The sequence below is a fragment of the Pseudobutyrivibrio sp. AR14 genome (assembly GCF_900101325.1).
Classification (GTDB): Bacteria; Bacillota; Clostridia; order Lachnospirales; family Lachnospiraceae; genus Pseudobutyrivibrio.
Map to the genome: position 1 here is coordinate 115343 of NZ_FMUY01000004.1, position 57671 is coordinate 173013.

Genomic DNA, 57671 nt, shown 5'->3' on the forward strand with positions numbered 1-57671 from the left:
TAGTAATAGCCTCTAGTTCTATCAAGCCATTTGTTGGTGTAGCCTGTAAAATAAAGATTCTTGAGATTGAACTTACCGTAAAGCTCCTTTTGGTTGTACAACTGATAAAGGCTAATATCCTCCTCATCATATGTCCTCGGCGCTATCATATGTCCCACAGGGAAAAATATTGCAAGTGCCAAAATAACAATCAAAAAGATAATAGGAGCATAAAGCCTATTTTTGTAATATGTCTTTATTGACCTTGTAATTAAATGCTCCAAAGAATCCATAACTACTCCATATCCTTAGCAGTGAGAATCCACCCACTGATAAATATCTTCATATACTTGTTGTCTATCAATTTCATTTAAGATCTCATGACGATCACCCTGGTAAAGCTTCAGGGTAACATCCTTAATCCCAGCCTTCTTAAGCTCCTGGTATGCAGCCTTAGTACCTGCTCCCAAGTTACCAACAGGGTCTGCCTCTCCAGATATCACAAGAAGTGGAATGTTCTTTCTCATCTTGTTAGCACACTCTTTAGAGCAGGCGTATTTAGTAGCCTCCACAAGTCCACGGTATGCATTAAGAGAAAATATAAATGTACAATAAGGGTCGCTGTAATATTTCTCAACGCTCTTAATATTTTTAGTAAGCCAAGAATTGGCAAAATCCTTGCCATAGCAATCATACTGCTTGTAAGGAGCGCTATATGTCAAATCACGTATCAAAGTGCTGCGATAATTTTTCCCCTTAAATAGAGAAATAGCACCTATCATAAAAAGTCCAAAGTTACAGAATGCGCTCTTTTCAAATCCGGTGCCCATAATAATTGCACCGCTAAGCTCCTCCAAATATGCGCTCTTACATGCCAAGAACTTTCTAAGCATATATGAACCCATTGAATGTCCCAAAATGAAATAAGGAATACCTGGATAGTTTTTCTTAGTAATAGAAAAATGAGTGAGAATATCCTCCACCATATCATCAGATGGATGAGCCCCTGTCATAATTCCAAGGTCCTCTTCCTTCTCAACTGAATGACCATGACCAATATGGTCATGACCAACTACGACAAAGCCCTTAGAAGTCAAAAATCTAGCAAACTCGTCGTATCTTTCTATATATTCAACCATACCATGAACTAGCTGAATCACACCAACTGGCTCTCTGTCTGGCAACCATTTAACACAATGAATAATTGAATGTCCATCACTGGATTCAAATGTATAATTCTCTAGCTTTTCCATCAGCAATTATCCTTCCGATTATCCCTTAAAATATTTATACATAATATAATTGATTTTAAATGATTTAACCCCTACATTCAACAAATGCCAGTCCCTCTATTTAAAATTTTCAACCATAATCTGTATACTTCTACTGCCTCTATACTCATTAATGGAAGGCTCATATATAATATCCATTTTTACATCATTTGTATTTCCCGAAAAAAGTCTCTGCAACGTGTCAGCACCATATTTATCAGACACCGCCTGCTGAAACTCTAAAACATTTCTAAACATAAGGGCAGTCATATTGCCACCATTTTCAGTACCTACGTTTAATCTGAGGAACTGTCCCTCCTTTCCCATAAAGCTGGCACCTTTTATCTCCACATTTTTAAGGGCAAAAAGAGGCTTGGTATTTCCTGTGCCAAATGGAGCAAGCATATCTATGCTATCCACAAGAGATTCAGTCATATATGAAAGAGGCATATCGCAATCGATTTTTATAATCTCCTGCATGTCATCCTCTGTGAGTTTGCAATTGGAATTGAGCCTATCTCTAAGCTCGTCAATTTTGTCAGTAGAAAGAGAAACGCCTGCAGCCATAGGATGTCCACCAAATTTAGTGAAGACATCTTTTACTGCCGTAAGCTCCTGGAACATATTGTAGGCAGGAATAGAACGACCGCTGCCCTTTGCTCCATCCTCCGCATCGGTAATTACAAGAACTGGCTTGTTGTAGGTCTCTCTAATTCTACCTGCCACAATGCCCGCCAAACTCTCATGCAATTCGGGAATATAAACAACCAGTACATTTTGATTTTTAATATCACTATTTTCAATAATGTCCCTAGCCTTATCGATGCCAATCTGGGTCATATTCTTTCGCTGAGAATTAAGCTCCACAAGCTCATTAGCACTGGCAAGAGCCTTTGCCGAATCCTCTTCAAATAAAAGTTCAATAGCCTTTGAAGCTGTATCAAGTCTACCGCTAGCATTAAGGCATGGCCCTATAATAAATCCAAGATGATAGCAGCTAAGAGGCTTCCCCTTAAGCTCATTTCTAGCGAGCAGGGCATTCAGTCCCACATTATCTGTATTTTCAATAGCCTTTAGACCATGGTAAACAGTAGCTCGATTCTCCCCCTTAAGCTCCATTACATCGCACACAGTAGCAATGCTTGCAAACTGTAAATACTTATCCGCCATCTCCTTATCAAGTCCAACAAACTCAAACAGCACATCCACCAATTTCCATGCCACCTGAGCACCGCAAATCCCCTTAAAAGGATAGCCACAATCATTTCGCTTAGGGTCCACAACCGCATCAGCATTAGGCAACTTTTGCACTACACTTCCATCCTCACCAGTCTCAAAAGGCACCTCATGGTGGTCAGTAACCACAAAAGTCATCCCAAGTTTCTTTGCCAAATCAACAGCAGGGGCTGCCGCAATACCATTATCACAGGTAATAATAAAACGAACTCCATCGTCAAAAGCCGCTTGCACCATCTCAGGATTAATGCCATATCCGTCTACCATTCTATGTGGAACAGCATAATCTACATCGCCTCCCACCTCTTTAATGGCACTAGTCAAAATATAGGTAGACATGATTCCATCCACGTCATAGTCTCCCACCACGCGAATCTTCACGCCCTCATCAATGGCATCCATCAAAAGGCCACAGGCCTCATCCATGTCCGCAAAAAGATGTGGGTCAGGAAAATTATCCAAAGTAGGATGCAAATATTCCTCCATCTCCTCATATGTCGAAAGTCCGCGATTAACCATAAGACGCACAATCACCGGATCCACCTTAAGCTTCTCACTTAACCCCTTATAGTCCGCCGCTTTTCTCTGTAAAATCCACTTACTCATTCATATTCTCCGTAAATAATTAATCGTATCATTACTAAGCAATTCTAGCATAAATAAAGAACAGCTGCACTTAGGCTATAAAAAAGAACAACCGACTAGTTCATGCAATCCAATGACCTTAAAGTGCCGTCGTTACTTAGATGGTAGCTTCGCTAGCATCTTATGTAACGCAACGAGCACGACAAGAGCGAAAGCGTGTCAGAGGATGTATGGACTAGTTGGTTGTTCATAGGTTAAATCTCAGCTACACTTAAGCAATAAAAAAAGAACAGACAGTATACATATGTTATCTCCTGACCTTAAAGCGCCATCCCTACTTAGAAGGCTCTGCAAGAGGCTTCTTATGTAGGGCAATGAGCGCGACAAGAGCGAAAGCGTGTCAGAGATACATATGTATATTGACTGTTCTGGTAGATTCTAGACTATGCAAGTGCAGCTGTAATGATAGCCATTGAGTATACTTCCTGTGCATTGCATCCACGAGATAAGTCGTTGATTGGTGCATTAAGTCCAAGAAGGATTGGGCCGTATGCATCAAAGCCACCAAGACGCTGAGCAATCTTGTAGCCGATGTTACCTGCGTTGATGTCAGGGAAGATAAATGTGTTAGCATGACCAGCTACTGAAGAGTCAGGGCACTTTGTCTTAGCAACACGTGGAGAAACTGCTGCATCAAACTGAAGCTCTCCCTCGATATCAAGCTCAGGATAACGCTCCTTAGCCTTTGCTGTAGCCTCACGCATCTTGTCAACATCCTCGCCCTTACCAGAGCCAAGTGTTGAGTATGAAAGCATAGCAATCTTTGGATCAATTCCGAAAATCTTAGCACATGCTGCTGTCTCACCTGCGATCTCAGCAAGCTCATCAGCTGATGGCTTAATGTTGATAGCGCAGTCACCCATTGCAAGTACTTCTCTATCACCTGTAGCTGAATTACGTACCATGATGAAGCATGAAGATACGATGCTGTTGCCTGGCTTTGTCTTAATAACCTGAAGTGCTGGACGAACTGTATCTGCTGTAGAGTATGTAGCACCACCGAGAAGTGCATCAGCAACACCCATCTTTACAAGCATTGTTCCGAAGTAATTAGCCTGCTTACATGTAGCAGCTGCCTGCTCCATTGTAACGCCCTTAGACTTTCTAAGCTCACAGAAAAGCTCGCACATCTCGTCAAATCTATCGTAGTTGTCTGGGTCAATAATAACTGCTCCGCGGATGTTAAATCCTGCATCCTCTGCAGCTTCCTTAACCTCTGACTCCTTACCAATGAGAATTGGCTGAAGGAAATCAGAACCGAGAAGACGGCTAGATGCCTCAATAATTCTGTGGTCTGTACCCTCTGTAAAAACAATTTTCTTAGGATCCTTTTTTAGGATGTCAATTAATGCTCCAAATCCTGCCATTTTTTAATTCCTCTTATCTTTCTTTAATTAATCAACTATTTAGAGTTGGTTATGTGTTAGTTTTTTGAAACCAATAGTTATCTTACTACTTTTATGTGAAAAATGAATGGCAAATTTAATTGTTCTTGATTTTGTACCTATTCAGAGCAAAATAGCTATCAACTAAAGTTTGAAAGCTGGCTTTCAGAATTTTGTTGATAGCTATTTTGTGAGATACATACATGAGCATAAGTAAAACAGCGTTAGCTGTGATTATGCGAATGAATTCTATGAATAGGTACATTATTTAGGACTTATAATTCCATTTTCATCCACTGCAACATTAGTAGAAATACTCTCTACATAGCTATACCCTTCTGGGTCTACTGAAGTGCATGCGTCAGATGCAAAAATAGGTACAATTCGATAGGTGACAGCATCATTTTCGTCCACTGTAAACTCTACTGCTCCACCGCAGCCCGACTTGATAGTAGGGTTAAAAATAAAGTTGCCAAGGCTGTAAAAAATTGGCTTGCCATTGTAATACTCAACTGGCTGTAGACAATGGCTGTGCATTCCTATAACTGCCTCTGCTCCTGCATCTATCATCTTGTGACCGTCATTTATCTGATAATCAGTCAACTCAGTAGTATGCTCCGTACCCCAGTGAACCATTACAAATAAATAGTCCACCTGTGAATCTGCTGCCTCAACCGCCTTAATTAGGTCAGTTTCATCGTAAAAGCAAAACTCACCTGGCTGCGAGTTCAAAACATTCCAACTAGCAACTGGAATAACATGGCTACATGCCAAAAATCCATAGGTGCGCCCCTTGGCATCTGTTTTAACAATAAGCTGACTAGCCTCCTCAAGGCTGTTACCTGCGCCTGTATAATCAATACCTGCGTCTTTTAATGTGGTAAATGTATCTGTCAAAGCGTCATGACCATAGTCTAAAACATGATTGTTGGCAAGGCCTGCAATGTCCACACCTAAATCATTAAGAATGCTGACATAGCTTGGATTTACTCTAAATGTGTACTCCTTATCTGGAGCCTGCTGTCCTCGCTCTGAAAAACAAAACTCATTGTTAATCATTGTGAAGTCCGCATTCTGCATAAGTCCCTGAACATCTGGTGAAGCCACTCCCGAAATACCGCCAGCGTCATACTTTGACTGAACGTGCTCGCTAAGCTCCACATCACCTGTAAAAACAATGCTAGTTGTCAAATCCTCTGGAGAAAGCTCCTCTTCCTCTGGCTGCTCTTCAACAGTAGGCTCTACCTCAGGCTCAGCTGATGCATTTATATCGTTTTCCTTTACTCCACCAAGCTTGTCCTGCAACATTGCATAAAGCTGCTGCCCTTGATCATAAAATGGGCCATCAGAACCAAAGGCATACCATCCAGCTGCCAAAATAAGTACTAATATTAAAACTGTTTTAATTAATACTGCGAAAAACTTTTTCATAATTATTTGAACCTATTCTGAGATGAATCATAATAGTAATCTATGCTGGCTAATCGAGCTATTATATCATCTCCATCCACTTCATTATCCTCTACCAACGCATCAAAACTCTTATAATAATCCCTAAGTGCTGTGTTCACCACAGAAAGTAACATCACTGGGTCTTTTGGAAAATTCATAATATCTCCTAACTATATTTCATAATAACGAAGACATTATAACACAAAAGAGGCGGTTTTTGCCGCCTCTCAATTCACATACATTTATTGAATGATAAATATGTCTGAAAACCCAGTAACCTCAAAAATCTCTTGAACCTCCTCAGAAGCATTTTTAACAATCATCTTGCCCTGATTGTTCATAGTCTTCTGCGCCGATAAAAGAATCCTAAGTCCCGCACTGGAAATATACTCCAAATCCTTCAAATCAAAAGTAAGTTCCTTCACTCCATCAATTTCAGAATTCAATTTTTCCTCTAACTGTGAAGCTGTTGTAGTATCTAATCTACCTTCTAGCTGGATTAGTAAATTCTCCCCATTTTTTCCACCCCTAATGTTTAACATACTCACACCTCCATTTACTGCAATCCTCTTTTCAAGGGTAAGAATATTTCTCCCATCCCTGTACTCATATCTCATATTGTCCATGGATTTTTTCGCCATAAAAATCCCAAGTCCGCCTATTTGCCTGTCATTCACATCTGCTGAAATATCTGGGTCCTCCTTTTCAAGAGGATTATAAGGGACTCCACCATCCTCAAAAATCAAAGTGACTAGTCCATTATCCCCCCACATTGAAAGGCTCATAGGACCACTTCCCGAATCCGGGACAACTCCTCCTGCGCCATCGGATTTTCCATAGGCATAGTGAGCAATATTCACATAAATCTCTTCCACCGCCAATGTAATTTGCATCAGTTGCTTCTTGCCACAACCTAGACTTTCAAGCTCATCTTCCACAAAAGATGTCACTTTATCCAAATTACTAATCAGGGCTTCACATTCTATTTTTTTCATACCTTCTCCTGAATTTATATTGGCATGTTCCTAATTTGTTCAGCTCTAGATAATATTTTCTCCTTCCACTCATCATCCTGCGCCTCAAGCTGATAGGTGTTATATCCGTACTGCCGCCCATCTGTGATGGCCATTTAAAATCATATAACCACCCCATCATCACAATAGAATGATTATAAATGATTAATGTGTCCAATCAGTTAATACTGCGGCATTTTTACCAATTCTTTTCAAATCCATTGGAGATAAATGTGTAGTCATCCCCTGATCTGTCCACTCCAATGGTAAGCTTTGCAATAGCACAATTATTGAAATCCACATCCCAGTATGCTTCTCGTGGTGTCTTTTTTATGTACTCAAACATGCCATGGCTAAGAGCACCATGACTTACAAGGAGAATCACATCATCCTCGGCAAATTCCTTGTGAGAAATCTTTTTCCTAAGCATCTCAACCACAGCTCCTGCACGAGCTACAACTTCATCATAGCACTCACCATTTGCAGGTGGCTCATATGTCTCTGGATGGTCAAAGCATCTACCTAAAAACTCAGAATCCACTGTCTCCATATTTTGCTGCTCATATATACCAAAGGACATCTCAATGAGATTTTGTTCCGTGCCAATCTCATCCATCCCAATTCCTGTAGCAAGATGACCTGTTTCAATTGCTCTTTCCAAAGGGCTTGCAATGATTTTTGTAACCTTTATGCCCTTTTCCTCAAATAGCTTTCTAGTCTCTGATGCCTGAAAGCGTCCCCTGTCATTAAGTGGAATATCAGAAGAACCCTGTAGTCTCTTCTGTACATTTAAATCTGTCTGACCATGTCGCATCAAGTAAATATCCATGTTTGCCCTAACTTCCTAACATTTATAATAAGCCTGCAAATATTGTTGCAAATAATACTGTAAGAATACCTGCCACCGCAATTGAAAGGCTGCTCATAGCCCCTTCAATCTCACCGATTTCCATAGCCTTTGCTGTGCCGATAGCGTGGCTTGCTGTACCAAGTGCCAATCCCTTTGAAATTGGCTCCTTAATTCTAAAGAGCTTGCAAATAAACTCTCCTAAAATATTTCCAATAACACCTGTGATTACAATAACTGCAACTGTAATTGTCACATAACCGCCCAGCTCCTCTGATACGCCCATGCCAATAGCTGTAGTAATTGATTTTGGAAGAAGTGTCACGTACTCCTCATGGGAAAGTCCAAGAGCCATGGACAAAAGAAGCACTGTAAGAAGGCTTGTAATAACACCGGCAGTAATTCCTGCCATAACAGCCTTAGCGTTGTTCTTAAGAAGCTCCCATTGCTCATAAAGAGGAATAGCAAGACTAACAGTAGCTGGTGTCAAAAGCCATGTTAAAAACTTTGCTCCCTCATTGTATGTGTCATAGGAAATCCCTGTTCCAAGCAAAAACAAAATGGTACACACAATGGATACTAGAAGAGGATTAAGCAAACCTGTCTTAAATCTCTTCTTAAGCCAACTTCCGATTCCATAACTTACAAGGCTCACTGCAACTGCCAAATAAGAAGACTGCTGTAAAAACTCGTTCATTACTGCACCTCCTTATCTTTTTTTATCATCATCTGGGATACAAGACCAGTGGCTGCCATAACTGTAAAAATAGTTACAACAGTAATTATGCTCACTGGCACTAAAATTGGCTGCAATACACCCCATGATGTAACCAAACCAACACCAGCTGGAATAAACATAACTGGCATAATCTCTATTAAAAATTTACCTGCATCCTTCACATCTTCGAGCTTTATTAGCTTTGTAAGAAGACACACAAAAAGAATAATCATTCCGTAAATACTAGCTGGAACTGGAAATGGAATAATAGCCTTTAAGAACTCTCCCAACAAGGAAATCAGCAAGATAATTAGAAACTGTTTTAAATACTTCATTAGAATACCTACCTTCAAATATGTTTTTCAAAACCGCTTGTAAATATTCCCCCGCATTAAACGCCTAAATTGTAGCACTAACTACTACCTTTAACAACACAGTCCACATATCTTTCACTTAGTTTTCAATTTTCTGTTGACGAATGGAAAAATTCATAGTATTATTATCTTCGTTGCACGGCAACACAATATATGGTTCCTTGGTCAAGCGGTTAAGACGTCGCCCTCTCACGGCGAAAACAGCGGTTCGATTCCGCTAGGAACTGCTAAAAAAGCACCGATTATATCGGTGCTTTTTTGTTGTACTTATTTACTTATTTATTTGCGTAAAACTCATTCATTGCACTGCTCAGTGCCTGTAAATCATAAAAAGCTGAATAATCATTAGTTCCATCAGCATTTACTGACACCAAATTAACATCAACAGGTACTCCTCCATCTACTGAAGTTCCATCTGGATAAGAAAGTCTCATAGCAGATGAAATCTGATATACTCCGCCTTCTGCAGTGCCAAGTGGAATTACTGCACAGGCTCCGCCGCCTGACTGCTCACCTAAAATTGCAATTCCTTCGCTTTTACATATTGCTGGTAAGAAGTTAGCGCAAGAGAATGAAAAATCACTTGTCAGAACACCAAAATTAAAGTCATAAGGCTCAAAGTCTTTATAATCAAAAACCTTATCAAAATTAATATCTGCTAAATACTGAACTGTTGTAAACTGTCCTCCAATAGCATTTTGATAAGACATCTTTGCATTACCTGTCATGGCACAAGCCATCAAAAATACTACGTCTGCAGAGCCGCCTCCATTTGAAGAAAGATCAATAACAAAATTCTTTACATTTGCATCAGCAGCTGCATCCAAGGCTCTCTTGAAATCTCCAACAGTATCATCCGGTAGTTCACCGCCATTTTCGTAATAATCACGCCAAGCCTGTTCATCTGCCACAAAACTGTCAAAGCTAAAGATTGCTGTATCTCCCTCAATATGGAAATACTCATCGCCCCATTTATCCTGCTTCATCTGCTGCAAGTACTGCATTTTTTCAAACTTAGTTCCCAATGCTACAGTGTTCGAAAAACCAAAGTCCATGCTATACAAAAGCTGCTTTGCATCATCTATGGTATCTTCTGAAAAATAAGTAGCTCCCATATCGCCTAAATATGTATGTCCACCATCACTTAGATAATCGTCTAGTATTACTGTGGCAGCTACGTATTCAGCTGGATCATCTGATAGAAACCACTCTCTTGCCTGCGCAGTAAAGATATCATGCTGTTTAAGTGTCTCGTCGAGGCCCTTCTCTTTAATCTCTGCTCCAAGCCCCATTTGTTCTGGATATCCAAAATAGTTGTCATATACGAAGCACATCTCATTATAGCTGTACTCAGCTAAGGATTTATCTCTTTTTCCCTCTTTTAAATAATTCTTTACGTTAGCCTGATATTTATCAGAAGGTACCACTTCCATAGCTGTATAATCACTATTTTCATCAAGAATATAAAATTCCTTGCTATCATAAAGCATACGATACATAACTACTCCAGAGAACATATCTGATGCTGTAAGATATGGAATCCAAATATCGTCCTGACTCTCGTCCTCTATTAAATCAATTGAGTAATTATCAAAATCTATAGTCTTAGGCTCTGGGGCCTTATCAGGTGTAGCTCCATAGATTTCCACAAAAGGATAACCATCGTAATATACATTAGGAACATTATCCTGTTTTGTAATAGTGGTATTAATAAAATTATCAAAATCTGAAGAATAAAGGGTATTTTCATCGGTATCAATAACTGCAGTTGCGCCCATTGCTGATTTGAATGTGTAGTCCCCATCGCTATTTTTCTGAACGCTCATTTCCTTACCAGTTAAATATCTATAGTAATCTGTAAGCTTAATATATGGTGCTGAAAATCCCTTATAAAATCTTATCTGAAGTGGTTGAATATTATCTTCTGAATATACATGAACAATAGCAGTTTGTTCAGTATATGCTTCACTTGCTTTTACAACATTTGCGTTAAAGGTAAAGCTTAAACACATTGTAAGAGCCATTAGTGCCGCTAATAATTTATTTCTTTTGCTCATAAAATCTCCTTATAAACATGAAAAGGGGCGGTCATCTGTGCACCCCCCCTCTAACCTACCAAATACTATACTGAGAGTGAATTATCCATTACCCATGCTGTGATAAAGTACATAACAACTGACAATACAAAGAATATTGCTGACATTATCAAGTTGTGAGCAGATGATATTGCAATACTTGCTCCACCAAAAATAGCATTTATAATTACATTTACTACAACAACAATTGCAATGAAAATGCCAAGTGATGCAAATGAATTCCATTTCTTTCCATTAAAGAATGTAGCAGAAAGCACGATTGCAAAAAATGCAACTGCAATAATGTATAACCAGTGTAAAATCTGTACCAATGCATATGAAGCTAAAAGAGAAATCGAAATCGCATCCCAGTTTTTAAATGCAAAAAATTCATTTATGAAATCAAGCATATCTGACAATTCACCATATTTTCCAAATACTAGGCTTATATCAAGCATTCCTAAAAGAAAATAGAATACTCCAGTTAAGAATACAGAAACTCCATTTTCGATTACCTTAGCTCCAAGAATCTTGTAGCTACTATTAGGAGTCATAAATAGCATATATGCCTGCTTTGTATTCAAATCATTTCTCAAAAGCTTCATGCTATGTACGCCAATTATTACTGTTGCAACAAAAGCCATTAAAAATAAGAAAAAGCATGATGCTGCAAAAATATTATCATTATCTCCATAAAGACCAAACAAAAAGAATAACTCTAGAATTCCTGTAACACAAAGCATTATTATCTTAATGTTAAGTGTTTTTCTGAGCTCATATTTAAATAGTTTTAACATATTATGCCTCCCTTACTCCGCCGTAAACTGTGCGGTACTTATCTGCTAACGAAATACTGTCCATAACTCTAAGCTGTTCTACATCATACATTCCTGCAAAATGTCCATCTTGGATGAAGATTGCTCGGTCAACTACGGCCTCAAGCTCCTCAACCAAGTGACTAGAAATAATCATAATATTGTCTTCTGATGCAGAGGTGAGAACCATTCTCATAACCTCATCTCTTGCAATAAGGTCGATTCCATTAAGTGGCTCATCAAGCATATAAACATCTGCATTTCTACCCATGGTAACTGCAATCTTAAGCTTTGCCATCATACCTGATGAAAGAGTCTTGATCTTAAGCTTCTTATCAAGATTCATTCCTGCAAGGAGCTCATCATATTTCTCCATTGAGAAATCATCAAAGAAATCCTGATAGTACTTACCAACATCCCCTACTGTCATCCAATCGTAAAAGTATGGCTCAGTAGACATGTAAGCTATCTTTTTGCGGCTGTCTGTGTTAACTGCCACATCGTTAAATTTAACCTCGCCTGATGTTGCCTTGATAAGACCTGCAACTGTCTTCATCCATGTTGTCTTACCACTTCCATTAGGTCCAAGTAAGGCGTATATGTGTCCTGGCTCTAAAGTCATCGAAATATTTTCAATGGCAACTTTTCCAGGAAATTTCTTTGTAACATTAATACTTTCTAGTTTCATAAAAAATTACCTCCCTATAAGATGCATATATCATTTGCCTGGTTAATCATATCGATTGCTTCTTCTTTTGAAATACCAAGCTGTTTCAAACTAACAAGGAACTTATTAAGTGTCTCATTAGCCATCTCGTCGCGGCATGCTTTTATCCGCTTCAAGTCCTCTGTCGCGTAGGTGCCCATTCCTCTTTTTGTGTAACAAATACCCTGGGCTTCAAGCTCGGTATAAACTCGAGCTGAAGTATTTGGATTGATAGTGTACAACACAGCCAAATCCCTTCCTGATGGTAATTTCTCACCTGGGCTTATCTTCCCATTAATAATATCTAGCTTGATGGCATCCACCACTTGTAGATAGATGGGAGCATTTGTATCGTACTTCATAGCTCACTCCTTTTTCTAATGTATTAGTGTACTATAGGAATAGTACACTAGTATAATATATCTGTCAACCCCTTTTAAAAAAAAAAAAATAAAAAAGCTCCGTTGCCATCTTTACTCTCCCAACAAAGTCGGTCACGACTACAAGCCTTAGGTTCCTCCGCTCATCTAACATGATTCGCTTGAGCAACCTAAGAGCTTGACGTCTACCGCCTTCAAAAGAAGAATATGAAAGCAACGAAGCTCCGTTTTTTACGCGCTATATAATTATTCTAAAAGAGCGATTTTACTGTTGGGTAAAGCTTCTTGAACTCCTGATAACGCTCTTCGTATTTACGAATAAGCTCTGGATCTGGCTCAACTGTAGTCTTTACCTTAACAAGCTTGTCGCATGCCTCCTCAACTGATGCATATTCTCCACAACCAACAGCTGCAAGAATAGCACCACCAAGACCTGGGCCTTCCTCATTCTCTAAAATATCAAGCTTAAGGTTCATAACTGAAGCGATAATCTGCTGCCAAAGTGGAGACTTAGCACCACCACCGCAAATCTTAGAACGCTCGATTTTAATACCTTGGCTTCTAGCTACCTCAAGTGAATCGCGAAGTCCAAATGCAACACCCTCAAGAACAGCCTGTGTCATATCCTCTCTTGTTGTATCCATTGACATGCCAATAAACATAGCACGTGCATCTGGATTGTTGTGAGGGCTACGCTCTCCCATAAGATATGGAAGATAGAATACTCTGTTCTCCCCAAGGTTCTTGATACCTGCCTGCTCTGCTGGATAGTCCTTTGTCTTAAGAATCTCATCCATCCACCACTTATTGCAAGATGCTGCAGAAAGCATACATCCCATAAGATGATAACCACCATCAGCATGGTCAAATGAATGAAGAGCATTTGCAGGGTCTACTGTAAAATTCTTGCTAGAGATGAAAATTGTACCTGAAGTACCAATAGAAAGATTGCACTTGCCCTCTCCTACTGTACCAGTACCAACAGCAGCTGCTGCATTGTCGCCTGCACCTGCGATAATCTTTACATCATTTGTAAAGCCAAGCTCTGCGGCAACCTCTGGCTTAATTGTGCCAACTACCTCATAGCTCTCATATAACTTAGGAAGCTGTGCCTCTGAGACATGGCAAATATCCATCATCTCCTTGCTCCAGCATCTATTTTTTACATCAAGAAGAAGCATTCCACTGGCATCTGAATAATCTGTACAGAATGATCCGGAAAGCTTGTATGCAATATAGTCCTTTGGAAGCATAATCTTTGCAACCTTGGTCCAAAGCTCTGGCTCATTCTCCTGCATCCAAAGAATCTTTGGAGCTGTAAATCCAGCAAAGGCTATATTTGCTGTGTATGCAGAAAGCTTATCCTTTCCAATTACTGTATTGAGATAATCTGTCTCTTTTCCTGTACGTCCATCATTCCAAAGAATTGCTGGGCGAATAACATTGTCATTTGCATCAAGTGTTACAAGTCCGTGCATCTGGCCACCAAATGAAATACCAGCAACCTGTGACTTATCAACCTCTGAAGTAAGCTCCTTGATACCAGCGACTACCTGAGTCCACCAATCTTCTGGCTTCTGCTCAGACCAACCTGGATGTGGGAAGCTGAGGTCATATTCCTTTGAAACGATTTTCTTGATATCTCCGTTGCCTTCCATAAGAAGAAGCTTAACTGCGGATGTACCAAGATCAACACCAATGTAATACATAATTCCATTCTCCTTTTCTAAAAATGGCTGGCCGAAGCCAGCCAAATCTTAATCTATATTATCTCCAAGGATTCTCTGTAGGATATCTTACGCCTGCAGGCTGGTTGTATCCGATTTCGTCAACAGATACTCCGATGTACTTAAATACTTCGAAGAGTGACTTTCCATAGTGACCGAATGCAACAGCACCGTGATGTGGGAATCCCTTTTCGATTAACCAGTGACGATAGAATCTGCCCATCTCAGGGATAGCAAATACACCGATTGAACCAAATGACTTAGTACGTACATCAAGGACCTCGCCCTGTGCGATGTAAGCACGAAGCTTGTTGTCTGCTGTAGACTGAAGTCTGAAGAATGTGATGTCACCAGGAGCGATATCGCCTTCAAGTGTTCCGTTTGTAACCTCGATAGGAAGTGCTCTAGCCATAATCTTCTGGTACTTCATCTCGCAGAATGCAAGCTTCTTAGAGCATGTATTTCCGCAGTGGAATCCCATGAATGTATCCTCAAGTGTGTAATCTGTCTTACCCTTGATTTCCTCGTTGTACATATCCTTAGGTACTGAGTTGTTGATGTCGAGGAGTGTTACGATATCCTCTGATACAACTGTACCGATGAACTCTGAAAGACATCCATAGATATCAACCTCGCATGATACAGGGATTCCTTCACCTGTAAGACGTGAGTTAACATAGCAAGGAACGAAACCAAACTGTGTCTGGAATGCAGGCCAGCACTTGCCAGCGATTGCTACGTATTTACGATATCCCTTGTGGTCTCTTACCCAATCCTTAAGTGTAAGCTCATACTGAGCAAGCTTCTCAAGAACCTCTGGCTTCTTGTTACCAGCGCCAAGCTCCTTCTCCATATCAGCAACAACTTCTGGAATACGGCTGTCACCAGCATGCTTGTTGAATGCTTCGAAAAGATCAAGCTCTGAGTTCTCCTCGATTTCAACACCAAGGTTGTAAAGCTGCTTGATTGGTGCATTACAAGCAAGGAAGTTCATTGGACGTGGACCAAAGCTGATAATCTTAAGATCTGAAAGCGCGATTACTGCACGAGCGATTGGCTCAAAGTCGTGAATCATGTCAGCGCAATCCTCAGCATCACCTACTGGATACTCTGGGATGTAAGCCTTAACATTTCTAAGCTGTAAGTTGTAAGATGCGTTAAGCATACCGCAGTAAGCATCTCCTCTACCATCTAAAAGGCTGTTGCCTGACTCCTCAGCTGCTGCACAGAACATCTTAGGTCCATCGAAGTGCTTAGCAAGAAGTGTCTCTGAAATCTCAGGACCGAAGTTACCAAGATATACGCAAAGTGCATTACATCCAGCTTTCTTGATATCCTCGAGAGCCTGTACCATGTGAATCTCGCTCTCTACTATACATACAGGACACTCATAGATGTGCTCGCTACCATACTTCTTTGTGTAAGCTGCGATAAGTGCCTTTCTTCTGTCTACTGATAAGCTTTCTGGGAAGCAGTCACGTGATACTGCTACTACACCAATTTTTACATTTGGCATGTTTGTCATTTTAATTACCCTCCTTTTACTAGCCTTCCCTTTGTCTCATAAATAGGAAAAGCCTCCAATACGTTTGATAATAAGCTCGCCATTTTTGTTACTTTCTTCCAGCAAACGGCGAACTTTCAGCATTTCTTACAAAATACTGTCATTTGTTATACAAATATTATCAAAATTAACGTATTAGAGACTTTTAAAAATTTACTACGTGATGTAAGTTTTTTGACTTTTATTAATTTTTGCTATTTCATCTCACGGATAAGATTAACCATCTCGATTGCTCCCTGAGCACATTCAAATCCCTTATTACCTGCCTTTGTGCCTGCGCGCTCCACAGCCTGCTCAATAGTATCAGTTGTGAGAATTCCAAACATTACTGGAATATCGGCATTCATAGACACCTGTGCAACACCCTTTGATACCTCAGCACAAACATAGTCATAGTGTGATGTTGCGCCTCTGATTACTGCACCGAGACAGATAACAGCGTCATATTTTTTACTTTCAGCCATCTTTTTAGCAATAAGTGGAATCTCAAATGCACCTGGAACCCAAGCCACATCAATATCATTCTCTTTTACATTCTCTCTTTTCAAGCCGTCAATGGCGCCACCTAAAAGCTTTGATGTAATAAACTCATTAAATCTTGCTACTACAATACCTACCTTTACGCCTTCTGATACAAGCTTTCCTTCATAAACTTTCATATTATATTCTCCTTTTAATTAAATAATTTCCTGTTTAACATCTTCCACTTCTAAAATATGTCCCATGCGAGCTTTCTTTGTTTTTAAATAGAAAACATCATATTTGTTTGCCTCTATTTCAATAGGAACTCTTTTAGAAATTTCCATTCCATAGTCGGATAATTGATATACCTTGTCTGGATTGTTAGTGAGGAGCTCAAGTGAATGAATTCCTAAATCCCTAAGAATCTGAGCTCCTGTGTAGTACTCTCTCAAATCTCCTGGAAATCCTAGTGCTATATTTGCATCCAAAGTATCCATACCTTCATCCTGTAGCTTGTAGGCCTTCAATTTATTCACAAGACCAATTCCCCTGCCCTCTTGTCTCATATATAAAAGAACTCCTCGGCCTTCTTTTGCGATAGCTTTCATAGCAGCGTCAAACTGCTGACCGCAATCGCATCTCATAGAGCCAAAAACATCCCCTGTCAGGCACTCTGAGTGAACACGGCAAAGAATATTTTCTCCATCACTAATATCACCCTTAACTAAAGCCACATGGTGTTCCCCATTTATTTCATTAATGTAGCAATGTGCCATAAACTCACCGTATCTTGTAGGCATCTTTGCAATGGCTACGCACTCTACAAGCTTGTCGTAAACCTTGCGATATTCCACAAGCTGTGGAATTGTAATAAATGTTATCCCCAAATCTTCAGCAAGTTTCTTAAGGCTCTCACCTCTCATCATCGAGCCATCCTCTGCCATGATTTCGCAGCAAAGCCCACATTCCTTAAGACCTGCTAGCTTCATCAAATCAACTGTGGCCTCCGTATGGCCAGCTCGCTCTATCACGCCGCCCTCTTTTGCAACCAGTGGAAACATGTGACCTGGTCGTCTGAAATCAAGAGGACTTACATCATCTTTAACACAGCTTCTAGCAGTAATTCCTCGTTCTGCTGCTGATATTCCTGTTGTAGTAGATACATGATCAATGGATATCGTAAATGCGGTTTCGTGATTATCGGTGTTGTGAGTAACCATGGGTGGCAGCGCCAATTTCGCCGCCAATCTTTCACTCATTGGCATACAGATAAGCCCCTTGCCTACAGATGCCATTAAATTAACATTTTCAGTGGTAGCAAACTCCGCAGCACAGATGAAATCACCTTCGTTTTCTCTGTCCTCGTCGTCCATAACCATAATCACTTTGCCCTCCTGCAAATCCTTGATAGCTTTCTCAATTAATTCTCTTTCCATCATTTACCCTTTCCTAAAAGACCTAAAATCCGTTTGCCATTAAAAACTCTTTTGTCAAACTTTTTGTCCCTTTTCTATCATCAGAAGTCTCTGTATTTGCAAAGCTTGCCAAAAATTTCTTAACATATTTCCCCACAACATCATTTTCCAAATTCACTACATCCCCGATTTGCTTCTGGCTCAAAACCGTTTCCTTTAATGTGTGTGGGATGATTGATACTTTGAAGCTGCTACTATCTACTGCTGCAACTGTAAGGCTAATTCCATCAATTGCTATAGAGCCTTTTTCAACAATCCCACCAATTATTTCTCCACCGGCCTTTATTTCAAACCAAACAGCATTTCCATCCTTTTTGATACTTTGGATAGTTCCTGTGCCATCAATGTGACCGCTTACTATGTGACCTCCAAATCTTCCATCGGCGCTCATAGCCCTCTCAAGATTTACAGGCTTTGTAGCATTAAGGCTCCCTAAGCTAGAACGAGCCATTGTCTCATTCATAACATCAGCAGAAAAAGAGGAGCCATCATATTCCACCACTGTCAGACACACACCATTTACAGCAATGCTGTCGCCCAGGTGGATATCCTCCAAAATCTTTTTACATGCAATAGTAATACGCTGTTCCTTAGGACCTTTAACAATTCTCCTAACACTGCCCAGCTCTTCAACTATTCCCGTAAACATCAGTAAATCACCTCATTTTCTATAACCAAATCTTCACCCAGCCAGCTGGTATTAATTGGATTTAGCCTTATTGCATCGTTGATGCTTTCTATGCCTGCCCCTTCTACTGGTGATTTGCTGCTTCCTCCAAAAATCTTTGGAGCCATGTGGATATGTATCTCATCCACTATTTTTGACTTGAGGGCACTATAATTAATAGTTCCTCCCCCCTCAATCAGCACGCTATCAATTCCTCTATTGGAAAGCTCCACCATCAGAGCATTTAAATCGATTCCCTGCTCAGTTTTCGGTAATTTCAAAACCAAGCAGCCCCTTTTTTCTAACTCAGCGACCTTAGCCTCATCTTTCGATGTGGTTGCAATGATAGTTTTTATGCTATCTGCTGTTTGAACGATCTTTGATTCAATTGGAGTTCGTAAATGGGAATCGCAGATAATTCTTATTGGATTAACAGCCGGCTCATCTAATCGACAATCCAACATTGGATCATCCATAATTACCGTAGATACGCCAACCATAATTCCCGACAATCTATTTCTCAGTCTATGAACATTTTTTCTTGCCTCAGCTCCAGTTATCCACTTTGACTCACCTGTTTTTGTGGCTATCTTGCCATCAGCAGTCATTGCGTATTTCATAACAACATATGGCTTTCCTGTTGCCATGTATTTATTAAAAATTCTATTGAGATTCTTGCATTCTTTTCCTAGAAGTCCTACTTCAACTTTGATGCCACTGGACCTTAAAATTTCGGCTCCTTTTCCTGCAACCACAGGATTCACATCAAGTGTTCCAATCACCACTCTTTTGATTCCATTCTCAATAATAGCTTCTGTACATGGAGGTGTTTTCCCGTAGTGGCAACATGGCTCTAAGGTTACATACATTGTTGCTCCTTTTGCTGAGTTTCCTCTTTTTTTACAATCCTTAAAGGCATTCCTCTCAGCGTGAAGCTGTCCATATTTTTCATGGTAGCCCTCGCCTATAATCACACCATCTTTGACTATTACTGCTCCCACCATGGGATTCGGATTTACGAATCCCTCTCCTCGTCTGGCAAGCTCGATTGCTCGTTGCATATAAATTTTATCTTCCATAATTCCTCCTATTTTTAAGATTCTATTCAGCCCCCATTCCCAAAATCGCAGTTCCACTGCTTTCCTCTTGCTCATGTGGTTCTCGTAAATAGAATCAAAAAAGCCTTGGATTTCTCCAAGGCTAAAATACGTAGCTTCCGTTTCAAACTTTTGCATGAAACATCTACCCTTATAAATTAAAAAGCTCTGAGACATAAAATCTCAGAGCCATAAATTCAAAAGTAAACTACCATCTTCTTTCATCCAGACTATACTGTCGGCTTCGGAATCTCACCGAATCATGCCAAAAGGCTCGTGGGCTATACCACCGGTAGGGAATCACACCCTGCCCTGAAGACATCTATTCAATTGAAATGATTGTAACTAAACAATATATCAAAGTCAACAGCTATGATTATTTATTCTTGCGATATTCGCTAGGTAACACACCATATTTGTCTCTAAAAGCATTGGAAAATGCCTTTGAATTAGGGAAGCCATTGCCTAGCGCAATATCTACTATCTGGCCGCCTGTCTCCTCTAATTCTCTAACTGCATGCTCAAGTCTGATGCCAAGAAGATAATCCTTGAAATTGATGCCCGCATGCTTTTGGAACATTCTCGATAGATATGATGGTGAATAACTAAACTGCTCTGCCATCATCTCAAGAGAAAGAGGCTCAGCATAATGATCCTTCATATATCTAGTAATATTTGAAAGCTTCTTAAGCTGCTTGTTGCTCTTTAAAATGTCTTCATTTACATTGAACTTTCTGTATTTGGTAACAAGAATATACAAAAGCTCATAGTAAAGACTGAGGACCTGAAGGCGATAACCCTCCTCCCCTTTTGTATTGATAAGATACATCTCCTGAAGAAGAGTAAACACTCTGTGGTCAGTCTCTCTATCTCCATGGGAGAACCAAATGAACTGATCATCTGTAAAATAATCCGCAAATGTGTCCTGTGGAATCTGTAGAACCACTGTCCTATTAGGGTTTGGGGCTGCAATGCTATGCACCTCATTACTATTTACAATAACAAATTCGCCTGCGCTAAGAGGGAACTTCTTCTCGTGAAGAGTAAAGTCAAGCTTGCCCTCCCATACTGCAAAAATCTCTATCGAACGGTGCCAATGCTTATCTCTTGTATAATTACCATTTGCTCCTTCAAATGAAAAAAGTTTGAAAGGTAATCCCGCATCTGTAACAACCACCTCGTGCTGATAAGCTTTTAAATCCATACTATCCTATCTCCCTAAAATATCTACAATCTCCATCCAGCTCGAAGCCAATATGTGAAAACCCCAACTTTTTCAATAATCCCCTGCTTGCAACATTATCAGGGTCGCATCTAGCCACAAGACTCGTCAAGGAAAATCTATCCCTTGCCAGTCTAATGATCTCAGAGCACACCTCAAAGGCAAGCCCCTGCTTCCATCTATCAGGGGAGATACAAAAACCAAGCTCCGCCTGATTCTCTCTGTCACAGGATTCTCTAACTTCAATACCTGCTCTACCAACTAGTTTGCCAGTAGCTTTATCAAAAATCAACCACATTCCAAATCCATATAATTTATAGATATATTGAATGTAATTCTCCTCGTATTGCCGCTCCTCTTCGTACTCAAAAAGGGGCTCCATATATTCTACAATTCCAGGATTATCATATAGCTCAAACAAGCTATCTAAATCATCCATGGAAAACTCTCTAATAATAGTCCTGTCAGTCTCGGATATAAAAAGCGGAAGTCCTACGCATCTACGATATATATCCTCATAGTCCTGATCATCAACCTCGTCTGGATCAATTAAAATATGGTCACACTTAAGCATAGTAACACCATCATGTTCAAATGCCACCACCGGCTGCTTTTTCTCATTACAAGCATCTATAACAGCCTGATTATCTGTTAAAACCAAAGTCCCTTCTGGATAATCAAAATGAAGGGACTCTATATCTGTCACTTTAACTACATCATGCAAATACTTCAAATTAATCTCCTAATAAATGACTAATCATCTCTGCTTCTGCCGTTTACTAATAGCACTAGTCTAAGAAGCTGCATAATAGTTGTAAACAACGCTGCTACATATGTCATAGCTGCTGCCTTCAGCACCTTTGTAGCACCTCTATGCTCCTCACCCTCAAGGATTCTGTCCTGCTCTAAAATCCTAAGTGCTCTTGCGCTGGCATCAAACTCAACTGGCAAAGTAATAAGCTGAAACAACACTACAAATGTAAACAAGAAAATGCCAACCTGTGCAATAGGTGTGGAACCAATGAGAAGTCCAATTACAATAACAGGCCATGAAACCCATGAACCAATACTTGCAAGTGGCACTGATGCCGAACGCATTCTAAGGGGAGCGTAATCCTCCTGGTGCTGAATAGCATGTCCACACTCATGTGCCGCTACACCAATAGCTGCCACGCTTGTGCGGCCATATACTGCGTCTGATAAGCGAAGCACCTTTTCCTTTGGAGAATAGTGGTCAGTTAAGTTTCCTCTGACTCTTTCAATTCTAACATCATAAATGCCTGCTGCATGTAAAATATGCTCAGCAACCTGATTAGATGTCAATCCTCTATAATTGCCAACTCTACTATATTTACTGTAAGTCCTATTTACATTGATTGACGCAATACCACTGACAAGAGCTCCTATTAAAACCAGGATTATTGTCCAATCAAAATGATATCCCATTCCATAACCATATCCGTAATACATTTCTAACCTCCTATGAATCCTAAGTTTTCTATATCTTAGTATAAATGTTATCGCAGGATTTTACTAATAAAAAATCTATAAAAAATTCCTAAAGCATTGCATAAAAAAAGCTCTCGCTTTTGCGAGAGCTTAGGTTACATCTATTCGACAACTCATACTATATACCTTGCCGTTTGACTTCTTCATTCTAACACTTAAGGTGCCAGTTCCTCGACCAACTCCTGTAATTAAACCATTTGAGTCAACGGTGAAAATACTGCCATCAGAAGAAGTGTAGGTGATGGTATATTGCTTGTCCGTGCTATTTAAATATTCCATATTCAAAGCAACCTGTGCGGTGCTACCTGCAGACAATGTATAGCTTGCATCATCTGGCAATGTAATATTGCCTATATTGGTTCCATTATTTGCATACTTTCTTGAGTTAGTAGCACTAGGTTTTGATGCTTCTTGTCCGCCTGCATTAGAACCGCTATTGGCATTATTTGCCGCTGCATTAGCATTATTTGAATTGGCAGCTGATTGATTACCAGATGCGCTAGTATTAGTTGCTTTAGTGTTGTTGGCATTGGAATTAGATGCTGTTGAAGCAGCTGCATCCGTCTTGCTTGCATCGGTATTGCTAGCATTTGCCTGATTATTGTTTGATGCTGAATTAGTATTTGTTGTAGTTGCACTCTTGTTACCTGAGGTATCTGTCTCCTCAACTGGCTTTGGTGCAGTTAGCTGAATATACATTGCAGGTCTAATTCCTGTGCCATTGTAATAACCCCACTTTTCTATAAGCTTTGAAGTGTCATTTACAAACAGGCCAAACACAGGATCATCAAAGGAATTGGTTCTAAGTGGCCAAGTACCTGCGGTCTCATATTTCATGCTGTCTTTATGGGCTGTATATTCATCAGTAGACAGGAAGAAAACATAATCTGTAGTAGTCATCTGACTGTTGTAAATACTCAGATTCAAGGAGTTCTTTTCTCCTGTCTTTACATAGAAATCATCAAGTGTTGTATCCTTATAGAAATTCATAAGGCTTGTCTGACTGGCAGCTGCAGTAAGCTCAGTAGGCTTAATCATTGCTCGCTCTGCATCACTAAAAGCATTAACATAAAATACCTGATTTAGCCAACCTCTCCAATAATTATTTGCCCATGGCACATAGCCAGTGTTGCCACCTTGCTGCTGGATAACCTGCATATTTACTGAGCTTCTATAGTCTGAAATTGAATATGAATTAAGTGTCTTTCTAGATACCACAAAAGCAACACCTGTATTCTCATCATATGACAGAATCGTCCAGTTAATAATATTGCCATCCAAGGAGCCAAATGCTATATTGTCTCCTTCTGAATAGGTAGCTGATGATGATTTCTTTTTTGCATCTGCAATCATAGAAATACCAAGCAAAGCTACTACCACAAACACTATTAAAGATAAGGACATAAAGCCTTTTAATTTTCTAATTGATTTATTCATAAAAACCACCTCTTAAAAAAGGGCGCAACTCACCTCTTATCATCATAGTATATCTCGGCAATTCTCAAGTCAAATTTATAGCTAATTATTAACAAAAATATCACGTTTTCAGCAGATTGGTAATTGTATCTTTTCATTTGCCTTGATATACTGAAATGCAGTTTTTCATTATTTAAGGAGTAACACATGACTAAAAAAGATATGCTAAAAATGTTGCACGATGAAGAACCGGTTTTACGTGCAGAGATTACCGCTCTTTACTCAGTTCTTGACCACAAGTTAGGTCTACGAGGAGCGGAAGTACCTATTACTTTTGGAATGGACGAAAAGGTACTTGGCTCTTATCTTCCCCCATCTTATGATGACGAGGAACAATTTCAATTTTCATTATTTTTCATTGGTTTTTGCATGAATGGGCAAATATCTAAAAACGACAGAATCAACCTCTACAAGCATGAATATGCCCACTACATGACTCGCCATATAAACATCCCTGATAGATACAATTGGCAGCCTGGCGTTCACGGCAGTGCATGGAAATACTGCTGCTCACTTATCGGCGCCATCCCAGCAGATTATTATATAGAAGAATCTAGCATCAAAAAAATAGACTACGAATCAGTTCTCGAGCGACCAAGCGTTGACCACAAGCAGGTACAGCTTCTTGATACATACCGCACACAGCGTGCCATCAAGAACATGGAAAACGCCAAAATCAAATACGAAATTGGCGACACAGTCACACACCCTAAATTCGGCGAGGGCACTGTGAAGGACATTGAAAAGCAGCCATCATCTGTTAGACTTCACATCCTCTTTGGCGATGAGCTGAAAGTCATCGACCAGAAATGGCTAGTTAAAACAGAATACAAAAAGGTTTCGGAGCGATAAAAAAAAGGAGTTGCAGCTAATAAAGCTTCAACTCCTTTTATAATAATAGGCATTGCCCACGATTTCCATTAGCTAGCGCAGTATTATAACTGCTCTAATACCGCCTCAAGTGTAGCCTCAAGATCAAGTCCACCCTCATCTACGATAACATCTGCGTATTTCTCATAAAGTGGAACTCTCTCTTCATAGAGAGCTCTAAGGTCCTGGCCGTCCTTTAAAACTACGCCTCTTCCCTTTAAGCTACCAAGTCTTCCATCAAGAGTATCATAGTCAAGCTTCAAATAAACTACTGTACCAATCTCCTGAAGATGAGCCATAGCCTCCTTACCATAGATAACGCTACCGCCTGTTGCAATAACTGTCTTTGATGTCTCGATGCTTGCATTAACATCGTTTTCAATCTGCATAAAGCCTTCTACGCCTTCATCAGCAATTATCTCTTTCAAAAGACGATTCTCACGCTTTTGAATCAACAAATCTGCATCTACAAATTCGTATCCCAACTGCTTTGCTAAAACAACACCAAGAGTACTCTTTCCAACTCCAGGCATACCAATTAAAACGATGTTCTCTTTCATGACACTACCTCTTTTATTGCATTTTGAAATGTATTATGCCACAAGAATCCTAGGAATTCTACTGCAATCTCCCTGCCTAATACAGGCTTACATCGTCATAATTACTATAATAAATCTTCTATATAAATAAAGCCTTACTCACTAGCAATTATCATAGTCTCGGTATACATTTACATCATCATAATCACTGTAAACGATATATGCATCTCTTCCATATAATATAAGGGATGCACTTACCTGCCATGGCACCCCAATATAAAAACTATCTGCTACTAGTTTTCCATCCACATATAGTTGAGCAACATCATATTTTTCTTTGATTTCAACCAGGCCTTCTGGCGATTGAGCAATTATCTTCTTATATGTTATATTTCGAGAACCATTTCCTAGCGCAAACATCTCCGGATATGATAAAGAAAATGGATTGTCGATATTCTCTAAAACATACTCTGATACAGTCATAACAGCCTCATCAAAGTAAATCTCTCCATCTACTTTTCTAAGGTCAAGAGCCCTCTCCCATGACAATGTGATGATACTGATATCACCTACTTTAAGCTCGGTATCATCTGCAGTCATGTCCACCTCATAGACTATTCCATCAATTGAATACTTTGGCGCGTTGCCTGGAACTGCCGCAAAATAAAAAGTACTGCCATCCTGACATAAGAGCTGAGCTGTAGCGTAGTCTAGCAATCTGTCTCCAAGCCTTATATTAAATGGAAGAATGCATGCCACCTGCCCTGTAAAATTCATAGAAGGAAATGTCACTTTACCTGTATCAATGTTGGCATCAACAACATCCTTTAGAATCATCCCTCTTTGATGATGATTGACAAATACAAATCCACTTTCACCGTCGGTTCTCATACAGTATCTAAGGTCTGCATCGTCATCCGCATTTACGAATTGTTCTGCTGGAACATGTTCCATTGGTGCAAGTATATCTCCAAAATCATTTAAGAATAAATGAATTAGATTAAGCAGCTTGTACTGGTCTCTTATCTGTCCGTACCCACCAATACAAGTCTGAAAATCATAGTTTAAAATCGCATAATCATTAGGATATCCAGTAGCCTTGCTCTCATGCAAAGTAGATAGCTTACCTATTTTGTTGGTTCCACCGTGATACATGTAGTAACCTACCAGATTGTTACCACAGCCTAGCTTTACAAGGCTAAGGGCATAGGCATCCATTGGGCTGACAAATGGTCTACGTATATACGAAGCAGGAAGTCCACTTCCCAGTTCACATGTAGCAAATGGATAGTCCTCATAAGGAAGTCTCCATCCATCGTCATCTACATCTTTTATCAAATCCATGCCTATAGCAGCATCATTTCTACAGGTATCAAATGTATAATGCTTTGAAGGTGGTAATCTATCGGTGTGGTCAAGCCAAGGTGCATCCACATAGGCCCCAAACACCGGTAAGAACTCCTTTAGTGGGAACTTTGCACCGTAGATGCTATTCCACCCAGTAACCGTCCAAATAGGTGCATCAAAGCCAATTCTTAGAGCTATCTTTTTCAGCTCACCTAAATGTTCAGCATTATCAGTCAGCTCATTTTCTATTTGGATGCCCATAATAGGACCACCATCTTTGAAAAATAATCCCTCAACCTGTTCAAATATTTTTCTATACCAAACCTCTACAAGGCTGAGATATTCAGGGTCGTTTTCTCTTAGCTTACAGCCCTTTTTCAAAAGCCAATCTGGAAAGCCTCCATTTCTCACTTCGCCATGACACCATGGTCCAATTCGAAGTACAAATGAAAGTCCAAGCTTTTGACATAGCTCAACAAATTCTCTTAGATTTCTATCACCAGTGAAATCATATTCTCCCTCAATTTCCTCGTGATAAATCCAAAATACATAGGAAGCAACTGTGTTGATTCCACCGGCTTTCATTTTGCGAAGTTCTTCTTCCCAATTTTCACGAGAGTCTCTCACATAGTGATACTCTCCCATGACCCCAATCCAAGGTCTGCCATCCTTTTCAATGTAGCGGCTATTTACCTGAAAGCTTGCCCCGTCTTCTCTAGTCTGGCCTAGATTAAGATGATTTCTTTTTATTTCAACTTTTTTGTAATCCTCAAATTTATAAATCATCATTCCTCCCAAGAGTAATTTCATATACTAATATTTTGGGATATCCCCTTACTCCTAGATTATATAATAATGACTCTTTGCAAAATCACTCAAATTGAAATCAAAAACTGGCAAATCCACGCTTTTCAAAAGTATTTATAGTCAAACTTTTGATTCTTTAAACATTTTCATCATCTCGTTGGTAAGACTATATTCAAGTGGCTGCAACTCTATTTCTTCTCTTGGAACCCACTGAGCATATTTAAGCTCAGATTCATCCATCTTTATTTCATCATCTCCATCTACATCACAGTAAAAGCCCATCAAAATATCACTGGCAATTCCCCATGGCTGAGATTTATAATAGCGGATATTTTTCACCTTAAGTCCTGTTTCCTCCATGACTTCCCGCTCTACAGTCTCTTCTAGTGTCTCACCTATTTCCGTAAAGCCAGCTACTAAAGCATTATTTGAGTATCCAACCCTATACTTAGTCAGTAAGAGTCTATCACCATTAGTCACCCCCACTATAACCGCAGGATTTATACGTGGATAAACAACTTTCCCGCAATTTGGACAGACCTTTGCTCTCTCAGTCTCAGAGTGCTTAGTCTTAGAGCCACACTTACCGCAGTATACTGTCCCCTCGTACCATTCTGCCAACTGTACTGCTGTAAAAGCAGCAAAAACATAATGCTTTGGAAAAAGATATTCTCTCCTAAACTGCTTCATATCATAAAACTCAAAATCCGCGGGAAAATCTGACTCTGCTATTCCATCTGTCTCGTATACCAAAAAGAATTTCTCATCATCTATAGAAAAAAGAAATACTGTAGATAACTCAACACCAAAATCCTTTAACCTAGGATAAGTAATAGTCTTTTCTTTTTCATCTATCCTAGCCAAGAATCTTCCATTATCATGAAAAAGAATGATGCTATCTGCATCAGCTTTTTCCCCAACTCTATATGTGTTTACTAATTTCTTTGGCTGTATTTCCTGTAGCATAGTTACCTCCTTAATTAAAGTTATCGTAGCATACTTACGCTACATTTTGCAGGTTTTTATTTAACAACGGGAGTACGGTAAAAGAGCCTCCAGATTAATCTGAAGGCTCCAATAACATCTATTATACTAAGGTTTATAATTCTGCTGCTGCAAGATATCCTGTCTTAATTGCTGCTGCAATTCTACCTGTTGAAAGTGCATCTCCAAGGAATCTTACATTGTCAAATGCAGCTGCAATCTCTTCATTTGCAGCCTTATTTGCTGCTACACCCAGAGATACAACTACCTCATCAAACTCAAAGCTTACAGCTTCCTTTGTATCTGTAGTCTCAAATGCCACCTTGTTGCCATCAATTTCCACAAGTCTGTGCTTTGGATACATAGCCACATTCTTAGGTGCGATTCTAGACATTACATCCACAAGGTTCTGGAAGAAAAGACCTGGTCCGATATCATCAGCCATCTCAAATACTGTTACATCATTGCCCTGCTCGCTTAAAAGCTCAGCTGTTTCAATACCAGTCATACCTGAACCTACTACACAAACCTTCTTATTCGAAAGCTTAACTGTACCATCAAGAATCTCAACTGGTGTATGCACATTCTCACCCTCTAATCCCTTAATAGACTTTGGCATTACTGGTGTTGAGCCTGTTGCCACAAATACAGCGTATGGCTTAAGCTCCTTGATAGTCTCCACAGTAGCCTCAGTGTTTAATCTGATTTCTACTCCAAGCTTTTCTAACTGACCCTTTTCATAGTCAATTAACCAAGCTGTCTTTTCCTTCTTTGGTGGCTTGCTTGCAAGATATACCTGACCACCTAAGCGTGACTGCTTTTCAAATACAACTGGCTTAAATCCTCTGATTGCAAGGATTCTAGCTGCCTCAAGACCTGCAGGACCTGCGCCGATTACTGCAACAGTTCTCCCCGCGCCATTCTTTGGAAGTTCCTCAGCCTGATACTGATTTTCCTTACCAGCCTCAAAATTTACTGAGCAGCCCATTGGTGTTTCAGCGTTAGCAGACATAAGTGATTCCATGCAATATAAGCAAGAAATACATTTTCTGATGTCGCAGGCCTTACCACATTTAGCCTTGTTAGCCCACTCTGGATCAGCATAAAATGCTCTAGCGCTTCCTACGAAATCAAGCTTGCCATCTTTTAATAATTCTTCTGCATATTCTGGATCTCTGATTACAGCTACGCCAATTACTGGGATATTTACAGCAGCCTTTACTGATGCAGGTCCCTCAATTTTCCATCCCTGGTCAAATCCAACTGGCTCCCATGCTGTATTCATTGTCTCATAAATACCAGAACTTACATCAAGTGCGTCTACACCCTTAGCTTCAAGGTATTTTCCAATCTCAACACCGTCTGCAAGGTGAAGTCCCTCATCAGGCTGACCTACATATTCCATGTGCTCATCAACAGAAAAACGTGCGATAACTGGGAAGTCCTTGCCAACCTCTGCTCTAACAGCGTCGATAATTTCTCCGAAGAATCTCATTCTATTTTCAAAGTTTCCGCCGTACTCATCTGTTCTCTTATTTGTATATGGACTTGAGAACTGACCAATCAAATAGCCATGAGCGCCGTGAATCTCTACAGCATCAGCTCCTGCTTCCTTGATACGTCTAGCTGCAGAAGCAAACTTGCCCACCATTTCCTTAATCTCGTCCTTAGTCATCTCGTGTGTAGGCTGGTGAACAATCTGACACTCTGTAGCACTTGCTGACTTCATTGACTCCACGCCATTTACCACAGCAATCCCCTGTCGACCTGGGTGATAAATCTGGACACAAAGCTTTGAACCATACTTGTGTACTTCATCTGCAAGCTTCTTAAGACCAGGAATGTACTTGTCGTCATCTACTACGATTTCTCTGTCATTTCCCAATCCAGACTTTGAATCTACTGCAGTACACTCAGTAATAACAAGACCTGTACCGCCCTTTGCTCTTGCGCCATAAAAAGCAATGTCCTTTTCAGAAACATATCCGCCCTCATCAGCAAGATAATTTCCCATAGCTGTCATTACAGTTCTGTTTGGTACAGTCATAGTACCGATGTTCTTACTTGAAAATAAATTCTCGTACATATTAAACTCCTTTTCATTTGCCAGTTAAACCGTTACAAAATTAACAATCTAGTAATTTAATTTTAGCATCGAGAAATATTAAGTTCTTCGTTTCCTATAGTTAAATAATACTGCCTCCAGACTTCTTTGTCACAAAATCTTTTTGTCTTTTTGCCGTCTATTGTGAAGATTTTTTGTTGTCTACTGACAAAGCTTTTCTCCCTTGTTACAATATAATTGATGTAGAAAGGAAGGATTCCATGGAGTTTAAGAATAAAACAGAGGAAGAACTTTATATTGCAAACTGCACTTCTACTTTTATAAAAGAAATGAATGAAAGCAATGACATCCAAAATCTTTTAGATGTGGGACACCGCATACTGGGTCAGCCCCTTATGCTTGTAGATATTTCCATGTGCTTTATCGCCCAGTCCGGCGGCGAATCAGTAAAGGATGAGCCATTCTGGGACTGGATTCTCACTAATGGATATGTAAAAGAGGAATACACTAATCTCATTATGGAGGATGATATTTCCACCGAGGAAAAATTCGTCTGGGAATACGGCATGGAAAATCACCGTCAGCTTGTGGCCAAAATCATCCAGGGCCGCACCACTTTAGGCTACTTAAAACTCCTTGAATACAACCATAAAATCACTGACATAGAAAAGGAAATACTTGGCAACCTGAGTAATCTCATTGCCATTTTAATGTCCACCAGCAGCATAAAATATAAATTTTCAAATTCAAAAGTTGAAGCATTTTTAGAATCATTAGTAGAAAGAAAGACCACTGATGCCAGCGTTATCAATGATCGCTTTTCGGCTTTGAATATCAGATTGCTTGAGAGATTATTTGTCATAACCATAGAGCCTGTTTCTAAGACAGAGCTTGCTGTAGAGCAATTGTATCTTTTAAAAAGAAAGCTCCACAATCTCCTTAACAGGCCAACTGTATTTATCCATCAAAATCGCTTGATTGTGCTTTTTGACACATCAGCTACTAGCTTTGAAGAGGACTACAACTACGCTCCTCTTATGGCGCTTTTAAAAGAGTATAAGCTTCAGGCTGGTATCAGCACCCAGTTTACAGAGCTTTCACTTGTGGCTGATGAATATCTAAATGCACTTTCTGCCCTCACTCTGGGAAAAAGACTTGGCCTAAAGGATACTTTTATTTTCTTTTCAAAGCATATCCTGGACCAACTAATCCTTACCTACGCTGATAGTCACAATATCAATTATCTTATCCATCCTGCCATCACTGCACTGGACAAGATAGATAAAGAAAAAAATAGTGAATATGTCATTTCCCTATTAACGTATATACGGTTTGGACAAAACCTCACCAACACCGCTAGGGAATTACATATTCACCACAACACTCTTAAATATAGAATTGCAAAAATCGTAGAACTGACAAACATTGACTTAACAGACTACGACCTTTGCTACCACCTATATCTTTCCGGAAGAACGTGGGAACTACAAAACAGCATAAAAAATACATAAGAAAGATCCCAGAAATAGCCCTCTGGGATCTAATCCATTACTTCTTTAAGAAAAATTTTCTTACTATATTAATTCCTATTTTATATGGCAATGGTCTCACCACCCTGTCAGCTTCTTTTAGCATCCTTCTGATTGGAATATTTTGCGGGCAATGCTGCTCGCACTTTCCACATTCTATACACTGAGTTGCAAAGGCAGGCTCACTTTTCAAACCTACTGTCTGAGCATACTCAAATCTAGCATGAGGCTTGCCCTCTAGAGATGTCATATTGTAGCTTCTAAACAGGGCTGGAATATCCACCCCCTTTGGGCAAGGCATACAATATCTACATCCTGTACAGCCCACTTTCTCTGTCTCACGTATTGCTTCCTTTACCTTTTCAATTAATGCGAAATCATCTGCATCAAAAGACCCAGCCTCTGCATCTGATGCAATCCTGCAATTCTCTGCTACCATCTCTGGAGAATTCATACCTGAAAGCACACATGTAACCTCCGGCTGATTCCACAGCCATCTCAGCCCAAGCTCTGCATTAGTATATTCCTTTGGTGATGCAGCAATTTCCTTTTTCGCCTTTTCCGGCAAAAGATTCACAAGCTTACCGCCTCTAAGTGGCTCCATAATAACTACAGGGATTCCCTTTTCAGCTGCATGCCTAAGCCCCTTTAATCCCGCCTGGGTATGCTCATCCACATAGTTGTACTGAATCTGGCAAAAATCCCAATCATAGGAATCCAAAATACCAATAAAATCCTCTGTATTGCCATGATAAGAAAAACCAATATTTCTAATCTGCCCAGATTCCTTTTTCTCCTTAATCCAGTCTCTGATGCCTAGCTGCTCCAGCTTATCCCATTGATTAATGGCAGTCATGTGATGCATAAGATAATAATCTATGTAATCTGTCTTAAGACGCTTTAATTCCTCATCAAAATACTTATCAAGTGACTCTCTATTTTTCACCAGATACTGAGGAAGCTTTGTTGCTATGTTAATCTTCTCACGTATATTGTTGCGCTCTAGAATAACACCTAATGCAGCTTCACTACCAGGATACACATAGGCTGTGTCATAGTAATTAACTCCAGCCTCATAAGCTGCCATAATTTCCTTCTCAGCCTTATCAATGTCAATCGAACCAGCCTTAGTAGTAAATCGCATACAGCCATATCCTAAAATCGAAATTGGCTGCCCATATTTATTATTTCTGTAAAGCATTTATGCTGTCCCTCTTTAAAACTTAATTTATACTTCCATTACTGCAATTATATACCCTTTTCAGTCGGTGACAAATTGTCACCAGTTGTGCACAATTTAATTATACCCTAAGATGTGATAATTTGTCACGAGTAAAACCATCTGATAGAACCGGATAGTTGATAAAATAAAAAACACGTAAGCGATTGCTTACGCGTCTAATTGCTGAGGCTGAGGAGGCTCGAACTCATCTCGGTCTCAAAAAATATTGAAAGAAAGGCATTTGTTGCCTCTGCATTTTTAAGTTAAACCACAGGTTAAACCTACTATCACTATATATCTCTTCCCTGATACTGCACAGTAACAACCAAAACTCTACCATTACCTTCATCAATTCTAAATATAGCAATATAGTTATCAATAATTAATTGTTTATATCCTTTACCTGCATATCTACCAGTTATTCTATCTTGATGAGATTCAGGCAATATATCGAGCCCTAGTATAACTTCTTTTATTCTATCAATCTGCCCCTTTGCATTTTCAGGAGATAACTTTTCATAAGCAATATAAGCATATATTTCTTCAATATCCCTATATGCTCTTGGCATTAATTCTACAATGTATTTATTCAAAATACTTTTTCTCCAATTCTGCAAAAGCTTCCTTCGCATCTACTGTCTTGCCTGTCTCAGCAAACTCCTGCTCTGCCTCAAAAATAGCCTGATCTATGCGATTTTCTCTTGCAAACTTCTCGTATAATTCTGCACTCATAACCACAAGATCACTATATCCATTTTTTGTGATAAAAATAGGTTCCTTTTTTCTATGTGCAATTTCTGATATTTCACTTGTATTTCTTAAATCTCTAATAGGCATAATTGTTGGCATAATAAACACCTCCTTATTTGTCTTTATTGTAGCATAATTATGCTACACTGTATATGTTTTAATTTCTTAGTTGGTTACAACCTGTAACCAACTCGTGACAAATTGTCACACTTTGAACTATCCGGATTTTCCGGATAGTTCATAAAATAAAAAGCACTTAAGCCAATGCTTACGTGCTTTTCTTTGCTGAGGCTGAGGAGGCTCGAACAGATTCTTCGCCCCACAAAATACTAAAAGAAAGGGATTTGTAGCATCTGCATTTCTTGGTTAAACCACCATTTACAAAACAAAAGTCATTGTTTTGCTGTTCGTGGTACAAGTTCTAGCTTCAACTGCATCCCCAAACCTTCTGCAAGCCTTTTTACCATAGCAAGGCTAGGATTACGCGTCCCATTCTCTATTCTGCTAATATCTGCTTGAGTAATACCTGTTTTTGCAGAAAGATCCTTCTGTGTCATATGCTGGTTAATACGAGCATCAATCATTGCTTGTATAATGTCATATTCTGCTTCAAGCGAATCATACTCAGCTTTAACCTCAGGGTCCTTTAAAGCTTTTTCTTTATATTCTCTATAACTGCTCATTTACAATTCCTCCGTTCATAGTCAGCTTTATATTTCTTCGCCAGTTCAATCTCTGCTTTTGGTGTCTTTTGAGTCTTCTTCACAAATCCATTAGTAAGAACTGCTTTTTGACCAACAAAGAAAAAATAGAACACTCTTGTTATATTAGAGCCTTGCTTTGTCCTAAGCTCAAATATTCCATCTCCTATCGGTCCAGAGTGTGGTTCCCTAAGCTGTGGACCATTTGCCTCTAATAAATCAATAGTTCTAAGTGCTTTCGCATGCATTTTTGGTTCCAATGAATCCAAGAATTCTTGCACAGGACATCTTCCATCCTCCATATCGTACAGCTCAATCTCGTACATTAATATAAGTCCTTCCTATAGTTATAATATGTCGTATAGAACATATTGTCAAGTTATCCACTTTGCAATTGTCCTTACAAATATAATTATAAGATACAGTTGTGTCCGTTTATATGTACATGCGAAAAAGACCCTGAAGCAAAAGCTTCAAGGTCTTTCATTTGCTGAGGCTGAGGAGGCTCGAACTCCCGACAACCTGATTAAAAGTCAGGTGCTCTACCAACTGAGCTACAACCCCATATTCAATTACTAAGCGGTATCTAGCTAAAAGAAAAAGGCATAGATCCGAAACTGGGCTAGCTGGATTCGAACCAGCGAATGCCAGAATCAAAATCTGGTGCCTTACCGCTTGGCGATAGCCCAACGTGCGATGTTGCTACCGCAACAGGGTGGGTAGAGGGGTTCGAACCCTCGACCTTCGGAACCACAATCCGACGCGCTAACCAGCTGTGCCACACCCACCATACTGATAAATATAAACCGTATCAATGTGCCAGAAGGGATTCGAACCCCCGACCCACGGCTTAGAAGGCCGTTGCTCTATCCAGCTGAGCTACTGACACGTATTAATATATCTTAGAAAATAAAAAGCGGGTGATGGGAATCGAACCCACGTATTCAGCTTGGAAGGCTGATGTTCTACCATTGAACCACACCCGCATATTAATATTTATTTCTAAGTCGGGGTGACAGGATTCGAACCTGCGACCCCCTGGTCCCAAACCAGGTGCTCTAGCCAAACTGAGCCACACCCCGATATTTGTTGCTCGCTTTTCTTTCGTATCTCTCTCGCGAACAATAAGGAGTATATATGAGAACAAGGGCTTTGTCAACGATTTTTTTAAAATTTAATTGTTAGAATTTAGCATGAAGTTTCTGATATTCCGACAATTTATAAACGCCTACTCTAATATGTGGCTCAAGCCCTGTGCAATGATGGTTACAACGTGCTCATCAGCTAGGCTATAATACATCTGCTTGCCCTCTCTACGGCTCTTTACTAGCTTATTTGTGCGGAGAATCTGAAGCTGGTGTGACACTGCAGACTGAGTCATATCAAGACTCTCTGAAATATCACAGACGCAAAGCTCTGATTCAAACAGCGCAAATAATATTCTCACGCGAGTACTATCACCAAAAACCTTGAATAACTCGGCAAGATCATATAAAGCATCTTCGTCTGGAAGATCCTTTAAAACCTTATTAACTAAATTAGTGTGTACGCAATGCTCTTCACAGCACTCTGCATGCTTTCCCATCTCTTATCTACCTTTCAAAAATAATTACAGTTATTACTTTACACCTGCCGCTACGCTTTTTCAATCGAAGTGTAGCACAGGGCATTCTGTCACCCACAACAGAACGCCCTACATCTTTCACTCTTTCAAACCCAAATCTTCTATTTATATTTCTTTACAGATAATGCTCGTATAGCATTGAGCACTGCAATAACCATTACTCCTACATCTGCAAAAATCGCTATCCACATATTCGCAATACCAACTGCACCAAGAATAAGACATGCAACCTTTATGCCGATGGCAAAATAAATATTCTCGTATACGATTCTCATGCACTTCTTTGAGATGCCAATAGCCTTAACAATGCTGCTTGGGTCATCATCCATGAGAACTACATCTGCTGCCTCTATGGCTGCATCACTTCCCAATGCACCCATTGCAACACCGATATCAGCTCTAGAAAGAACAGGAGCATCGTTGATTCCATCGCCTACAAATATAAGCTGCTCCTTGTCTGTTTTTGTGGCCAAAAGCTCCTCTACCTTTGACACCTTGTCTCCAGGTAAAAGTTCCGCACATACTTCGTCTAATCCCAAGTCTGCAGCAACTAAATCAGCCACTTTCTTGCTGTCGCCTGTAAGCATAACAGTCTTGCTGATTCCAGCCCTTTTAAGACCTATAATGGCCTCTTTAGAATGTTCCTTCAGCATATCAGAAATCAGGATATAACCATGATATTTGCCATCTATTGCCACATGAATTACAGTGCCAGGTTCAACGATATCTTCAACCTGAACTCCAATTGAATTCATAAGCTTTTCGTTGCCAACCTGAACTACCTTGCCAGAAACATTTGCCTTTACTCCGTGGCCTGAAATTTCTTCCACATCACTGACAAGGGATGTATCTATAGGCTTACCATAAGCTTCCTTAAGGCTGCGAGAAATTGGATGATTAGAAAATGCCTCAGCCATAGCAGTCATCTCAAGAAGCTCTTCCTCAGAAATATCTACAGCCTGTACTTTTGTAACTTCAAATACACCCTTTGTAAGTGTACCAGTCTTGTCCATTACAACAATTTTAGAACGTGAAAGCGCATCTAAATAGTTAGAACCCTTTACCAATACACCTGCTCGGCTGGCTCCGCCAATGCCTGCAAAAAATGTAAGTGGAATACTGATAACAAGCGCACATGGACAGCTGATTACAAGGAATGTAAGGGCTCTATATACCCACTGTGTCCAAAGTGGATCAATGCCCATTATCAATCTGACAACAGGTGGAATTACAGCAAGCGCTAGGGCTGAATAGCATACAACTGGTGTATAAATTCTCGCAAATTTTGAGATAAAGTTTTCTGGCTTAGATTTCTTAGATGATGCATTTTCAACCAAGTCCAGAATCTTTGATGCTGTAGACTCACCAAATTCCTTAGTGGTTCTAATCGTCAAAACACCTGACATATTGATACAGCCAGAGATGACCTCATCGCCAATTTTAGCTGTGCGAGGTACGCTCTCGCCTGTAAGTGCTGCTGTATCAAGAGTAGCGTTGCCATCGATTACAACACCGTCGATAGGTATCTTCTCACCTGGCTGAACTACTATCTCGCTGCCGATTTCAACATCATCTGGATCAACCTGCTCTAGCACTCCGTCAACCATGATATTGGCAAAATCCGGTCTTATGTCCATAAGCTGGGAAATATTCCTGCGGCTCTTACCTACAGCGTATGACTGGAAAAGTTCTCCAATCTGGTAAAAAAGCATAACCGCAACACCCTCTGTGTACTCGCCAAGGGCGATGGCACCTACTGTCGCAATTGCCATAAGGAAATTCTCATCAAACACCTGCTTGTTTTTGATTCCCTTAAATGCCTTTAGCAAAATATCGTAGCCCACGGTAAAATATGGAACCATAAATAATATGAAACGCACCAATGGATAATCCTCAAGTGGCAGTAAGACCAAAATTATCATCAACACCGATGCTATTATTATTCTTGTTAAGACCTTCTTTTGCTTCTTGTTCATAGCTAACTCCAATCAAAATAACTAATTAAAGGAAAATCTCGCAATCATCCTCTACCTTTTTGCAGTTCTTAAGAACCTCTTCCATAACTGACTTTGTGTCTGCTCCATCTTCAAATTCAACAGACATCTTCAATGCCATAAAATTAACTACTGCATTAGCAACACCAGCTGTGTTGTTAGCAGCCTCCTCCATCTTGTTAGCGCAGTTTGCGCAATCAACGTCAATCTTGTAAGTCTTCTTCATATCTTTTTCCTCCATAAAATTTATATTTTCATCTGAACGTATGAATAATTGTTCATGTGTTGATATAAATATAAACCCGTTAACATAATCTGTCAACGGGTTTCATAATTATTTTACATTTTATTTAATTACATTATAGATTGTATTGGAAATGAGCTGATATCCATCCTTGTTAAAGTGAATACCATCCGATGTATATAAGTCGGTCTTACCATCAGTAACCCGATACATATCGATATATTCTATGGAATACTCCGAAGCCACTTCCTGAGCTATCTGGCCCAATTCATCAGCTACAACAGCTGGCTGTATGCCGTACTCAGCCAATTCTCCGCCCTCAACTGAAAAACAATAAGGACTGCGAACTAGGTAAACCTTAGGCTGTGTTTTCAAATCTAAATAGGAAGCGACAATCTCTGAAAGCCCCTCTTTGTATTCATCAGCATCCCAATTAATAATCTTCGTATCATTGGTACCCAACATAAGAACAACTATATCAGGCTTTGATTTGAGAGAATCTGCGTACTCTCCTGAATTGATATAAGGCAAATTTCCTGTAACGGAAGCTGTACCATTTCTAAGTCCGAAATTGGATACCAAATAAGATGGACCAAGCTTGGTCTGAAGCTGTGCTGGATAGCTATTAATCTCTCGAGTTTTAAGCACACCACTACCGTATGTCAAACTATCGCCCACACAGGTCACTCTTATTCTCTTGTCCTCTCCGCCTAAAAAGCCAGAATGGTACAAAAGCCCTGCAACAAACAGAATTGCAAATGTTACTACAACCGCTTTTCTTTTGAAAAATCCCTTACCGTATTTTGCCCAAAACATCTATCGATGCCTCTCTTAATATTAAATGTTTTTAATTCTCTCGATAGCTCTGAGTGTGTTCTCAGCAGAACCGAAAGCTGTAAGTCTAAAGTAGCCCTCGCCTGAAGGTCCAAAACCAGCACCTGGTGTACCAACAATCTGAACCTTCTCTAATAAGTAATCAAAGAAATCCCATGATGTCATCTTCTCAGGAGTCTTGAGCCAAATATAAGGTGCATTTACACCACCGTATACTTCGAAGCCAGCATCCTTGAGACCTGTGTAGATTGTCTTGGCATTGTTCATGTAATATCCAACCTGCTCCTTGATCTGGGCCTTACCCTCTGGAGAATAAACAGCCTCGCCAGCCTTCTGGATAATATATGGAGCACCGTTGAACTTTGTGCCATGACGACGAGCCCACATTCCGTGAAGAGCCACACCGTCAAATACTAAATCCTTAGGTACTACAGTGTATCCAAGACGTACACCTGTAAATCCAGCATTCTTAGAGAATGAGTGAATCTCGATTGCGCAAGTTCTTGCACCAGTACACTCATAGATTGAATGAGGAACATCATCCTCTGAAATATAAGCCTCATAAGCTGCATCAAAAATAATGAGGCTGCCATTTTTATTAGCATAATCAACCCAAAGCTGAAGCTGGCTCTTTGTAAGAGTAGTTCCAGTAGGATTGTTTGGAAGGCAAAGATAAATTACGTCTGGAGTCTCCTTAGGGAACTCTGGCACGAAATGATTCTCAGCTGTAGTAGGCATATAGATAATATCTGACCACTTGCCAGACTTTTCATCATAAGTACCACAACGACCAGCCATTACATTTGAATCAACATAAACTGGGTAAACAGGATCGCAAACTGCAATGCGAGCATCTGCAGAGAAAAGCTCCTGAATATCAGCTGAATCAGACTTTGCTCCATCAGAAACAAAAATCTCATCTGCGGAAATATCACAACCTCTTGCCTGGTAATCATTCTTAGCGATTGCCTCGCGAAGGAATGGATAACCTAAATCAGGTGCATATCCGTGGAAAGTCTTAGCATCGCCCATCTCGTCTACTGCGCTGTGAAGAGCAGAAATCATAGCTGGTGCGATTGGCTGAGTAACATCACCAATACCAAGTCTGATAATGTCAGCATTTGGATTAGCCTCGCTATAAGCAGCCACTTTCTTGGCTATTGTTGAGAAAAGATAGCTACCTGGTAGCTTTTGAAAATTAGTGTTTACCTTAAACATCGTTGCCTCCTAATTCTAATAATTATGAAATGTATTTTATTCTCTAGTAGAAATCTGCTTAATTATTCTCTCGTAGGAAAGCTTTCCGCCGAACAAATCAAGACATGAACCTACAGTGAAATCCATATTGTTATCAGAAAGATAGCTGATGGTTTCAATATCACTATAATCGTGAACACCGCCAGCATATGTAATAGGCACCCTCTTGTAGCCAGATAAAAATCCTACTAAATCTCTATCTATGCCACTTCCTCTCCCCTCAACATCTGCTGCATGAACCAAAAATTCATCACAGTAGAATGCCAATTTATCTAAAAAATTGTATGTAATAATCTCTTTTGAAATCTTTTGCCAACGATCTGTGACAATGTAGTATTTGTCATCAACTCTAGTGCATGACAAATCAAGAACTAAATGCTCTCTACCCACAATTCCAGAAAGCTTTTTTAGAGCCTCAAAATCAACTCGGCCATTATTGAAAACATACGAAGTAACTATGACATGACTAGCCCCTGCATCAATAAATTCTTTTGCATTGGAATCATCCACACCACCGCCATACTGAATGCCACCTGGAAATGTAGATAACGCCTTCATAGCCTCTGCCTTAGAAGCCTCATATTCTGGTGTATTTTTCTTATTAAGATTGATAATGTGGCCTCCACGAAGTCCATCTTTTTTGTATAAATTAGCGTAATAAGCAGCATCCTTATCCGCTACAAAATTCTCCTGTGGATGTCCATTTTCCTTTCCAAGGTCAGATAATGTAGAACCAACTATCTGTTTTACTTTGCCATTGTGAATGTCGATGCATGGTCTAAATAACATCTCAAGCCCCCATATTTGCCTGTTTAATCGTACTTTTTATAAAAATCACTTCACAGTATAAGCAAGGCCTGATTGATTTTCAATAACAGTTTCGTAAAAAGTTTTCGTTAATTTTACTAAATATTCTGTATCTTTTGCACCAGCCGTCTCATATGGAGAATGCATAGCCAATTGAGCCAATCCGATGTCCACTCCGTTGATGGAAACATGGGCGTTGGAAATGTTGCCAAGTGTAGAGCCTCCAGCCACGTCAGAACGGTTTACAAATGTCTGGTATGGCACCTTTGCCTTTTTGCAAATTTCAGTGAAAATTCCAAATGCCAGCCCATCTGTCATGTACTTTTGATTAGCGTTGAACTTGATAACAATACCCTCGTTCATGTACACCTTGTTTGTAGGGTCGCTCTTTTCAGAATAATTAGGATGAAGCGCGTGGGCATTGTCAGCAGATACCATAAATGAATTTGCGATAGCAGATAAAAGTCTTGAATTATTGCCACCAATAGATTCGTTTATACGTACTAAAGTGTCATATAAAAATGTAGAATCAGCACCCTGCTTTGTTCCACTTCCTACTTCTTCATTGTCAAATGTAGCGTGAAGCTGTACCGCCGTCTCTGAATTTTTAGCAGCGAGAATACCTTCCATAGAACTGTAAGAACACTGCAAATCATCAAGTCTTCTGCAGGAAATAAACTCATCCTCTGCTCCCCAGACTTTGCCCTCTTCTCTATTATATAAGAACAAATCAGAGCCAATGATATCCTCAGGCTTTACATCTAGGTGCTTAGCCACAAGCTCCTTTAGGTTGAACTTTTCATTCATTGAAACAAGTGGAAGCATATCCTTTTGCGCGTTGTATTTGTAGCCATCATTGGCCTCTCGATTCATATGGATAGCAAGAGAAGGAAGCATGCACAAATCCTTATCCAAATCCACAAGCTTTACCTGAAGCTCATTTTTCCCCTTAACGAGAGCACGACCTGCAATAGAAAGAGGTCTGTCAAACCAAGGAGCCATAAGCATTCCACCATATTTTTCTGTGTTGAGCTTTACATAGTGGCCCTCCTTCATCTCTGGCATTTCCTTGATTCTAAATGTAGGAGAATCGCTGTGAGAAGCGATAATCATAAAGCTCTCATATTCTTTTTTAGGCATTCTAAAAGCAATGATTGAAGAACCATTTCTTGTGACAAAATAGTTCTTGCCAGCCTTAAGCTTCCATGATTTTGACTCAGAAAGCTCCTGAAAACCAGCTGCCAAAAATGCCTGACGCTCAGTCTCTACCACATGAAACTGAGATGGTCCCTTGCCTATAAAATCAAATAACCCCTTTATTGTCTTATTCATTTTTTCTTTTTTCCTTTCTTTACAGAATATCCAAAAGTCCCCTTCGGACTAGTCAATCCAAAATATGTGCCGTGAGAGTATGCAAGGGGATTTGATTTTTCAAGCTCAAATCTACCTGACTCATTCATGTATTTCTCATCTGCATGTACGCAAATGACATCTGCCACAAACATGGTATGGCTGCCATATTCATGGGCCTCACGGACTCTACACTCTATGTTTACAGGCGACTCAACAAGCATTGGGACATTCACCTCGTCTGCCTCCTCCTTGTGAAGACCGCAGCGCTGAAACTTGTCCACATCTCTTCCACTGGTGACGCCACAATAATCTGTGGCCTTAGCCATCTCCTCAGTGGTGAGATTAATCACAAATTCACCTGTCTCTTTAATCATGTTATAAGAATATCTGCTAGGTCGTACGGAAATATATGCCATAGGCGGATTGGTGCAGACTGTGCCAGTCCAAGCCACTGTAAAAACATTATCCTCACCTGATTTGCTCCTGCAGGTAACAAGCACTGCCGGAAGAGGATAAATCATATTTCCCGCTTTCCATTTTTCCTTAGCCATACTGACCTCCCGTTAATTTCTTACGCTTTTTACTATACCTTAAATCTTCTATAAATAACAGGGTGTTCATTTTACATTTAAGAGGTTTACATGGTACAATGAATCATCAAATATGTTTTATAAATGGAGATAATTTTGGACAAGCAAAACTCGAATAAATCACAATCGAAAAAAGTTAAAGGTCCTAGCCAGACTGCACCTGCAGGTTTCAAGGGCAAGAATCAGGCCTTTTTGGACGCCGAGTATCTAAGCGCCCGATATAAAAAGAGTTCTATCGAAGATGTCATTTCAGTTGGTGTTATTATCACCAACCCAGAGCACAAGGAGCTTGATAGATTCTATTCTACTGTTCAGCTTCGCCCTGGCCATAAGCTCCCACCACTTATCACAGAGCTTACAGGTCTTACCAATGAGGAGCTAGAGTTTGCCCCTACCTATGAGGAGGTAATGACGGAGCTCATCAATCGCATAAAGGCATATCAGGTTGGAAAAATATGCGTCTGGGGTGGAGACAAAAATAGCTTCCAGCGAGACTTCGAGTCTCGAGTTCTTGAGAAGCCACTTAAAAGAAGTGTTGCTAAGTTCATCAGCACCTTTGAAAACATCCAAAAGGAAGTCAGCCTCGATATTACAGGTGGATTAGACGCCAATCTTTCCCTTGCAGATATGAAGACTATCTGTGGTCTAGGCGGACTTGTTGAGCACAACGCCCTATCCGATGCTGAGGACATGCTCAAATGCATCCGCATCATCGAGCAGGACCAGATGGTTTACGATGGTGTCAAGGCTGCTGAATACAAGAAATTCCGTGGCGAGTACGTCAAGAATCGAAGCTTCAATGATGAAATCGAAGACAAGGATTACATCATCAAGTCAAAGCTTGGGGAGCAGTTCTTAAAAGAAATCAAGTCCAAGGGCTTTGAGGAGGATCCGAAGACAAAGGCCTTCATGGACGACCTGGAATTTTTACTTGGCAAAGGAAATGTTTACATGGGAACATTCTCCGAGAAAATTGAAGAAGAAAATAAAAAATAGTAAAAAAGGGATTGCCGAAGCAATCCCTTAAATATTGTTCATCTATTAACTATTTCTGAAGCTGGAAATCAAATGTAACTTCCTTACCGTCTGCTTCTGAAACAACTTTGATAGAGCCATCATCATTGATTGTTCCCTTATCAAGGCTTGACTCATCACCATCTTCAACAACAAAGACAACAGTATTCTTAGATACTTTGTATGTACCTGAGACAGTTTCTGATTCCATTTCTTCAATGATTCCGTCAAGGTACTCATCCATAGCCTGCTGTGTCTGTTCAATAGTCTGAGACTTCATGTCTTCGAGGAAAGCATCAGCAGACTCATAATTATTTGCAATAGCCACCTCATCTGTTACATCATCGACTGTCATACCATATTCAGCAAGAGCCATATCAATAATTTCATCAATGTGATCATTTAAATATGTTGTATATCCATTCTGGAATTCTTTCTTAAACTCTGTAGTATCGAATGACATATCAAATTTCTTATCGTCTGTCATATTAAGTTTTACATCAAAAGAAAGAGTATTTGGATCAATTCCCATCTCCTCCATAGATTCTACATCAGAGTCTTCAAAATCAGTTAAATCTGCGAAGCGCAAAGTAGCTACGTAGTTACCAGTTACATCTTTCTCTCCACAACCTGTGAAAAGGCTTGCAACAGTTGTGATTGTTGCTAGCATTAAAGCTAATTTCTTTTTCATATTTTTACTCCTTAAATTAATTATTTTTTAGTAACATTTTAAGCACAGTGATAATGTATCATAAAAAATAATATTAGTAAAGTATTAATTTAATACTTTTTATAAAATTTGTCTCCTCTTTTAATATAGTAGTTAAAATCCGCCTAGTTCATATGGAATATTCCCCACCAACTATTGTTTATTGCCTATATTTTTTTGTATTTAGATAAATACATTTTTATTATGTATTTATTCGAATACATTGTGAAATTTTTATCAGAGTTATGTTATAGTGAATATGAGCTAAGGTGTTAGTTTTATCTAACTTGATTGATAAAATTTTAACACAACCCCACTAGCTCACAACTATAAACCTTAAACAATGAAAGGATAATAAAATGGCAAATCACGATTTCGCACAATGGAACGGATTCGTAGGTCGCGTTTGGAAAGATAACGTAGACGTACGTGATTTCATCCAGAACAACTACACTCCATATGATGGAGACGAGTCATTCTTAGCAGATCCAACAGAGGCTACTAACACTCTTTGGGGCAAGCTCCAGGAGCTTCAGGCAGCTGAGCGTGCTAAGGGCGGCGTACTTGACATGGAGACAGAGATTGTTTCATCTCTTACTTCTTATGGCCCAGGTTACATCGCAGAGGAGACAAAGGATCTCGAGCAGATCGTAGGTCTTCAGACAGATAAGCCACTTAAGAGAGCATTCATGCCTTACGGTGGTATCAAGATGGCTGAGCAGTCTTGCAAGATGTATGGCTATGAGCCAAGCGAGAAGCTTCACGAAATCTTTACAGTATATCATAAGACACATAACCAGGGTGTATTCGATATCTACACACCTGAGATCATGAAGGCACGTCACAACAAGATCCTTACAGGTCTTCCAGATACATACGGTCGTGGACGTATCGTCGGCGATTACAGAAGAGTTGCTCTTTACGGTATTGATTACCTTATCGAGAAGAAGCAGATCGACTTCGCTAACACAAACCGTCAGGGTATGAGACGTTATGACTTCCAGCTTCGTGAGGAGATCACAGACCAGATCAACGCTCTTAAGGGCATGAAGGAAATGGCTGCTTCTTACGGCTTCGATATTTCTAAGCCAGCTGCTAACGCTAAGGAAGCTGCTCAGTGGTTATACTTCGGTTACCTTGCAGCTATCAAGACTCAGAACGGTGCTGCTATGTCAGTAGGTCGTGTTTCTACATTCCTTGATATCTACTTTACACGTGACCTTGCTAACGGCGTTATCACAGAGGCTGAGGCTCAGGAGATCATCGATCACTTCACAATGAAGTGCCGTATGGTTAAGTTCGCTCGTATCGAGTCTTACAACCAGTTATTCTCAGGTGACCCAGTATGGGCTACTCTTGAGGTTGGTGGTATCGGTCTTGATGGTCGTCACCAGGTTACAAAGACATGTTATAGATTCCTTCACACACTTGAGAACATGGGACCTTCACCAGAGCCAAACCTTACAGTTATGTACTCTAGCCGTCTTCCTGAGTCATTCAAGAAGTACGCTGCTAAGATTTCAGTTAACACATCTTCTATCCAGTACGAGAACGATGATGTTATGAGAGTTACATGGGGCGATGATTACTCAATCTGCTGCTGTGTATCTGCTACAGAGACAGGTAAGGAGCTTCAGTTCTTCGGTGCTCGTGCTAACCTTGCTAAGTGTCTTCTTTACGCTATCAATGGTGGTATCGATGAGAAGTCTGGCGATCAGGTTGGACCAGAGTACACACCTATCACATCTGAGTACCTTGACTATGATGAGGTTATGCACAAGTTCGATCAGATGATGGATTGGTTAGCTCACATGTATGTTGGAGCACTTAACATGATCCACTACATGCATGATAAGTATTACTATGAAGTATGCCAGATGGCACTTATTGATACACACGTACGCCGTTCATTTGCTACAGGTATCGCTGGATTCTCACACTGTGTAGATTCACTTTCAGCTATCAAGTACGCAAAGGTTAAGGCTATCCGTGGCGAGAATGGTGTTACTACAGATTTCGAGATCGAAGGTGACTTCCCACGTTACGGTAACGATGATGACAGAGCTGATGAGATCGCTGTATGGCTTCTCCGCACATTCATGAGCAAGCTTCGTCACATCCATACATATAGAGATTCAGAGCCTACTACATCTATCCTTACAATTACTTCAAACGTAGTATACGGTAAGGCTACAGGTGCTCTTCCAGACGGAAGACCAGCAGGCGAGCCACTTTCACCAGGTGCTAACCCAGCATACGGTGCTGAGAAGAGCGGTCTTATCGCTTCTCTTAACTCTGTTGCTAAGCTTCCATACGAAGAGGCACTTGATGGTATCTCTAATACACAGACAATCAACCCAGGTGCACTTGGTCACTCTGAGGAAGAGCGCGTAAACAACCTTGTTAACGTTCTTGATGGTTACTTCGATCAGGGTGCTCATCACCTTAACGTTAACGTATTTGGTAAGGAAAAGCTCATCGATGCTATGGAGCATCCTGAGAAGCCTGAGTACGCTAACTTCACAATCCGTGTATCAGGATACGCTGTTAAGTTCATCGACTTAACAAAGACTCAGCAGCTTGACGTTATCGCACGTACATGCCACGAGGCTCTTTAATAAACCGCTAGTCTTTGGCTAGTCTACAGCCTACGGTGCATAAGATACATATTCGCTGACGCGCTTTCGCTCTTGACGCACTCGTTGCCCTACATAAGAGGCCATCTATGATGCCCTCTAAGTAGGGACGGTGCTTTAAGGTCAGCTTAATATGTATCCTTATCCACCTAGGCTTTTATTTTAATCAAGACTCCAGTGAATAAATATATAAGCAACTATAAGACCTTGATGAGTCCTCGTTTCTTAGATGGGGCGCAAGCGTATCTATAGTGCTTATATATTTACTCACGACGAGTCGTGGATTTTAGAACGAGGTACGATATGAGTGAAATTATAGGATACATTAATAAGTTTGAGAGCTTTGGTGCCGTTGATGGACCAGGCGTTAGATATTTGATTTTCTTAAATGGCTGCAAAATGAGATGTGCTTTTTGTCACAATCCAGAGACATGGGCTGAGCATCAGGGTGAGCAGTATACTGCTGATCAGGTACTTGAGAAGGCTATGCGCTTCAAGCCATATTGGAAAAAGGACGGTGGAATCACTGTCAGCGGTGGCGAGCCACTTCTTCAGATTGATTTTGTATTGGATTTATTTAAGAAAGCCAAGGCAAAAGGAATCACAACTTGCATCGATACTGCAGGCCAGCCTTTCACTCACGAAGAGCCATTTTATAGCAAATGGAAAGAGCTTATGAGCGTTACTGATACTGTAATGCTTGATATTAAAAATATCGATCCTGAGGAGCACAAGAAGCTTACTGGTGTTGACAATGCCAATATTCTTCAGATGGCTCAGGAAATCTCAGATATGGGTATTCGTATTTGGATTCGCCACGTACTTGTGCCAGGAGGCAGTGACAACGATGAGCTTTTACATCGCACACGCGAGTTTATCGATACTCTTAAGACTGTAGAGCGCGTTGAGGTTCTTCCTTACCACAGTCTCGGTGTTCCAAAATACGCTGAGCTTGGCATTCCATACCGTCTCGAGGGTGTTGAGTCTCCTACTCCTGAGCGAATTGCCAATGCCAAGGAAATACTTGGTGCATTTTAATCATTTTAATAATTAAACAAAACCCCTTATTGACCTAAACTCAATAAGGGGTTTCTTAATGCAATAAGTTATCTATTGTCTACTTTTTCTGGATACATATCATGATTTGCCATACGGTTAAATGCTACTTCTTCCCATTTAGTTCCTGGCTTACCATAATTGCAATATGGGTCGATTGAAATACCACCTCTTGGAGTGAATTTGCCCCATACTTCAATGTACTTAGGGTCCATAAGCTTGATTAAATCCTTCATTATTATATTTACACAGTCCTCATGGAAATCTCCATGGTTTCTGAAGCTGAATAAATATAGCTTGAGAGATTTGCTCTCTACCATCTTCTCACCTGGAACGTATGAAATGATAATATTAGCAAAATCAGGTTGCCCTGTAATAGGACAAAGTGATGTAAATTCTGGACAATTGAATTTTACAAAATAATCATTCTCTGGATGCTTGTTTAAAAAAGTCTGAAGCATCTCAGGTGCATAGTTATCTGGGTATACATTGTTTTTGTTTCCAAGAAGGGTAAGTGTTCCCTCTGCTGCTCTATCTGCCATAATTGATTCCTTTCGTATTTACGATAATTAATTTTCATATTCTATAGGGTCTTTTACCCCGTTTAACTCAAATGCTGCCTTTCTGTCGATGCATGTACCACATTTTCCGCAAGCTTTCTCATGGCCCTCATAGCAGCTCCATGTAAGCTCATAAGGTACGCCAATCTCAAGGCCCTTCATTACCACCTGTGATTTGTTAAGACTGATAAATGGTGCTACAATTTCAAGCTGCTTGCCACTACCCTCGTAAATAGCTGTGTTCATAGCCTTGTTAAATGCCTCTGAACAATCTGGATAAGCATTGCCAGCTGCATCATCACTGTGAGCTCCATAATAGATTTTTGAGCATCCCTTAGAAAGTGCAATTGCACTGGCACTAGAAAGGAAAAGTCCATTTCTAAAAGGTACGTAAGTGCTTACTGGCTTGCCATCTGTCTTTGACAACTGCTCTGCGTATGACTCTTCTGGAATCTCACCGTCAGAATGCTGAAGCAATGTGCAGTCACTAAACTGAAACATTGTAGATAAATCAAGTGTAATATGCTCTACCTTATAAAAATCGCACACAGCATCTGCTGCCTTTATCTCCTTATCATGGCGCTGTCCATAAAAAATAGATAGGCCAACAACATTTTCATGGCCGTATTCCTTTACAGCCATTCCAAGGCAAGTAGTGCTATCTACTCCACCGCTAACTAAAACTAAAGCTTTCATTATTTATATAAATCCTCCTAATACCGCGATTAATGTAATCTAGCAAGTAAATCACTGTCGGTTTTAAATCGACCTCTTAAGGTCTGAGTATGAGTGCGGGCTCCCGCATTTTTGATGCCGCGAGCTGTCATGCATGAATGGCTTGCTTCAATAAATACAGCCACATCCTCTGAGCCTGTCACCATTTGCAGAATCTCTGCTATATCATTTCCGATACGCTCCTGAAGCTGAAGGCGCTTTGCCGCCATGTCAGCAATTCTTGCGATTTTGCTAAGTCCAATTACTTTTCCATTTGGAATGTATGCCACGCTTACCTTCATATCATACATAAGGGCAAGGTGATGCTCGCAGTAGCTAAACACCTCTATATCCTTAACAAACACCAAATCCTGACTATCCTCATCGTAATAGTCCTCGTCAAATGTCTTGTTAAACATATCTGCTATCTGGGCATTGCTGTAATTCATTCCCTCAAAGACTTCCTCGTACATACGAGCCACACGGTCCGGTGTCTCTAAAAGTCCTGCTCTATCCGGGTCATCTCCCAGAGCAATTATGATATTTCTAATGCTTTCCTTTATTAATTCCTTATTAATTGCCATATTTTACCTTCCTATACTCCTCGCTTATTTGGATCCCAAATAAACTTGTGAAGCTGTAGCTGCAATCTTATATCGTTACGCTTGTGTTCTATTAAATAATCCACCATATCTGCCGGCTCGATTCTGCCAAACACAGGGCTAATTAACACTGTACATTTCTCTGACAGTGAAAACTCATCCACTATTTCACAGACCTTATCAAGCTCTGACACATTAGAGCAGACAAATTTCACCGTATCCTTCTTTAGCAAATACTTGAAATTACTAAGATCCATCTTATCTTCCATGCCAGAACCAGCAAGCTTATAGTCCAAAGTAAAGGCTGGAGGGTTATCTATTTTTGCAAAATCCCCTATGAAAACACTACCGTTGGTTTCTATTTCAACTAGGATATTTTTCTCCCTAGAAAAGGCTTCTAAAAGCACTCTAATATCCTCTGCCAGCAAGGGTTCTCCACCTGTCAGGGTGACTCTTCTCACTCCCGTCGACCTAACATATGAGATGATTTCGTCCTCAATCATCGCCTCAGCATCAGCTTCATCAGTGCAGGCCCATCTAGTATCACAATAGCTACATGAGAGATTACATCCACGGAGCCTTATGAATACCGCCAGCTCGCCAGCATGCTGCCCTTCGCCATTTATACTTACGAATTTTTCTACTACATTAAAAACAGCCACGATTAATCCTCCCTGTAACTAGCGCAGTTATTAGGAGTCTCGTAAACTGTCACCTCTGCCACCTTAAATCCGTATGAAGTAAACTTCTCATAAAAATACTTAGAAAAATTCTCGGCTGTTGGTCTAAAAGGCACCACTCTCATAAGGAAATTCTCGTCCTTAAGAGCGGCAACTGTTGTCTCCTTAAGAGAACCTTCTTCATATATAAAGGTGTGATCAAAGTAATCAGTCTCTTTTTTAAGAGCACTTTTTACATCACCGAAATCTACAACCATTCCTCGTTGCTGGCCCTCAGCCTGCAACTTTTCAGACTTTATATTTAAAATTACTCTCCAGCGATGACCGTGCAAATTTGAACATTTACCCTCATAGCCAGCTAGAAAGTGTGCTCCATCAAATGAAGCTTCTGCAGTTAAATAGTACATTGAAAATCTCCTTGAAACAGGACTAGAAAAAACTGGATATGATTAGGATGGAAAACTAAAGATAAACAATAAAAAAAGAAGAGTGCACCCCTTCTTTACCAACTAATCATAATCGATTCAAATAAACCCAAACATACTGAGTCATCTAAATTACTTTTTAGTCCTGGTTTTGTTTATGGACAGGATGGTACAAACGAACTGTCCCTCGCCCGTAGGCGAATTTCTCTTTTAAATTGCTTGACTATAATACTCCCTAAGCAAGAAAAAATCAAGTCAATACTTAACATTTCTATCTGCCGCCAATTTATTAATCATAAAGCAGCTTACAACTTTTACATGAATAAATACAGTGCACACATTACTGCTAAAAAGATAATATTAAAAGCGGTGAACACTAACATGTATTTTTTAGAATCTGAACCATCAATATAGCTGTACTGTTTGAATGAAATAAGGCTTGCCATAGAAGCTATAAGTGTTCCCAGACCTCCAAGATTGGTTCCAATGATAAGCTTGTCAATCTGGTCTGTAAATCCAGAGCATAAAATTGCTGCAGGCACATTGCTAATCACCTGGCTAAGTCCGATGGATACTCCCACCTCATTTACCTTAACAAGCTGACTAAGGGCTCCACTAAGTTCAGGAATTCTCTTAATATTTCCTATAAATATAAATAAGAAGATAAAGGTAAATAAAAGGGAATAGTCTGGCTTTCTGAGAACTCTCCTATCAAATATAAATGCAAGCAACGCAACTATTAAAAGTCCAATTCGATAATCAAGCACTCTGGCCACCACTAGAATAGAAACCAAAAACGTAAATACGTACATGGCAATTAGCTTCTTATCCCGAGCTTTACGCTCATATACGCTCTTTTCTGTAAGAACAACAGGAGCGCTCTTCACTCTGATAACGGTTGCAATCACAAGCATTGCAAGAGCTACCTCACTATATGGAAGCATTAATTTTATAAAAGCCCCAAGGCTCATTCCAGCAATCGAGTACAGATATAAATTCTGTGGATTGCCTAGTGGAGTCAGCATACTTCCAAGGTTTGCAGCTATTGTCTCTAGCACTATCACTATTATGTAGAGATCTTTTCTTCCAGAAATAGATAAGGTTACAATCGAAAATGGCACAAATGTAAGAAGGGCCACATCATTTGTAATAAACATAGCAGAGAAAAAGCAAAGGGCAATGAGAATAAGAGTAACCCCTCTTATCGAGCTCATCTTTGCAACCAAAAGCTCTCCTATCTGTCTAAACACATGAAGCCTCTGAAGCCCTGCCATTGTAATCATTAGTGCCAGCAAAATACTAAGGGTTCTATAATCAATGTAAGCAAAATAGCTTTTGTCTGGGTGAATCACAAATGCTGATATCACCGCCAAAACAAAAGCTACGCAAAGTACTATTTCATTTCTAATAAATCTCTTAACTGCATCCATAATCTATAATCATTCATCCTCTTAATTTGCTGAATTCATTATAGTCAGATGCTTTATTCTTTTCAATAAATAGTTTAAATCTTAGTCTAACTCAGCGATAAAATTCTTAACAATATTCCCACATTCCTTTGGCTTTTCAAAGTAAATAGAATGACTACCATAAAGAGGGACAATATCGCAATTTCCCATCTTCTCAGCATATGGTATCCAATAATCCTTTTCAAAATCAGCATTGTTAGCAACCTGATAGCTGGCATCTATAAAAATCTTTGGCACATCATTAGGCTTTAGACTATTCCATACTGTCTGGGCATTATCGTAAATTAAATTGACCTCTGATATAGTTGCATGACTCCCTGTAGTCTTTGAGAACAAATACAAATGAAAGTCTGCTTCTCTTTCTGACACATTATCTAGAAGATTATTATAGTAGAATTTTTTCATTACTAGTGGTTCCAGTCCAACTTTTTCAGCTATAGAGAGAAATCTCCACTGTTTTGTGGCCGCCGCTTGTTCCTCTTCACCAACCAAATTGCAAAGGGTTCCATCCATGATTATCAGCCCTTCCACTTCCTCTGGATACTTGCTCTGCCAGTAAGATGTGTACATTCCTCCAATAGAGTGCCCCATCAAAATATAAGGACCTTCCTCACCCAGATTTTTGAGAACAGTTCGATAATCCTCTACTATCTGATCTATGGTTCTATCTTCCTTGGTGTCCTCACTAAGACCATAGCCGGCACGGTCTATAAACAACAGCTCATTATCTTTTTCAATATATTTTGTCATGTTACGCCAAGAAATATTCATAGTGCCATCATTTAATCCAGCACAACATACAATTTTATGTTTTCCATCTTTATTGCCAATTCTAGCAACATTTAACTCATATTCTCCAGCAGAAACCAAACAACTACATGGTTCTAGGGTGTTCATTATCTTATGAAGCTTTACTCTATATACAATCGATGTAGTTACTAGTAAAACAATTATCAAGCAAAGTGAAACTATAAAAAATCTGCGTGTATATTTTAAAAATTTTTTCATACTTATTCTACCTCAGCGATTTCCTTGAATTTGTCACCTCTAATAAGGTAAAGACCAATAACAACTGACACCACCGAAATAAGAATTGACTTAAGGATTATTCCTGAGCCAAGCCACTCTCCGATGAGTACATCCATATCACTTCTATTTCCGTAAATCATAGGCTTAACCATAAGGCTAATATCAAAAAGGAAGTGAAGTACCATGTTGCCCCAGAGATTTCCTGTTCTTAGATAAAGAGCTGCAAGGAAAAATCCAATTCCAATTGCGTAAATTATCTGGCCGTAAATTGGTGTAGGGTCAACTGCTCCATCAAGATTTGTAATATGAATAGCACCAAAAAGAATCGAAGATAAAGACATTGCCAGTATATATGATGCCTTGCTGTTACCAAAAGCTTTTCTAAAGAATGTAAGCCATACGCCTCTGGTAAGAAGCTCTTCTCTGATACCAGCTCCCAGAAAATTTAATAATAGAAATAACACTATAGTCTTACCATCCATAAGTGGTGTGCCATACTCTTTAATTGCCGTATAGATATTTGTCACCAAATAAAAAGCTGTAATAGCAGTCATAACACCACCAATTACAAAGGTATCTTTGAAACTTTTAAGTGAAAATGCAAATACTTTTTTCTCACCACATACAATTACTGTTACAGCAAGAATCCCGATAATTACTAATAAATAAACGCTTACCATAACATAATAATTAGTAAAATTTATATATGAAAGTACCAAACTCGGTATAAAAGTCATTAAAATAAATGATAAAACAATTGCTCCTAAATACTTAATTAATCTCAAACTTGTTTTCATATTTTTTCTCCTTAATTCTTTTCTTTATTCTCCCAAACAATTTACTTAATGCTTCGATGGCCATATATCCAATTATTGCACTAACAATTCCTGTAACAATTCCACCGAATACATCTGTTGGCCAATGAACAAATAAATATAATCTACTAAAAGCCACAAGGGATGCTACTGCAAGGCATGGAATTCCGATTTTCTTATTCCTTAAAAATACTGCTGTTGCCATGGCAAAAAAGGCATTTGTATGTCCCGATGGGAATGAAAAACTATGAGGTGCATTTACAAGTAGCTTTACGCTGGGCTCAAGCCAGCATGGCCTGCATCTTGTTATAAATGGTTTCATTCCAACGTTTACTATTAAAAAACAAACAATTGTTGCCACTAAAAGTGTCCCACCTATTTTTCTGCTCCTGGGAAAAACTGTTAATCCTATAAAAATTAACAGCAATATTAGAACATAATCTTCCAGATTTGTTGCAGTAATCATTATTTTATCCAGTATGGGATTATGAATCCCCTGCAACCAATGAAGAAAATCAAGCTCCCAAGAGAAATAAAATATATCTCCATTTACCATTTGAAAAGATCCTCCCTGTCATTTAAATTACTGTTGATTCTTACCCCTGAAGCACTGGCTGTAATTTCTTTTCTCTCATAAGATAGAAAGCTACTGCAATAGTTACAATTGAATAAATTAAAGTAGACATGGATTCACCTACTAAATTACCTTTTACCCCTAGAACTTCCTCCATATTTACATGGGCAAAATCAAAGAAAAAGTGAACTGCTATATTGGCCCAAATATTTTTTGTCCTAAAATAAACCGCTGCAAAGAATATTCCAATGGCACTTGCATATACCACCTGACATAATGTTGAAAGCAAATCCTGTCCAAAGAAATAATTTGAAAAATGCAAAATTCCAAAAAGGAGTGCTGAAATAACTGAAGCTTTAATAACCATCGGACGACTAAGTTCACCTGTAGCTTTAATGAAATTAAAAGCAATTCCTCTAAATAGTAATTCCTCGCGCATTCCAGCTGTAAGAAAAAGAATTAACGCGGAACCAATGGTATTTGCATAAAAATCTGGGCCTCCATTTCCAAGCAACCAATCAACAAGATGATAGATAAAAAATGGAACCGCATAGGCAAGCACATAAGCATTTAACTTAATGCCCTCAATGAAACTGCCTACTGAAAACCCTAATTCTCTCTTTTGACCAAAAGCAATTATTATTCCAAGCAAACCTGCCACATCAATAGCTTCCAATATCACTTGAGCAATTGTATTCTCTGGGAATAAATTATATGCAACCATAGATATTCCAAAGGAAAAAATCATTGCTAAAATTATTCCTATCACACATTTTTTCTTACTCATCTTCCTATTCCTTTCATTTCCAATTTCCATAACACAATACCAAATAAATTCTTAAAGAATCTTTAAAGATACACATCTGTAGGCTGCTTTTTCTTTGTTATCGCATATACGATAAGTCCACAATCTATTACTAGCAGCATGATGCATACAAACACTGTTCCTTCCACACCAAAGTCTACATTGTATGCAAAGCTATTTGTTGCTGATGCCATGTCATACTTTAATAATGAGAAAGCTGATGCATTTCCACTATTTGGTAGACCAAAGATAATGCTTTGAGAATAATTCCAGCCAAGGTGTGCAGCTATTGCCATCCAAATACTGTCAAAGCAATACATAAGAAGTCCAAGCCAAAGTCCAGCAAGAATTACATTAATAATTGCAAGTGGTGATACCCCCGGATTTAATAAATGTAGAAATCCAAAAAGTGTTGAGGCAATAAACATAGCAACAGCTGGTCTTTTAAATATCTTGTTAAATCGATGATATAAAAAACATCTGCAGAGAATCTCTTCATTGCTAGCCTGAAAAAGTACAGCTATGAAAAACAGAATAAATAAAAGCAGGCTGCCTCCAGCAAAATGCAGCTTCACATCCTTATGTAAGGCTGCCACCAAAATTGCAGAACCATTCATAAGCAATCCAACTAGAAGACCTATAATAGCTAACTTCATGGTGTTTCCAGGAATCTTTCTTCCCAGTGTTTTAAGCATTGGTCTATGAGGTTTCACAAGCCACATATACAGGATCTGCACTATAACAACCCCTGCTGTCGCAAATTGTCCTGCCAAGTATCTAACAGAATCAATGTTTTGCTCATTTGCAAAAAATCTAAAAAGATTTGCAATAAATGTGCCAACGTATTTTCCCAATACAAGTAAAAGTAGAATCTCTACAATAGGCACCAATGGAAAATCTAATATCTTCTGCCAGATTGGCTTTTTTACTTTTTCAAGATTTGCTGTATTTACTGTATTATCCATAATATT

At 39.6% G+C, this 57671-nt stretch carries 58 protein-coding genes, 7 tRNA genes and 1 riboswitch (1 of these 66 cut by a window edge); of the genes, 6 read left to right on the forward strand and 59 right to left on the reverse strand.

The features are described from left to right. The 10 genes from BLP50_RS04900 to BLP50_RS04950 form a co-directional block, all read right to left on the reverse strand. On the reverse strand, positions 1-272 hold the 5' end (the start) of the coding sequence (locus BLP50_RS04900) for a DUF6709 family protein (protein ID WP_090151917.1). It extends 772 nt beyond the left edge of the window; only the first 272 of its 1044 coding nucleotides appear in the window; the start codon lies at positions 270-272; its stop codon lies off the left edge, out of view. A gap of 15 nt (positions 273-287) precedes the next feature. Then, the gene (locus BLP50_RS04905; protein ID WP_090151920.1) at positions 288-1232 is read right to left on the reverse strand and encodes an alpha/beta fold hydrolase; all 945 of its coding nucleotides are present in this window, start codon (positions 1230-1232) and stop codon (positions 288-290) included. A 96-nt stretch (positions 1233-1328) separates the two neighbouring features. Then, on the reverse strand, positions 1329-3092 hold the full coding sequence (recJ, locus tag BLP50_RS04910) for a single-stranded-DNA-specific exonuclease RecJ (RefSeq protein WP_090151924.1): 1764 nt from the start codon (positions 3090-3092) through the stop codon (positions 1329-1331). 422 nt (positions 3093-3514) lie between these two features. Beyond that, positions 3515-4498, reverse strand: coding sequence for a phosphate acetyltransferase (pta, locus tag BLP50_RS04915; protein ID WP_090151927.1), 984 nt, complete (start codon positions 4496-4498; stop codon positions 3515-3517). Positions 4499-4780: 282 nt separating this feature from the next. After that, positions 4781-5947 (reverse strand): CapA family protein, encoded by a 1167-nt coding sequence (locus BLP50_RS04920; RefSeq protein ID WP_090151931.1) that lies wholly within the window; start codon positions 5945-5947, stop codon positions 4781-4783. Between the two features lie 2 nt (positions 5948-5949). Beyond that, positions 5950-6126, reverse strand: a complete 177-nt coding sequence (locus BLP50_RS04925) for a DUF4250 domain-containing protein (protein WP_090151934.1) — start codon at positions 6124-6126, stop codon at positions 5950-5952. An 84-nt stretch (positions 6127-6210) separates the two neighbouring features. Beyond that, entirely contained in the window at positions 6211-6963 is a 753-nt protein-coding gene (locus BLP50_RS14585; RefSeq protein WP_330386057.1) for an anti-sigma factor antagonist, read from the reverse strand. A 217-nt stretch (positions 6964-7180) separates the two neighbouring features. Beyond that, complete coding sequence (locus BLP50_RS04940) at positions 7181-7810, reverse strand: histidine phosphatase family protein (RefSeq protein ID WP_090151937.1); 630 nt, start codon at positions 7808-7810, stop codon at positions 7181-7183. A 22-nt stretch (positions 7811-7832) separates the two neighbouring features. After that, positions 7833-8525 carry an LrgB family protein gene (locus tag BLP50_RS04945; protein WP_090151940.1) on the reverse strand — a complete coding sequence of 231 codons (693 nt, stop codon included), beginning with the start codon at positions 8523-8525 and terminating at the stop codon, positions 7833-7835. Continuing rightward, positions 8525-8881, reverse strand: coding sequence for a CidA/LrgA family protein (locus BLP50_RS04950; protein ID WP_090151943.1), 357 nt, complete (start codon positions 8879-8881; stop codon positions 8525-8527). The genes BLP50_RS04945 and BLP50_RS04950 overlap by 1 nt, the downstream gene beginning before the upstream one ends. 194 nt (positions 8882-9075) lie before the next feature. Between BLP50_RS04950 and BLP50_RS04955 the strand changes: the two genes are divergently transcribed. Continuing rightward, positions 9076-9147 (forward strand) — tRNA-Glu (locus BLP50_RS04955). Between the two features lie 48 nt (positions 9148-9195). On the opposite strand, the gene BLP50_RS04960 is transcribed toward BLP50_RS04955, so the two are convergent. The 14 genes from BLP50_RS04960 to BLP50_RS05025 form a co-directional block, all read right to left on the reverse strand. Continuing rightward, a complete protein-coding gene (locus tag BLP50_RS04960; RefSeq protein WP_090151948.1) occupies positions 9196-10977 on the reverse strand; it encodes a S41 family peptidase in 1782 nt (593 codons plus the stop codon). A 65-nt stretch (positions 10978-11042) separates the two neighbouring features. Next, on the reverse strand, positions 11043-11792 hold the full coding sequence (locus BLP50_RS04965) for a hypothetical protein (RefSeq protein ID WP_090151951.1): 750 nt from the start codon (positions 11790-11792) through the stop codon (positions 11043-11045). A 1-nt stretch (position 11793) separates the two neighbouring features. After that, positions 11794-12498 (reverse strand): ABC transporter ATP-binding protein, encoded by a 705-nt coding sequence (locus BLP50_RS04970; protein WP_090151954.1) that lies wholly within the window; start codon positions 12496-12498, stop codon positions 11794-11796. Positions 12499-12512: 14 nt separating this feature from the next. Further along, positions 12513-12878 carry a GntR family transcriptional regulator gene (locus BLP50_RS04975; RefSeq protein ID WP_090151957.1) on the reverse strand — a complete coding sequence of 122 codons (366 nt, stop codon included), beginning with the start codon at positions 12876-12878 and terminating at the stop codon, positions 12513-12515. A gap of 269 nt (positions 12879-13147) precedes the next feature. Next, positions 13148-14605 carry a xylulokinase gene (xylB, locus tag BLP50_RS04980; protein ID WP_090152273.1) on the reverse strand — a complete coding sequence of 486 codons (1458 nt, stop codon included), beginning with the start codon at positions 14603-14605 and terminating at the stop codon, positions 13148-13150. A gap of 58 nt (positions 14606-14663) precedes the next feature. Further along, entirely contained in the window at positions 14664-16148 is a 1485-nt protein-coding gene (locus BLP50_RS04985; RefSeq protein ID WP_090151960.1) for an L-fucose/L-arabinose isomerase family protein, read from the reverse strand. A gap of 233 nt (positions 16149-16381) precedes the next feature. Continuing rightward, positions 16382-16846, reverse strand: coding sequence for a 6,7-dimethyl-8-ribityllumazine synthase (ribH, locus tag BLP50_RS04990; protein WP_090151963.1), 465 nt, complete (start codon positions 16844-16846; stop codon positions 16382-16384). 18 nt (positions 16847-16864) lie between these two features. After that, complete coding sequence (locus BLP50_RS04995; RefSeq protein WP_090152277.1) at positions 16865-18085, reverse strand: bifunctional 3,4-dihydroxy-2-butanone-4-phosphate synthase/GTP cyclohydrolase II; 1221 nt, start codon at positions 18083-18085, stop codon at positions 16865-16867. A gap of 22 nt (positions 18086-18107) precedes the next feature. Then, positions 18108-18773 carry a riboflavin synthase gene (ribE, locus tag BLP50_RS05000; protein ID WP_090151966.1) on the reverse strand — a complete coding sequence of 222 codons (666 nt, stop codon included), beginning with the start codon at positions 18771-18773 and terminating at the stop codon, positions 18108-18110. Beyond that, positions 18773-19870: a bifunctional diaminohydroxyphosphoribosylaminopyrimidine deaminase/5-amino-6-(5-phosphoribosylamino)uracil reductase RibD gene (gene ribD, locus BLP50_RS05005; RefSeq protein WP_090151970.1), complete on the reverse strand. Its 1098-nt coding sequence runs from the start codon at positions 19868-19870 to the stop codon at positions 18773-18775. The genes ribE and ribD overlap by 1 nt, the downstream gene beginning before the upstream one ends. 227 nt (positions 19871-20097) lie before the next feature. Further along, positions 20098-20212, reverse strand: a riboswitch (FMN riboswitch). Positions 20213-20264: 52 nt separating this feature from the next. Then, positions 20265-21092, reverse strand: coding sequence for an AraC family transcriptional regulator (locus tag BLP50_RS05010; RefSeq protein ID WP_090151974.1), 828 nt, complete (start codon positions 21090-21092; stop codon positions 20265-20267). A gap of 1 nt (position 21093) precedes the next feature. Further along, positions 21094-21843, reverse strand: coding sequence for a GNAT family N-acetyltransferase (locus BLP50_RS05015; RefSeq protein WP_090151978.1), 750 nt, complete (start codon positions 21841-21843; stop codon positions 21094-21096). A 20-nt stretch (positions 21844-21863) separates the two neighbouring features. Then, positions 21864-22580 (reverse strand): zinc metallopeptidase, encoded by a 717-nt coding sequence (locus BLP50_RS05020; RefSeq protein ID WP_090151981.1) that lies wholly within the window; start codon positions 22578-22580, stop codon positions 21864-21866. Positions 22581-22709: 129 nt separating this feature from the next. Beyond that, positions 22710-24056 carry a DUF6273 domain-containing protein gene (locus tag BLP50_RS05025; RefSeq protein ID WP_090151984.1) on the reverse strand — a complete coding sequence of 449 codons (1347 nt, stop codon included), beginning with the start codon at positions 24054-24056 and terminating at the stop codon, positions 22710-22712. A gap of 186 nt (positions 24057-24242) precedes the next feature. Between BLP50_RS05025 and BLP50_RS05030 the strand changes: the two genes are divergently transcribed. After that, complete coding sequence (locus tag BLP50_RS05030; RefSeq protein ID WP_242869218.1) at positions 24243-24947, forward strand: hypothetical protein; 705 nt, start codon at positions 24243-24245, stop codon at positions 24945-24947. Positions 24948-25030: 83 nt separating this feature from the next. Here the strand turns inward: BLP50_RS05030 and BLP50_RS05035 are convergent, their stop codons facing one another. From BLP50_RS05035 to BLP50_RS05050, 4 genes are all read right to left on the reverse strand, one after another. After that, entirely contained in the window at positions 25031-25525 is a 495-nt protein-coding gene (locus tag BLP50_RS05035) for a shikimate kinase (protein WP_090151987.1), read from the reverse strand. 141 nt (positions 25526-25666) lie between these two features. Next, positions 25667-27637, reverse strand: a complete 1971-nt coding sequence (locus BLP50_RS05040) for a beta-galactosidase (RefSeq protein WP_176753693.1) — start codon at positions 27635-27637, stop codon at positions 25667-25669. Between the two features lie 141 nt (positions 27638-27778). Then, positions 27779-28624, reverse strand: a complete 846-nt coding sequence (nudC, locus tag BLP50_RS05045; RefSeq protein ID WP_090151996.1) for an NAD(+) diphosphatase — start codon at positions 28622-28624, stop codon at positions 27779-27781. Positions 28625-28757: 133 nt separating this feature from the next. Continuing rightward, positions 28758-30728: an NAD(P)/FAD-dependent oxidoreductase gene (locus BLP50_RS05050; protein WP_090151999.1), complete on the reverse strand. Its 1971-nt coding sequence runs from the start codon at positions 30726-30728 to the stop codon at positions 28758-28760. Between the two features lie 239 nt (positions 30729-30967). Between BLP50_RS05050 and BLP50_RS05055 the strand changes: the two genes are divergently transcribed. Next, a complete protein-coding gene (locus BLP50_RS05055; RefSeq protein WP_090152002.1) occupies positions 30968-32218 on the forward strand; it encodes a PucR family transcriptional regulator in 1251 nt (416 codons plus the stop codon). 37 nt (positions 32219-32255) lie between these two features. Here the strand turns inward: BLP50_RS05055 and BLP50_RS05060 are convergent, their stop codons facing one another. The 19 genes from BLP50_RS05060 to BLP50_RS05150 all read right to left on the reverse strand — a co-directional run bounded on the left by BLP50_RS05060 (position 32256) and on the right by BLP50_RS05150 (position 43573). Continuing rightward, positions 32256-33437 (reverse strand): aldo/keto reductase, encoded by a 1182-nt coding sequence (locus BLP50_RS05060; protein WP_090152005.1) that lies wholly within the window; start codon positions 33435-33437, stop codon positions 32256-32258. A gap of 311 nt (positions 33438-33748) precedes the next feature. After that, entirely contained in the window at positions 33749-34051 is a 303-nt protein-coding gene (locus tag BLP50_RS05065) for a type II toxin-antitoxin system RelE/ParE family toxin (protein ID WP_090152009.1), read from the reverse strand. Beyond that, positions 34044-34307 (reverse strand): type II toxin-antitoxin system prevent-host-death family antitoxin, encoded by a 264-nt coding sequence (locus BLP50_RS05070; RefSeq protein WP_044937198.1) that lies wholly within the window; start codon positions 34305-34307, stop codon positions 34044-34046. Before BLP50_RS05070 ends, BLP50_RS05065 begins: the two co-directional genes overlap by 8 nt. A gap of 293 nt (positions 34308-34600) precedes the next feature. Next, a complete protein-coding gene (locus tag BLP50_RS05075) occupies positions 34601-34891 on the reverse strand; it encodes a helix-turn-helix domain-containing protein (protein ID WP_044937209.1) in 291 nt (96 codons plus the stop codon). Beyond that, positions 34888-35235, reverse strand: coding sequence for a type II toxin-antitoxin system RelE/ParE family toxin (locus tag BLP50_RS05080; RefSeq protein WP_090152012.1), 348 nt, complete (start codon positions 35233-35235; stop codon positions 34888-34890). Before BLP50_RS05080 ends, BLP50_RS05075 begins: the two co-directional genes overlap by 4 nt. A gap of 165 nt (positions 35236-35400) precedes the next feature. Then, a tRNA-Lys gene (locus BLP50_RS05085) sits at positions 35401-35473 on the reverse strand. Positions 35474-35526: 53 nt separating this feature from the next. After that, positions 35527-35598, reverse strand: a tRNA-Gln gene (locus tag BLP50_RS05090). Between the two features lie 25 nt (positions 35599-35623). After that, positions 35624-35697, reverse strand: a tRNA-His gene (locus BLP50_RS05095). Between the two features lie 27 nt (positions 35698-35724). Further along, positions 35725-35798 (reverse strand) — tRNA-Arg (locus tag BLP50_RS05100). A gap of 26 nt (positions 35799-35824) precedes the next feature. After that, positions 35825-35895, reverse strand: a tRNA-Gly gene (locus BLP50_RS05105). Positions 35896-35916: 21 nt separating this feature from the next. Then, positions 35917-35991 (reverse strand) — tRNA-Pro (locus BLP50_RS05110). Between the two features lie 146 nt (positions 35992-36137). Then, entirely contained in the window at positions 36138-36494 is a 357-nt protein-coding gene (locus BLP50_RS05115) for an ArsR/SmtB family transcription factor (protein WP_090152015.1), read from the reverse strand. A gap of 140 nt (positions 36495-36634) precedes the next feature. Then, positions 36635-38509 (reverse strand): heavy metal translocating P-type ATPase, encoded by a 1875-nt coding sequence (locus BLP50_RS05120; protein ID WP_090152018.1) that lies wholly within the window; start codon positions 38507-38509, stop codon positions 36635-36637. Positions 38510-38534: 25 nt separating this feature from the next. Continuing rightward, the gene (locus BLP50_RS05125) at positions 38535-38753 is read right to left on the reverse strand and encodes a cation transporter (protein ID WP_090152021.1); all 219 of its coding nucleotides are present in this window, start codon (positions 38751-38753) and stop codon (positions 38535-38537) included. A 120-nt stretch (positions 38754-38873) separates the two neighbouring features. Then, positions 38874-39587 carry a GDSL-type esterase/lipase family protein gene (locus BLP50_RS05130; RefSeq protein WP_090152024.1) on the reverse strand — a complete coding sequence of 238 codons (714 nt, stop codon included), beginning with the start codon at positions 39585-39587 and terminating at the stop codon, positions 38874-38876. 21 nt (positions 39588-39608) lie between these two features. Continuing rightward, positions 39609-40823: an LL-diaminopimelate aminotransferase gene (locus BLP50_RS05135; protein ID WP_090152026.1), complete on the reverse strand. Its 1215-nt coding sequence runs from the start codon at positions 40821-40823 to the stop codon at positions 39609-39611. A 36-nt stretch (positions 40824-40859) separates the two neighbouring features. Further along, positions 40860-41651 (reverse strand): phosphoribosylformimino-5-aminoimidazole carboxamide ribotide isomerase, encoded by a 792-nt coding sequence (gene hisA, locus BLP50_RS05140; RefSeq protein WP_090152029.1) that lies wholly within the window; start codon positions 41649-41651, stop codon positions 40860-40862. 45 nt (positions 41652-41696) lie between these two features. Next, the gene (locus tag BLP50_RS05145) at positions 41697-43001 is read right to left on the reverse strand and encodes a M18 family aminopeptidase (protein WP_090152032.1); all 1305 of its coding nucleotides are present in this window, start codon (positions 42999-43001) and stop codon (positions 41697-41699) included. Further along, on the reverse strand, positions 42998-43573 hold the full coding sequence (locus BLP50_RS05150) for a flavin reductase family protein (RefSeq protein ID WP_090152034.1): 576 nt from the start codon (positions 43571-43573) through the stop codon (positions 42998-43000). Before BLP50_RS05150 ends, BLP50_RS05145 begins: the two co-directional genes overlap by 4 nt. 135 nt (positions 43574-43708) lie before the next feature. On the opposite strand from BLP50_RS05150, the gene BLP50_RS05155 reads away from it, so the two are divergent. Then, on the forward strand, positions 43709-44608 hold the full coding sequence (locus BLP50_RS05155; protein ID WP_090152036.1) for an exonuclease domain-containing protein: 900 nt from the start codon (positions 43709-43711) through the stop codon (positions 44606-44608). A gap of 49 nt (positions 44609-44657) precedes the next feature. Here the strand turns inward: BLP50_RS05155 and BLP50_RS05160 are convergent, their stop codons facing one another. Then, the gene (locus BLP50_RS05160; protein WP_090152039.1) at positions 44658-45317 is read right to left on the reverse strand and encodes a hypothetical protein; all 660 of its coding nucleotides are present in this window, start codon (positions 45315-45317) and stop codon (positions 44658-44660) included. A gap of 377 nt (positions 45318-45694) precedes the next feature. Here BLP50_RS05160 and pflB point away from each other — a divergent pair, with 377 nt between their 5' ends. Next, on the forward strand, positions 45695-47953 hold the full coding sequence (gene pflB, locus BLP50_RS05165) for a formate C-acetyltransferase (RefSeq protein WP_090152041.1): 2259 nt from the start codon (positions 45695-45697) through the stop codon (positions 47951-47953). 321 nt (positions 47954-48274) lie between these two features. Continuing rightward, positions 48275-49009, forward strand: coding sequence for a pyruvate formate-lyase-activating protein (gene pflA, locus BLP50_RS05170; protein WP_090152044.1), 735 nt, complete (start codon positions 48275-48277; stop codon positions 49007-49009). A 68-nt stretch (positions 49010-49077) separates the two neighbouring features. Here the strand turns inward: pflA and queF are convergent, their stop codons facing one another. The 11 genes from queF to BLP50_RS05225 form a co-directional block, all read right to left on the reverse strand. After that, entirely contained in the window at positions 49078-49569 is a 492-nt protein-coding gene (gene queF, locus BLP50_RS05175) for a preQ(1) synthase (protein ID WP_090152047.1), read from the reverse strand. Positions 49570-49596: 27 nt separating this feature from the next. Continuing rightward, positions 49597-50283: a 7-cyano-7-deazaguanine synthase QueC gene (gene queC / locus BLP50_RS05180; protein WP_090152049.1), complete on the reverse strand. Its 687-nt coding sequence runs from the start codon at positions 50281-50283 to the stop codon at positions 49597-49599. A gap of 29 nt (positions 50284-50312) precedes the next feature. Beyond that, positions 50313-50885, reverse strand: a complete 573-nt coding sequence (gene folE, locus BLP50_RS05185) for a GTP cyclohydrolase I FolE (protein ID WP_090152052.1) — start codon at positions 50883-50885, stop codon at positions 50313-50315. An 11-nt stretch (positions 50886-50896) separates the two neighbouring features. Next, positions 50897-51565, reverse strand: coding sequence for a putative 7-carboxy-7-deazaguanine synthase QueE (queE, locus tag BLP50_RS05190; RefSeq protein ID WP_090152055.1), 669 nt, complete (start codon positions 51563-51565; stop codon positions 50897-50899). 2 nt (positions 51566-51567) lie between these two features. Then, complete coding sequence (locus BLP50_RS05195; protein WP_090152058.1) at positions 51568-51990, reverse strand: 6-pyruvoyl trahydropterin synthase family protein; 423 nt, start codon at positions 51988-51990, stop codon at positions 51568-51570. A 332-nt stretch (positions 51991-52322) separates the two neighbouring features. Further along, positions 52323-53438 carry an SLC13 family permease gene (locus tag BLP50_RS05200; RefSeq protein WP_090152060.1) on the reverse strand — a complete coding sequence of 372 codons (1116 nt, stop codon included), beginning with the start codon at positions 53436-53438 and terminating at the stop codon, positions 52323-52325. Positions 53439-53519: 81 nt separating this feature from the next. After that, the gene (locus BLP50_RS05205; protein WP_090152063.1) at positions 53520-54485 is read right to left on the reverse strand and encodes an alpha/beta fold hydrolase; all 966 of its coding nucleotides are present in this window, start codon (positions 54483-54485) and stop codon (positions 53520-53522) included. A 2-nt stretch (positions 54486-54487) separates the two neighbouring features. Beyond that, positions 54488-55303, reverse strand: coding sequence for a CPBP family intramembrane glutamic endopeptidase (locus BLP50_RS05210; RefSeq protein WP_090152066.1), 816 nt, complete (start codon positions 55301-55303; stop codon positions 54488-54490). Next, the gene (locus BLP50_RS05215) at positions 55278-55877 is read right to left on the reverse strand and encodes a phosphatase PAP2 family protein (protein WP_090152069.1); all 600 of its coding nucleotides are present in this window, start codon (positions 55875-55877) and stop codon (positions 55278-55280) included. The genes BLP50_RS05210 and BLP50_RS05215 overlap by 26 nt, the downstream gene beginning before the upstream one ends. Before the next feature lie 40 nt (positions 55878-55917). Then, positions 55918-56682, reverse strand: a complete 765-nt coding sequence (locus BLP50_RS05220) for a CPBP family intramembrane glutamic endopeptidase (protein ID WP_163927100.1) — start codon at positions 56680-56682, stop codon at positions 55918-55920. A 62-nt stretch (positions 56683-56744) separates the two neighbouring features. Continuing rightward, complete coding sequence (locus BLP50_RS05225; protein ID WP_090152073.1) at positions 56745-57665, reverse strand: CPBP family intramembrane glutamic endopeptidase; 921 nt, start codon at positions 57663-57665, stop codon at positions 56745-56747. Positions 57666-57671 lie beyond the last annotated feature (6 nt).

What these genes read in the sequence shown, in the direction of transcription:
- BLP50_RS04905 (WP_090151920.1), bottom strand. Translation starts at nt 1,232, where the DNA reads ATGGAAAAGCTAGAGAATTATACATTTGAATCCAGTGATGGACATTCA.
- recJ (WP_090151924.1), bottom strand. Translation starts at nt 3,092, where the DNA reads ATGAGTAAGTGGATTTTACAGAGAAAAGCGGCGGACTATAAGGGGTTA.
- pta (WP_090151927.1), bottom strand. Translation starts at nt 4,498, where the DNA reads ATGGCAGGATTTGGAGCATTAATTGACATCCTAAAAAAGGATCCTAAG.
- BLP50_RS04920 (WP_090151931.1), bottom strand. Translation starts at nt 5,947, where the DNA reads ATGAAAAAGTTTTTCGCAGTATTAATTAAAACAGTTTTAATATTAGTA.
- BLP50_RS04925 (WP_090151934.1), bottom strand. Translation starts at nt 6,126, where the DNA reads ATGAATTTTCCAAAAGACCCAGTGATGTTACTTTCTGTGGTGAACACA.
- BLP50_RS14585 (WP_330386057.1), bottom strand. Translation starts at nt 6,963, where the DNA reads ATGAAAAAAATAGAATGTGAAGCCCTGATTAGTAATTTGGATAAAGTG.
- BLP50_RS04940 (WP_090151937.1), bottom strand. Translation starts at nt 7,810, where the DNA reads ATGGATATTTACTTGATGCGACATGGTCAGACAGATTTAAATGTACAG.
- BLP50_RS04945 (WP_090151940.1), bottom strand. Translation starts at nt 8,525, where the DNA reads ATGAACGAGTTTTTACAGCAGTCTTCTTATTTGGCAGTTGCAGTGAGC.
- BLP50_RS04950 (WP_090151943.1), bottom strand. Translation starts at nt 8,881, where the DNA reads ATGAAGTATTTAAAACAGTTTCTAATTATCTTGCTGATTTCCTTGTTG.
- BLP50_RS04960 (WP_090151948.1), bottom strand. Translation starts at nt 10,977, where the DNA reads ATGAGCAAAAGAAATAAATTATTAGCGGCACTAATGGCTCTTACAATG.
- BLP50_RS04965 (WP_090151951.1), bottom strand. Translation starts at nt 11,792, where the DNA reads ATGTTAAAACTATTTAAATATGAGCTCAGAAAAACACTTAACATTAAG.
- BLP50_RS04970 (WP_090151954.1), bottom strand. Translation starts at nt 12,498, where the DNA reads ATGAAACTAGAAAGTATTAATGTTACAAAGAAATTTCCTGGAAAAGTT.
- BLP50_RS04975 (WP_090151957.1), bottom strand. Translation starts at nt 12,878, where the DNA reads ATGAAGTACGATACAAATGCTCCCATCTATCTACAAGTGGTGGATGCC.
- xylB (WP_090152273.1), bottom strand. Translation starts at nt 14,605, where the DNA reads ATGTATTACATTGGTGTTGATCTTGGTACATCCGCAGTTAAGCTTCTT.
- BLP50_RS04985 (WP_090151960.1), bottom strand. Translation starts at nt 16,148, where the DNA reads ATGACAAACATGCCAAATGTAAAAATTGGTGTAGTAGCAGTATCACGT.
- ribH (WP_090151963.1), bottom strand. Translation starts at nt 16,846, where the DNA reads ATGAAAGTTTATGAAGGAAAGCTTGTATCAGAAGGCGTAAAGGTAGGT.
- BLP50_RS04995 (WP_090152277.1), bottom strand. Translation starts at nt 18,085, where the DNA reads ATGGAAAGAGAATTAATTGAGAAAGCTATCAAGGATTTGCAGGAGGGC.
- ribE (WP_090151966.1), bottom strand. Translation starts at nt 18,773, where the DNA reads ATGTTTACGGGAATAGTTGAAGAGCTGGGCAGTGTTAGGAGAATTGTT.
- ribD (WP_090151970.1), bottom strand. Translation starts at nt 19,870, where the DNA reads ATGGAAGATAAAATTTATATGCAACGAGCAATCGAGCTTGCCAGACGA.
- BLP50_RS05010 (WP_090151974.1), bottom strand. Translation starts at nt 21,092, where the DNA reads ATGGATTTAAAAGCTTATCAGCACGAGGTGGTTGTTACAGATGCGGGA.
- BLP50_RS05020 (WP_090151981.1), bottom strand. Translation starts at nt 22,580, where the DNA reads ATGTATTACGGATATGGTTATGGAATGGGATATCATTTTGATTGGACA.
- BLP50_RS05025 (WP_090151984.1), bottom strand. Translation starts at nt 24,056, where the DNA reads ATGAATAAATCAATTAGAAAATTAAAAGGCTTTATGTCCTTATCTTTA.
- BLP50_RS05030 (WP_242869218.1), top strand. Translation starts at nt 24,243, where the DNA reads ATGACTAAAAAAGATATGCTAAAAATGTTGCACGATGAAGAACCGGTT.
- BLP50_RS05035 (WP_090151987.1), bottom strand. Translation starts at nt 25,525, where the DNA reads ATGAAAGAGAACATCGTTTTAATTGGTATGCCTGGAGTTGGAAAGAGT.
- BLP50_RS05040 (WP_176753693.1), bottom strand. Translation starts at nt 27,637, where the DNA reads ATGATTTATAAATTTGAGGATTACAAAAAAGTTGAAATAAAAAGAAAT.
- nudC (WP_090151996.1), bottom strand. Translation starts at nt 28,624, where the DNA reads ATGCTACAGGAAATACAGCCAAAGAAATTAGTAAACACATATAGAGTT.
- BLP50_RS05050 (WP_090151999.1), bottom strand. Translation starts at nt 30,728, where the DNA reads ATGTACGAGAATTTATTTTCAAGTAAGAACATCGGTACTATGACTGTA.
- BLP50_RS05055 (WP_090152002.1), top strand. Translation starts at nt 30,968, where the DNA reads ATGGAGTTTAAGAATAAAACAGAGGAAGAACTTTATATTGCAAACTGC.
- BLP50_RS05060 (WP_090152005.1), bottom strand. Translation starts at nt 33,437, where the DNA reads ATGCTTTACAGAAATAATAAATATGGGCAGCCAATTTCGATTTTAGGA.
- BLP50_RS05070 (WP_044937198.1), bottom strand. Translation starts at nt 34,307, where the DNA reads ATGCCAACAATTATGCCTATTAGAGATTTAAGAAATACAAGTGAAATA.
- BLP50_RS05075 (WP_044937209.1), bottom strand. Translation starts at nt 34,891, where the DNA reads ATGAGCAGTTATAGAGAATATAAAGAAAAAGCTTTAAAGGACCCTGAG.
- BLP50_RS05080 (WP_090152012.1), bottom strand. Translation starts at nt 35,235, where the DNA reads ATGTACGAGATTGAGCTGTACGATATGGAGGATGGAAGATGTCCTGTG.
- BLP50_RS05115 (WP_090152015.1), bottom strand. Translation starts at nt 36,494, where the DNA reads ATGGGAAAGCATGCAGAGTGCTGTGAAGAGCATTGCGTACACACTAAT.
- BLP50_RS05120 (WP_090152018.1), bottom strand. Translation starts at nt 38,509, where the DNA reads ATGAACAAGAAGCAAAAGAAGGTCTTAACAAGAATAATAATAGCATCG.
- BLP50_RS05125 (WP_090152021.1), bottom strand. Translation starts at nt 38,753, where the DNA reads ATGAAGAAGACTTACAAGATTGACGTTGATTGCGCAAACTGCGCTAAC.
- BLP50_RS05130 (WP_090152024.1), bottom strand. Translation starts at nt 39,587, where the DNA reads ATGTTTTGGGCAAAATACGGTAAGGGATTTTTCAAAAGAAAAGCGGTT.
- BLP50_RS05135 (WP_090152026.1), bottom strand. Translation starts at nt 40,823, where the DNA reads ATGTTTAAGGTAAACACTAATTTTCAAAAGCTACCAGGTAGCTATCTT.
- hisA (WP_090152029.1), bottom strand. Translation starts at nt 41,651, where the DNA reads ATGTTATTTAGACCATGCATCGACATTCACAATGGCAAAGTAAAACAG.
- BLP50_RS05145 (WP_090152032.1), bottom strand. Translation starts at nt 43,001, where the DNA reads ATGAATAAGACAATAAAGGGGTTATTTGATTTTATAGGCAAGGGACCA.
- BLP50_RS05150 (WP_090152034.1), bottom strand. Translation starts at nt 43,573, where the DNA reads ATGGCTAAGGAAAAATGGAAAGCGGGAAATATGATTTATCCTCTTCCG.
- BLP50_RS05160 (WP_090152039.1), bottom strand. Translation starts at nt 45,317, where the DNA reads ATGAAAAAGAAATTAGCTTTAATGCTAGCAACAATCACAACTGTTGCA.
- pflB (WP_090152041.1), top strand. Translation starts at nt 45,695, where the DNA reads ATGGCAAATCACGATTTCGCACAATGGAACGGATTCGTAGGTCGCGTT.
- pflA (WP_090152044.1), top strand. Translation starts at nt 48,275, where the DNA reads ATGAGTGAAATTATAGGATACATTAATAAGTTTGAGAGCTTTGGTGCC.
- queF (WP_090152047.1), bottom strand. Translation starts at nt 49,569, where the DNA reads ATGGCAGATAGAGCAGCAGAGGGAACACTTACCCTTCTTGGAAACAAA.
- queC (WP_090152049.1), bottom strand. Translation starts at nt 50,283, where the DNA reads ATGAAAGCTTTAGTTTTAGTTAGCGGTGGAGTAGATAGCACTACTTGC.
- folE (WP_090152052.1), bottom strand. Translation starts at nt 50,885, where the DNA reads ATGGCAATTAATAAGGAATTAATAAAGGAAAGCATTAGAAATATCATA.
- BLP50_RS05195 (WP_090152058.1), bottom strand. Translation starts at nt 51,990, where the DNA reads ATGTACTATTTAACTGCAGAAGCTTCATTTGATGGAGCACACTTTCTA.
- BLP50_RS05200 (WP_090152060.1), bottom strand. Translation starts at nt 53,438, where the DNA reads ATGGATGCAGTTAAGAGATTTATTAGAAATGAAATAGTACTTTGCGTA.
- BLP50_RS05205 (WP_090152063.1), bottom strand. Translation starts at nt 54,485, where the DNA reads ATGAAAAAATTTTTAAAATATACACGCAGATTTTTTATAGTTTCACTT.
- BLP50_RS05210 (WP_090152066.1), bottom strand. Translation starts at nt 55,303, where the DNA reads ATGAAAACAAGTTTGAGATTAATTAAGTATTTAGGAGCAATTGTTTTA.
- BLP50_RS05215 (WP_090152069.1), bottom strand. Translation starts at nt 55,877, where the DNA reads ATGGTAAATGGAGATATATTTTATTTCTCTTGGGAGCTTGATTTTCTT.
- BLP50_RS05220 (WP_163927100.1), bottom strand. Translation starts at nt 56,682, where the DNA reads ATGAGTAAGAAAAAATGTGTGATAGGAATAATTTTAGCAATGATTTTT.
- BLP50_RS05225 (WP_090152073.1), bottom strand. Translation starts at nt 57,665, where the DNA reads ATGGATAATACAGTAAATACAGCAAATCTTGAAAAAGTAAAAAAGCCA.